The 53,286-nt window shown below is 58.7% G+C and carries 43 protein-coding genes; 16 read left to right on the top strand and 27 right to left on the bottom strand.

Annotated features, from left to right (window positions below; genetic code table 11):
- Positions 1–2,930: S-layer homology domain-containing protein (locus H8S57_RS13025; RefSeq protein WP_186908466.1), on the top strand; the 2,930-nt coding region annotated here is incomplete at its 5' end.
- A 72-nt stretch (positions 2,931–3,002) separates the two neighbouring features.
- On the opposite strand, the gene H8S57_RS13020 is transcribed toward H8S57_RS13025, so the two are convergent.
- Positions 3,003–3,362: a hypothetical protein gene (locus tag H8S57_RS13020; protein WP_186908469.1), complete on the bottom strand. Its 360-nt coding sequence runs from the start codon at positions 3,360–3,362 to the stop codon at positions 3,003–3,005.
- A 312-nt stretch (positions 3,363–3,674) separates the two neighbouring features.
- On the opposite strand from H8S57_RS13020, the gene H8S57_RS13015 reads away from it, so the two are divergent.
- Entirely contained in the window at positions 3,675–3,932 is a 258-nt protein-coding gene (locus H8S57_RS13015; protein WP_186908465.1) for a hypothetical protein, read from the top strand.
- On the opposite strand, the gene H8S57_RS13010 is transcribed toward H8S57_RS13015, so the two are convergent.
- Positions 3,914–6,181, bottom strand: a complete 2,268-nt coding sequence (locus H8S57_RS13010) for a vitamin B12-dependent ribonucleotide reductase (RefSeq protein WP_186908464.1) — start codon at positions 6,179–6,181, stop codon at positions 3,914–3,916. The two genes, H8S57_RS13015 and H8S57_RS13010, sit on opposite strands and share 19 nt — an antisense overlap.
- Positions 6,182–6,369: 188 nt before the next feature.
- Between H8S57_RS13010 and H8S57_RS13005 the strand changes: the two genes are divergently transcribed.
- The gene (locus tag H8S57_RS13005) at positions 6,370–7,323 is read left to right on the top strand and encodes a CPBP family intramembrane glutamic endopeptidase (protein WP_186908463.1); all 954 of its coding nucleotides are present in this window, start codon (positions 6,370–6,372) and stop codon (positions 7,321–7,323) included.
- 304 nt (positions 7,324–7,627) lie between these two features.
- Here the strand turns inward: H8S57_RS13005 and H8S57_RS13000 are convergent, their stop codons facing one another.
- The 3 genes from H8S57_RS13000 to H8S57_RS12990 all read right to left on the bottom strand — a co-directional run bounded on the left by H8S57_RS13000 (position 7,628) and on the right by H8S57_RS12990 (position 11,085).
- Positions 7,628–8,395 (bottom strand): polysaccharide deacetylase family protein, encoded by a 768-nt coding sequence (locus H8S57_RS13000; protein ID WP_186908462.1) that lies wholly within the window; start codon positions 8,393–8,395, stop codon positions 7,628–7,630.
- Between the two features lie 75 nt (positions 8,396–8,470).
- A complete protein-coding gene (locus H8S57_RS12995) occupies positions 8,471–9,169 on the bottom strand; it encodes a DUF2461 domain-containing protein (RefSeq protein WP_243204821.1) in 699 nt (232 codons plus the stop codon).
- A 38-nt stretch (positions 9,170–9,207) separates the two neighbouring features.
- Positions 9,208–11,085: a VanW family protein gene (locus H8S57_RS12990; RefSeq protein WP_186908461.1), complete on the bottom strand. Its 1,878-nt coding sequence runs from the start codon at positions 11,083–11,085 to the stop codon at positions 9,208–9,210.
- Positions 11,086–11,656: 571 nt separating this feature from the next.
- Here H8S57_RS12990 and H8S57_RS12985 point away from each other — a divergent pair.
- Entirely contained in the window at positions 11,657–12,835 is a 1,179-nt protein-coding gene (locus H8S57_RS12985) for a 5-bromo-4-chloroindolyl phosphate hydrolysis family protein (protein ID WP_186908460.1), read from the top strand.
- Between the two features lie 111 nt (positions 12,836–12,946).
- On the opposite strand, the gene H8S57_RS12980 is transcribed toward H8S57_RS12985, so the two are convergent.
- The 3 genes from H8S57_RS12980 to H8S57_RS17730 all read right to left on the bottom strand — a co-directional run bounded on the left by H8S57_RS12980 (position 12,947) and on the right by H8S57_RS17730 (position 15,220).
- Positions 12,947–13,579: a corrinoid protein gene (locus tag H8S57_RS12980; protein WP_186908459.1), complete on the bottom strand. Its 633-nt coding sequence runs from the start codon at positions 13,577–13,579 to the stop codon at positions 12,947–12,949.
- A 33-nt stretch (positions 13,580–13,612) separates the two neighbouring features.
- Positions 13,613–14,914 (bottom strand): PocR ligand-binding domain-containing protein, encoded by a 1,302-nt coding sequence (locus H8S57_RS12975; protein ID WP_186908458.1) that lies wholly within the window; start codon positions 14,912–14,914, stop codon positions 13,613–13,615.
- A 177-nt stretch (positions 14,915–15,091) separates the two neighbouring features.
- A complete protein-coding gene (locus H8S57_RS17730; RefSeq protein WP_256413628.1) occupies positions 15,092–15,220 on the bottom strand; it encodes a hypothetical protein in 129 nt (42 codons plus the stop codon).
- A gap of 169 nt (positions 15,221–15,389) precedes the next feature.
- Between H8S57_RS17730 and spoIVB the strand changes: the two genes are divergently transcribed.
- The 8 genes from spoIVB to H8S57_RS12940 all read left to right on the top strand — a co-directional run bounded on the left by spoIVB (position 15,390) and on the right by H8S57_RS12940 (position 24,284).
- Positions 15,390–16,439 (top strand): SpoIVB peptidase, encoded by a 1,050-nt coding sequence (spoIVB, locus tag H8S57_RS12970; RefSeq protein ID WP_186908457.1) that lies wholly within the window; start codon positions 15,390–15,392, stop codon positions 16,437–16,439.
- A gap of 253 nt (positions 16,440–16,692) precedes the next feature.
- The gene (spo0A, locus tag H8S57_RS12965) at positions 16,693–17,469 is read left to right on the top strand and encodes a sporulation transcription factor Spo0A (RefSeq protein WP_186908456.1); all 777 of its coding nucleotides are present in this window, start codon (positions 16,693–16,695) and stop codon (positions 17,467–17,469) included.
- Positions 17,470–17,752: 283 nt separating this feature from the next.
- Positions 17,753–18,262, top strand: a complete 510-nt coding sequence (locus H8S57_RS12960; RefSeq protein WP_186908455.1) for a MarR family winged helix-turn-helix transcriptional regulator — start codon at positions 17,753–17,755, stop codon at positions 18,260–18,262.
- Positions 18,263–18,361: 99 nt separating this feature from the next.
- On the top strand, positions 18,362–18,487 hold the full coding sequence (locus H8S57_RS17725; RefSeq protein ID WP_256413627.1) for a hypothetical protein: 126 nt from the start codon (positions 18,362–18,364) through the stop codon (positions 18,485–18,487).
- A 4-nt stretch (positions 18,488–18,491) separates the two neighbouring features.
- Positions 18,492–19,979: an FAD-dependent oxidoreductase gene (locus tag H8S57_RS12955; protein ID WP_186908454.1), complete on the top strand. Its 1,488-nt coding sequence runs from the start codon at positions 18,492–18,494 to the stop codon at positions 19,977–19,979.
- A 169-nt stretch (positions 19,980–20,148) separates the two neighbouring features.
- The gene (locus tag H8S57_RS12950) at positions 20,149–21,567 is read left to right on the top strand and encodes an MmgE/PrpD family protein (RefSeq protein ID WP_186908453.1); all 1,419 of its coding nucleotides are present in this window, start codon (positions 20,149–20,151) and stop codon (positions 21,565–21,567) included.
- 38 nt (positions 21,568–21,605) lie between these two features.
- Positions 21,606–23,048, top strand: coding sequence for an SLC13 family permease (locus H8S57_RS12945; RefSeq protein ID WP_186908452.1), 1,443 nt, complete (start codon positions 21,606–21,608; stop codon positions 23,046–23,048).
- A gap of 114 nt (positions 23,049–23,162) precedes the next feature.
- Complete coding sequence (locus tag H8S57_RS12940) at positions 23,163–24,284, top strand: Mbeg1-like protein (protein WP_186908451.1); 1,122 nt, start codon at positions 23,163–23,165, stop codon at positions 24,282–24,284.
- Positions 24,285–24,689: 405 nt separating this feature from the next.
- On the opposite strand, the gene H8S57_RS12935 is transcribed toward H8S57_RS12940, so the two are convergent.
- From H8S57_RS12935 to H8S57_RS12895, 9 genes are all read right to left on the bottom strand, one after another.
- A complete protein-coding gene (locus H8S57_RS12935) occupies positions 24,690–25,652 on the bottom strand; it encodes an oligopeptide/dipeptide ABC transporter ATP-binding protein (RefSeq protein ID WP_186908450.1) in 963 nt (320 codons plus the stop codon).
- Positions 25,649–26,629, bottom strand: coding sequence for an ABC transporter ATP-binding protein (locus tag H8S57_RS12930; protein ID WP_186908449.1), 981 nt, complete (start codon positions 26,627–26,629; stop codon positions 25,649–25,651). The genes H8S57_RS12935 and H8S57_RS12930 overlap by 4 nt, the downstream gene beginning before the upstream one ends.
- 1 nt (position 26,630) lies before the next feature.
- Positions 26,631–27,521: an ABC transporter permease gene (locus H8S57_RS12925; RefSeq protein ID WP_207723794.1), complete on the bottom strand. Its 891-nt coding sequence runs from the start codon at positions 27,519–27,521 to the stop codon at positions 26,631–26,633.
- 21 nt (positions 27,522–27,542) lie between these two features.
- Positions 27,543–28,562, bottom strand: a complete 1,020-nt coding sequence (locus tag H8S57_RS12920; protein WP_186908448.1) for an ABC transporter permease — start codon at positions 28,560–28,562, stop codon at positions 27,543–27,545.
- 70 nt (positions 28,563–28,632) lie between these two features.
- Positions 28,633–30,285 (bottom strand): ABC transporter substrate-binding protein, encoded by a 1,653-nt coding sequence (locus H8S57_RS12915; RefSeq protein ID WP_207723793.1) that lies wholly within the window; start codon positions 30,283–30,285, stop codon positions 28,633–28,635.
- A gap of 24 nt (positions 30,286–30,309) precedes the next feature.
- Positions 30,310–31,698, bottom strand: coding sequence for a Sapep family Mn(2+)-dependent dipeptidase (locus H8S57_RS12910; protein ID WP_186908446.1), 1,389 nt, complete (start codon positions 31,696–31,698; stop codon positions 30,310–30,312).
- Between the two features lie 3 nt (positions 31,699–31,701).
- Complete coding sequence (locus tag H8S57_RS12905; RefSeq protein ID WP_186908445.1) at positions 31,702–32,769, bottom strand: aminopeptidase; 1,068 nt, start codon at positions 32,767–32,769, stop codon at positions 31,702–31,704.
- A gap of 42 nt (positions 32,770–32,811) precedes the next feature.
- Positions 32,812–34,023: a pyridoxal phosphate-dependent aminotransferase gene (locus H8S57_RS12900; protein WP_186908444.1), complete on the bottom strand. Its 1,212-nt coding sequence runs from the start codon at positions 34,021–34,023 to the stop codon at positions 32,812–32,814.
- Between the two features lie 14 nt (positions 34,024–34,037).
- Positions 34,038–34,415, bottom strand: a complete 378-nt coding sequence (locus H8S57_RS12895) for a RidA family protein (protein WP_186908443.1) — start codon at positions 34,413–34,415, stop codon at positions 34,038–34,040.
- 424 nt (positions 34,416–34,839) lie between these two features.
- Here H8S57_RS12895 and H8S57_RS12890 point away from each other — a divergent pair, with 424 nt between their 5' ends.
- A complete protein-coding gene (locus H8S57_RS12890; protein WP_186908442.1) occupies positions 34,840–35,511 on the top strand; it encodes a helix-turn-helix transcriptional regulator in 672 nt (223 codons plus the stop codon).
- A gap of 398 nt (positions 35,512–35,909) precedes the next feature.
- Here the strand turns inward: H8S57_RS12890 and H8S57_RS12885 are convergent, their stop codons facing one another.
- The 10 genes from H8S57_RS12885 to H8S57_RS12840 form a co-directional block, all read right to left on the bottom strand.
- Positions 35,910–36,929, bottom strand: a complete 1,020-nt coding sequence (locus H8S57_RS12885; RefSeq protein ID WP_186908441.1) for an electron transfer flavoprotein subunit alpha/FixB family protein — start codon at positions 36,927–36,929, stop codon at positions 35,910–35,912.
- A 14-nt stretch (positions 36,930–36,943) separates the two neighbouring features.
- The gene (locus H8S57_RS12880; protein ID WP_186908440.1) at positions 36,944–37,747 is read right to left on the bottom strand and encodes an electron transfer flavoprotein subunit beta/FixA family protein; all 804 of its coding nucleotides are present in this window, start codon (positions 37,745–37,747) and stop codon (positions 36,944–36,946) included.
- Complete coding sequence (locus tag H8S57_RS12875; protein WP_186908439.1) at positions 37,744–38,805, bottom strand: FUSC family protein; 1,062 nt, start codon at positions 38,803–38,805, stop codon at positions 37,744–37,746. The genes H8S57_RS12880 and H8S57_RS12875 overlap by 4 nt, the downstream gene beginning before the upstream one ends.
- An 82-nt stretch (positions 38,806–38,887) precedes the next feature.
- Positions 38,888–40,105, bottom strand: a complete 1,218-nt coding sequence (locus H8S57_RS12870) for an ethanolamine utilization protein EutH (RefSeq protein WP_186908438.1) — start codon at positions 40,103–40,105, stop codon at positions 38,888–38,890.
- Positions 40,106–40,152: 47 nt separating this feature from the next.
- A complete protein-coding gene (locus tag H8S57_RS12865) occupies positions 40,153–40,944 on the bottom strand; it encodes an enoyl-CoA hydratase/isomerase family protein (RefSeq protein ID WP_186908437.1) in 792 nt (263 codons plus the stop codon).
- A complete protein-coding gene (locus H8S57_RS12860; RefSeq protein ID WP_186908436.1) occupies positions 40,934–42,424 on the bottom strand; it encodes a two-component system sensor histidine kinase NtrB in 1,491 nt (496 codons plus the stop codon). The genes H8S57_RS12865 and H8S57_RS12860 overlap by 11 nt, the downstream gene beginning before the upstream one ends.
- Positions 42,425–42,526: 102 nt before the next feature.
- Complete coding sequence (locus H8S57_RS12855; protein ID WP_186908435.1) at positions 42,527–43,306, bottom strand: enoyl-CoA hydratase/isomerase family protein; 780 nt, start codon at positions 43,304–43,306, stop codon at positions 42,527–42,529.
- A 20-nt stretch (positions 43,307–43,326) separates the two neighbouring features.
- The gene (locus H8S57_RS12850; RefSeq protein ID WP_186908434.1) at positions 43,327–44,628 is read right to left on the bottom strand and encodes an acetyl-CoA hydrolase/transferase family protein; all 1,302 of its coding nucleotides are present in this window, start codon (positions 44,626–44,628) and stop codon (positions 43,327–43,329) included.
- Positions 44,629–44,648: 20 nt separating this feature from the next.
- The gene (locus tag H8S57_RS12845; protein WP_186908433.1) at positions 44,649–46,058 is read right to left on the bottom strand and encodes an APC family permease; all 1,410 of its coding nucleotides are present in this window, start codon (positions 46,056–46,058) and stop codon (positions 44,649–44,651) included.
- A 397-nt stretch (positions 46,059–46,455) separates the two neighbouring features.
- Positions 46,456–47,787 (bottom strand): sigma-54-dependent transcriptional regulator, encoded by a 1,332-nt coding sequence (locus H8S57_RS12840; protein ID WP_186908432.1) that lies wholly within the window; start codon positions 47,785–47,787, stop codon positions 46,456–46,458.
- Positions 47,788–48,090: 303 nt separating this feature from the next.
- Here H8S57_RS12840 and H8S57_RS12835 point away from each other — a divergent pair, with 303 nt between their 5' ends.
- Genes H8S57_RS12835 through H8S57_RS12825 form a run of 3 tightly spaced genes read left to right on the top strand, consistent with a single transcriptional unit; the run spans position 48,091 to position 52,849 of the window.
- Positions 48,091–50,466, top strand: a complete 2,376-nt coding sequence (locus tag H8S57_RS12835; protein ID WP_186908431.1) for a 3-hydroxyacyl-CoA dehydrogenase/enoyl-CoA hydratase family protein — start codon at positions 48,091–48,093, stop codon at positions 50,464–50,466.
- A 13-nt stretch (positions 50,467–50,479) separates the two neighbouring features.
- On the top strand, positions 50,480–51,661 hold the full coding sequence (locus H8S57_RS12830) for an acetyl-CoA C-acyltransferase (RefSeq protein ID WP_186908430.1): 1,182 nt from the start codon (positions 50,480–50,482) through the stop codon (positions 51,659–51,661).
- Between the two features lie 60 nt (positions 51,662–51,721).
- Positions 51,722–52,849, top strand: coding sequence for an acyl-CoA dehydrogenase family protein (locus H8S57_RS12825; RefSeq protein ID WP_186908429.1), 1,128 nt, complete (start codon positions 51,722–51,724; stop codon positions 52,847–52,849).
- The last annotated feature ends 437 nt before the right edge of the window (positions 52,850–53,286 follow it).

Raw genomic sequence — 53,286 nt, 5'->3', positions numbered from 1 at the left:
ACTACTGCTTCACCCTGGGCATCATCGCCGGCCGCGGCGACGGCCGCTTCGACCCCGCCGCCAACGTGACCGGCGCCGAGGCCGCCAAGATGCTGCTGGTGGCCGCCGGCTACGATCCCTCCATCGAGGGCTTCGTGGGCACCGACTGGGCCATCAACACCAACGCCAAGGCTTCCAGCCTGGGCCTGTTCCGTAACTTCACCAAGAACATCATGCTCCCCCTGAGCCGTGATGACGCCGCTCTGCTGATCCACAACGCCCTGGACGTTGAGATGATCCAGAAGTATGAGAACGGCTACGCTATCGCCTTCTCCGATCACCGCACCATCCTGAGCGCCATGTACGGCGTGTACAAGCTGGAAGGCGTTGTGACCGGCAACAAGTGGGCTCAGCTGGACGGCACCGACTCTGACGCCGCCCTGCGTTCCGGCAAGACCAACCTGGAGGAGGTCGTCCTGTACGGCTCCACCACCGCTTCCACCGTCACCGGCGAGTCCAAGGAGTATGTCGGCGATCTGTCCCTGAGCATGGACACCACGGTCGATATGATCGGCAAGACCGTGACCGTGTACATCGAGAAGACCACCATCCTCTCCAACTCCAAGGTTCTGGGCGTGTCCACCAAGGACGACGTGAACGTCATCAAGTCCACCACCGCCAACAGCGACACCCTGGCCAAGTTCCTGAAGGGCACTGGCCTGGCTGCCGACAAGGATACCCAGTACTATGTGAACTACGGCTATTACAAGACTCAGGCTGCTGCTGAGGCCGCCATCAATGAGTACTATGACACCGCCAAGTTCAACCTGAACGGCATCTCCGCCGAAGTCATCGACAACGATGACGACGGCACTGTGGACTATGTTCTGTACCTGATGGAGACCCTCTCCGAGGTCCGCTCCTACAGCGTGAAGAACGAGACCATCTCCCTGTACAGCTATGCCCGCGACAACAACGGCAAGCTGACCCAGAAGGCCGACTCCTTCTCCGAGGACTTCGAGAACGTGGTCTTCAACGACGAGGTCGCTACCAACGATGTGGTGCTGTACGTCCAGTACGGCGGCCGCACCTACATCTCCCTGCCCGAGATCGTCACCGGCAAGATGACCCGCGTTGACCGCGACAAGGCCAGCGAGCTGTACATCACCGTCGAGGGCGAGACCTACAAGCAGTCCTTCATCCCCGACGCCGCCTCCCTGGTGGACGTTGACCTGACCCACTTCGAGATCGGCAAGGCCAACACCACCCCCGGCTTTGACACCGCTTATGACTTCATTCTGGATTCCACCGGCGAGTATGTGGTCGCCATTCGTCCCGCTGAGGAGACCGTGACCAACTACGCTCTGGTTCTGAATTCCGCCTGGACCCAGAACGCCCTGACCAAGTCCGGCATGGTGAAGGTCCTGAAGGCTGACGGCACCGAGGCCACCTATGACATCAACTGGAAGGCTTCCGTGGGCAGCAGCAAGGCGTTTGCTGACGATGCCGCTCTGGAGTCCTACCTGGGCACCCGCGACGTGAACCAGGCCACTGACAACACCCTGGGCGCCGCGATCGGCACAGTCATCACCTACACCCTGTCCGATGACGACGTGCTGACCATCAAGAGCGTGCTGAAGACCCACACTCTGGGCAATGACGGCTATGTGGCCGAGAACGGCAACCAGGCCGGCGGCGAGTACGCCTACATCGCCACCAACGCCAAGTCCGTGAACGATGTTGCCAAGAACGGCCCCAACACCGACTGGACCCTGAAGAAGACCTACGATTCCGGCGATGCCAGCGTGGTCCTGAAGGCTGACGGCGTTCAGAACGACGTGACCTACGCCATCGACCGCAACACCGTGGCCTTCTACTACACCGACAGCAAGAACTACGGCGTGGCGGTCGGCTGGCAGAACATGGGCAAGGTGGATGCCGCCAATGATCCCGCTGTCCAGGTCTACCCCGTGCTGCAGAAGAACGAAGCCAAGAAGCTGGCGCCCACCAAGCTGGCTGAGGTCATCCTCTTCAACGCCAACACCACCGCTTCCAGCCGCGACTACATGTTCGTCCTGAACCGCAACGCCTACACCGCTTCCGACAAGCTGTGGCTGAACGTGGTCTTCGAGGACGGCACCGCCAAGGAGATCGAGATCAAGGACGACGGCGGCTACAACTTTGACAACAAGGACAACAGCGCCTACAAGAAGGCCTATGCCTATGTTGCCAACAGCGACGGCACCTACAGCGTCGTGTCCAACAGCGTGCAGAACGCCCAGACCGCCAACCTGCTGAAGGTCGGCACCGTCAACGGCAATGTCTACTACGCTCTGCCCGACAGCGCCAAGGTGTGGGATGTCACCGACATGACTTCCGCCTCTGACGAGCCCGTGGCCGGCACCTTCACTTATGTGGACGTGAACGCCGTTATCATCCCCACCACTAGCGAGGGCAGCGTGATCCGTACCGCCTTCATCTGGGATAAGGATACCACTACCCCTGAGAAGCCCACTGATCCCGTGTACGGCTACACCAAGGTCAGCGAGCCCACTACGGGCACCCTGAATATCGACCATTATGCCGCCAGCCTGACTGCCCGCCAGGTTGCCGCTCTGGTGCGTGAGCATCTGAACGACAGCGACATTGATAAGGTCAATGTGCCCGCCGATATTAAGTCGGCTACCGTGGTCTACAAGGATGGCACCTCTATCACCTACAACCTCACCCTGACCCGCGTGTATGCGGTCGACCTGACCATCGTCAACAACAGCGGCAAGAGCGTCACTGTGAAGGTGGATGGCATGACCGTTTACAACGATGACGTTCTGTATCTGGCCAATGGTCAGCACAACGTTACCGTTGAAGGTGATAGCGTGCAGGTCAGCCCCACTACCATTACGGTTAGCGACGCGAACCAGACCCCGACCCTTACGGTGACCAACCAGTAATTTCCTTCGAGAAATTTCTGGTCAAACAAAAAACGGAACCCCGGGCTTTTGCCCGGGGTTCCGTTTTTGCCCTCACCGCAGGGCCAGATAGGTGTAGGTGGTGCTCCGGCGGTTGCCAATATAAACGTATGTGCTGTTGTAGGTCACCTGAAAGCCGGTGTCGGTAAAGCAGATGTAGTCATAGGTGAGCCCGTCCGCAGCCATACACATTTTATGGCTGGTCTCATCTTCCACCATGATCAGAAGCCTGGGGCGGAAGCCAAGCGAGATCTCCTGGGTCCCTCCGTTTCCTGTGAAGCTGCCGCATACAAAGCCGGACATCTGGCCCAGGGCGGCGTCGATCCTGGCCAGATCCTGATTGAAATCCTCCCGTAAAAAGCTGTCCTCCGGCTCCCACTGGTGGAGCCCGTAATGGGGTGTATACTGTGCCATTCGGCATCCCTCCTTCACCCCTGCCCGGTCCGGGCGGAAAAGAGGGACGTTATTATACAATTATTTCCAAAAATGAGGCTGCCGCTATGCCCCAATGCCCGTCCTGAGCCCCCCAAAGGGTCGTAAAAAACGGATCGCCCCCCAGAGCGCAGCGGGGGACGATCCGTTTTTTTTTCGTGTTCCATCCGATCCTCAGCGAACAGGAGGAGCCAGGCATAATCCTGTTTCTTGCTAAAAACCTTTAGGCAACACCGCACAATTCCCCACGCACGTCTTGGCGGCTAATTTGCCCCACAAATGCGTTGCAAAACTTTGCAATACACAAAGTATTCCTGCGGTTTTGCGCCTTTTTGCGGCACAAATTTTCGCGCCGATCCGCACGCGTTGAAGCATGCGGTAATGCCTTTAAAAGGCTTTTTAGCGCGGCGCCGTGCGCCGCAGCGCCTGCGGCGCGCAGGAAACGGATTGACAACATTCTTTGGCGGCTGCGCCGCCGGGCCGCTTGCAGCGGCCTCAATAAAACGATGGAATCGTTTTATTGAGAATTCATATCAGCCGCATTTGGAATAGCCGCAGTCCCGGCAGGTGACGCAGCCGCCCTCATGCTCCAGCTTGCTGCCGCATTCCGGGCAGAACTTTGCCAGTTTGGCCTCCGCAGGACTCATGCCGGGCCGGGGAATGGGCGCGGACGGCGTTTCGCTCATGGGGGCGGGGATGGGGTCGTGGCTCTGCTGAGAGACCTTGAGCACCTTCTCCAACGCCTTGGCAATGGCATCCGGGCAGGAGGTGACGGGTACGCCCTGCTGCCGCAGGCAGGAGGGACAGCGGATGCCCTTGAGCTGCTGGATGATCTCCTTGGGGTCCATGCCGGAACGAATGCCCACGCTCACCAGGCGGGCGGTGGCCTCGCTCTGGCTGGGGCAGCCGCCCGCGCGGCCGGTGTTGGTGAACACCTCGCAGATGCCCTTTTCGTCATAATTGACGGTGATATACAGGTTTCCGCAGCCGATGCGTACCTTTTCCGTAAAGCCGGTGGTTACGGCCGGACGCTGCCGGGGGAGGATGTGGCCGTATTCGTGGGCAGGGTCGGCAGAGGTCTGCCTTCCGTCGTTGACCTTGCCGATGTTGAGCACCTGTTCGCTGCGGCTGCCGTCCCGATAGATCGTGGTGCCTTTGCAGCCCAGGGTATAGGCCAGACGGTAGACCTCGGCCACCTCTTCCCTGGAGGCGGAATGGGGGAAGTTGACCGTCTTGCTCACTGCGTTGTCGGTGTACTGCTGGAACGCGGCCTGCATCTTTACGTGCCAGATGGGGGATACGTCATGGGCGCAGACGAAGACCCGGCGGATCTCTTCCGGAATGCCGTCCACGTGGGCCAGAGAACCCTGCTCCACGATCTGGCGCATCAGCGCGTCGGAATAGACGCCCGCCTCCAGAAGCTTATCCTTCAGGATCTGGTTGGTCTCAATGAGGTGGGTGTTGTCCATGACGTTGCGGATATAGGCGTAGGCGAACACCGGCTCCACGCCGCTGCTCACCCCCGCCAGGATGGACAGGGTGCCGGTGGGGGCGATGGTGGTGACCGTGGCGTTGCGCAGGGGCGCGCCGTCCTTATAGATGCTCTGGCTGAAGAGGGGGAAGGGGCCGCGCTGTTCGGCCAGCCGGCGGCTGGCCTGATGACCGACGGTATTTACCGTGTCCATGACCTCGCGGGCCAGGGCCACGCCCTCTTCGCTGTCATAAGGAACGCCCAGGTAGAGCAGCATATCCGCAAAGCCCATCACACCCAGGCCGATCTTCCGGGTGGCGCGGGTCGTCTCCCCGATTTGGGGCAGGGGGTATTGGTTGACCTCGATGACGTTATCCAGAAAGTGAACGGCGGTGCAAATGGTGCGCTCCAGCTTGTCCTGATCCAGCGTATAGCCCTCCGGAGTCCGTTTCAGGTGGTTGACCAGGTTGATGGAACCCAGGTTACAGCTTTCATAGGGCAGCAGGGGCTGCTCCCCGCAGGGATTGGTGGACTCGATCTCCCCCTGGGCCGGGACGGCGTTGTCCCGGTTGAGACGATCCAGGAAGAGGATGCCCGGCTCACCGGTCTGCCAGGCGGAGGTGACAATGGCGTCAAAGACCGACCGGGCCCGCAGCTGGCCGGTGGAGGAGCCCGTGGCCGGGTCCACCAGGTCGTACATCCCGTCCCGGCCCACCGCCTCCATAAAGGACTCGGTAATGCCGACCGAAATATTAAAGTTTGTGATCTCGGAGGTGTTGTTCTTACAGGTGATGAAATCCATAATATCCGGGTGGTCCACACGTAGGATGCCCATATTCGCCCCACGCCGGGTGCCGCCCTGTTTGACCGCCTCGGTGGCGGCGTTGAAGACCTTCATAAAAGATACCGGGCCGCTGGCCACGCCGCCGGTGGAATTCACCGTCGAGCCCTTGGGCCGCAGCCGGGAAAAGGAGAAGCCGGTGCCGCCGCCGGACTTATGGATGAGGGCGGCGTTTTTGATGGCATCGAAAATGTCCTCCATGGAGTCTGCCACCGGCAGTACGAAACAGGCGGACAGCTGTCCCAACGGACGGCCCGCATTCATCAGCGTAGGGGAATTGGGCAGGAAATCCAGCTCGGTCATCATCCCGTAAAACGCACGGGCGGTGGCCGCCACATCGGCCTTGGGATCGAAGACGGCGTCGGCTGCGGCGACCGCATCGGCGACCCGGTGGAACAGGCCGTCCACCGTTTCAATCGGCTCGCCCGCTTCGTTTCGGGCCAGGTAGCGCCGCTCCAGCACGGCCTTGGCGTTCTCAGAAATAGGCATAAGACACTCTCCTCCGAACAACGGATTGTAATACTATATATTGTATCACGAACCAAAAATAAGTCAATATTTTGTTTCTTGCTCTAGGGAAGAAAACTTGATATAATAGAATGGACAAAGCAGCTGCTGCGCGCTGCGCTGCGCGGCATGCATCGGAGCGGATCATATCTTGTGAGGGAGGGGCGCGGATGTACGAGCCATGGCACAGCACGCGCTCAGACGAGACGGCGCGGCTGCTGCGCGGTCACTGCCAGCACTTTTCGCGGCTGGGCTGGGCGCTGTTTGCCCAGATGCTCTCCATGCTGTTGGCGCAGGCGGGGATCCTCCTGATCGTGGGCGTCTGTGCGCCCGGCCTGACGGGGAACAGCCTGTTTTTGTGGCTGCTCTGCGTCCTTTCCGTCTATGGGATCAGCGTTCCGGTATTTTGCCTGGTGATCCGCCCCGCGCCGGCCGCGCCGGGCCCGGTGCGGGGCGCGCCCTTGGGGCCGGTACGCTTTTTTCAGACGTACTGCATGTCTCTGGCGGCCCTGTACCTGGCCAACTATGCCACGCTGGCGCTTCTGTGGGTCGTCGGGCAGCTGCGGGGCGCGCCGGTGAGCAACCCGGTCGAGAGCATCCAGAATTACCCTGCGGCACTGAATCTGCTGCTGGGGTGCGTGATCGCGCCCGCGGCGGAAGAGCTGATGTTCCGGCGCCTGCTGCTGGACCGGCTGCGGCCCTATGGGGACCGGTTTGCCGTGTTCGCCTCGGCGCTGTGCTTCGGCCTGTTCCACGGAAACCTGAACCAGATGTTTTACGCCTTTGCCCTGGGGGTGATTTTTGCCTATGTGATGCTGCGGACCGGGCGGCTCTGGCAGACGGTGCTGCTCCACGCCCTGGTGAATGCCGTGTCCGTGGCCCTGGCGCCCCTGCTGGAGCGGGTGGGCGCCTGGGGCGATGCGGCGCTGGGCGTGTTCGTACTGACGGCGATTGTGCTGGGGGTGACCTTTTTCCTCGCCCGGCGCCGGGAGCTCTCCTTCGCCCCCGGCGGCTCCGGCTTCCCGGAGGCGCGCAAATGGAGGTTGTTTTTTGAAAATCCCGGCATGATCTGCTTCTGTCTCCTGGCGGGGTTGCTCACAGCGGCCTACCTGACGCTGGAGTGAGGCAGGAAGGCATGTGCAGACAGGCGCCTGGATTTGGTTTGGACAAAAGGCTGCAGGACGGACAGGGCTCGTTTCCTGCCGAAAAACTGCCCTGCCCGTCCTGAGTGTCCTTTTCCAGGCGCATCCCCCACAGGCCCCTCCCTTGCCCCTGCGGGGCCATTCACCCTGCGTTTTGGAAAAGGACGGATCTTTATTTTGTTCCGCCGCCTGCGGGCGGGGGAATTCTGCGCAGCGTTCTTTCTGCAGGTTTTTTCCGACGGTTTGGCCCCCGTGCGTCCCGGAGAGGGCGCGCGGGGGCCTGGTTTCATGGATAGGCATTCCAGTACATTTCCCCGGATTCCAGCGCAATGCCCCGGGCGGCAAAAAGTTCGTCTACGGTGCAGAAGAGATAGCCCTGGGAGTGGAGCTGATCCACCACCTGGAGAGCGGCGTCCACCGACTCGGGAAAGATGTCATGCATGAGGATGATGGCCCCGTCCTGCGCCTCTGAGACGATCAGCTTCACCTCGCGCTCGGTGTTCATGTCCTTCCAATCCTCCGGGTCGATGGACCAGAGGATGATGGGACAGCCCGCCCAGGCCTTAACGCTTTCATCCAGCATTCCATAGGGAGGACGCAGCAAAAAATCGTTGTGTCCCAGCACCTGCTTGAGCAGGGCGCGGGATTTTTCCACCTGGGCGTTGAAATCTGTCCGGTTCAGGTCGGTGAGCCTCACATGGTCATAGGTGTGCAGGCCGATCTGATGGCCTTCCTCGTCCATGCGCCGCACCACGTCCTGGTTTTCCTCCACCTGGGCGCCGATGAGGAAGAACGTGGCGTTCACTCCGCGCTCCGCCAGGCCGTCCAGCAGACGGGTGGTGGTAGAGCGGCGCGGCCCGTCGTCGAAGGTCAGGGCGATGAGCTTTTGCCCGGCCTGGACAGAAGGGGATTCCTCCGTGTCGCCCGCAAGACCCGCGTCCGCCTCCACCGCCGCAGGATGTCCCGTCCGCAGCCCCGCCGCCGTCAAAACAGAGAGCAGCAGAAGGGCGAGGGCCAATACGTACCCCTTCTGCTGCCGTCCAAACTTGTTCATATCCGCCCGCCGCCTTTCCAAATCCATCGGACTTAGTATGCGCGGCGGGGCAGAAGAGTCTCGCTGTAAATTTTGTTATTGTTCGCGCGGATCCGGGTCGGCGATCACGTCCATCATATATTGATAATAAGGCAGCAAAAATTCATAGCCTTCCAGCAGCTGGTCCGCCAGATCGTGGGACCAGAGCAGCGCGTCGTGAGGGCCCTCATACCCCAGACTGAAGCTCTTTTTATTGTACCAGGGAGCGAGCAGTTTGGCGGCTTCCCCTTTGGGGCGCTTGTAATCCACTCCGTCCAAAACGAAGCGGTCCTGCCGGCGGAACGCACGGGCCAGCTGTTCCATGGGCTTGGGGTCCTGGTCCATCCGGGCGCGGAACTTGGCCATGGTCACGGCGGGCGCCATCCAGAAGCCCATGCCATAGGAGTAGCCTTCCGGCTCCAGCTCGAACCAAAACACCGGCTCTCCGCTCCAGTTGTCGGAGGGACGTTCCATGCTCCACCACAGCCGATCCTTATAAGGGCCCCGGCCGTGGAGCCTGCGGGCGTCCCGATAGATGCGGGAGACCCGGCGTATCAGGTCCAGCTCGCCGTGCCGGTCCAGAAAACGCTCGTACACCTCGTCGGCCAGCGCACGCATGGGATCGTAAAAACAGCTCTTGTATAGTTCCTTGTGCTGCTCGAACCAGCTCTTTTCATTGTTGAAACGGATGCCCCACATAAAATCTACGGTCTGTTCCGAAAAGCCTTGAAACATGGCGGGTCCTTCTTTCCTCATAAGGTACGCCGCCCCCCGCCGAGGCGGGGGGCGGGCGGTCATTCGGTCACGGGGGATGCGGCGGGAGGCTCCGGCGCGGGGGAGGACGTGTCCTCCGGTTCCATGCCCGGCCCGCTGACGGGGGTGGTGGCTTCCGGCGTCGGGGCGGCGGAGGGCTCCGGCGTGGGCGACGTCTGGGGAATGGGAGTGATCTCCGCCGGCGGAGTGACCGCGGGGGTGGCGCTCGTCTGCGGCGCGGGCGTGACCGACGGCGCAGGCGTGACCGGGGTGAGCGTCATCAGGCCGGTGGCGGGGTCGATGCCCAGACGCTCCGCGTCGGCGGGATTGTAATAATAGACCGGATTGGAAACGGAATAGGCGTCCTTGTGGAGGAAGATCGTGTCTACCGTATTGCCGTTCTTGTCGACCAGTTTCTGATAGACCTCTACGGTGATGCCGTTGTAGCGGGCGTACTCTTCATCCCGCACGGGCGCGCCGCCCACGGGCACCTTGGAGGCGTCCGGCTTATAGGTGTTCTGATAGGCCACGGTGCTCAGCGTGACGCTGTAAGGCTCCCCGTGGACGCCGGTGGTATCGGTGCCGTAGAGGGTCACATGGAGCCGGTGGCTGTCGTCCTGATAGCACTCGATCTTGAGCGGGAAGTCGGTATCGTTTTGAAAGCGAAAATCCAGAGAATCGCTGAACACGGTGGCGTCGGTACCCACCACGGGCATATAGCCGCTGTTGTACTTGTGCTTGTTGCGCTCCACGATCTGCAGGTTGGCCTTCAGGGTGGTCCAGTAGAGCGTGGAGGAGAGCTGGCAGATACCGCCGGCGGTCGTGTCGATGTTCTTGCCGCCCACGTAGGCGCCCGCTTTCTTGTAGCCGCCGGCCTCGGTGTAGGGGCCGGCCAGCGCGTTGTAGGAGAACTCCTCCCCAGGGAGGAGAATGGTGCCGTTGACCCGGCCGGCCGCCAGATCGATGTTGTACCAGCGCGTGGAGGGCCCGGCGCATTTTGTGGTGGAGGTGCCCAGCACGTCGGCAAAGAGCTTTTCCTGAAATTCTTTCGTGGTCAGCTCCGGTTCCTCCAGCTGCAGGGGGACGGTGCAGGTGCCGCCCTCGGGGGTATCCGCCAGCGCGGCGGCGGCTTCCTCCACATCAAAGCGGACCCCGGTCACCGACGCCACGATCTCCTTGGTATCCGGATCCAGGTAGGCGTCCGCCGCCTCGACGGACAGCTCGTCGTAAACGGCCTGCAGGTCGGGCTCGGCCGGGGGCGCGGTGGTGATCTGGGCCTCGATGGGGGCGTAAGAAGCAGGCTCGTCATCCAGCAGCAGATGGTCAAAGCGCTCTACCAATGCGTCCAGCAGCGCGGCCACGTCCACGGTGCGCCCGGTGACCCCCTTGCGAAAGACCAAACTGCGGTCGGTCTGTTCCCAGGTGGTCTGCGCCTCGGGGTCGGTGCAGTCCTCAATCGCCTGCGCTACCGCCCGGGGCGTTTCGTCCAGAGACAGCGGTACGGGATACTCCGCCCGGCCCAGCAGGGCGGACAGATAGTGCCAGCCGCCCAGAAAAAAGCTGCCGTGCTGGTCGGCGATGGCCTGCTGTGCCGCGCGTGCCTCATCAAAGCTGAATTCAGCGCCGGAAACGGCGTACTCCGCGCCGCCGCAGAGAAAGGAGGCGGACAGCTGCGACAGGCGGCCGGGAAGCTGCCCGGCCAGAGCGGAGGAAGCCTCCGCCTGTGTCATACCGCCCACATCCACACCGGCGATGGCGGTGTTGGGCAAAAAGGTGCCGGCTCGATCCACATAAGCGCAAAGCCCCACATATCCGGCGATCAGCACCGCCGCCAGTACGAGAATGACGATGAGGACGGCCTTTGCGCCCCGGGGTTTCCGGTCGCCTTTGATGACGCGCTTTCCCCCCTGATGATCCATTGCTATCACTCCAAAGCATCCCTCTCCGGATGCAAGAATACGGTTCCTGTTCCCGTGCGTAGGAAACAACGCAAAAAGCACGGAAATGCCATGCGCCCGGGCGCCCTTCAGCGTGCGGTGGGTTCACCGCACGCAGCAACCGGCGCAGGAAGGCCGGATGCTGCCATGTATTCGAACAGCGGCGCAAACAAGCCGCGCCGCGGCTTGTTTAATAGACACTATTATAGGGCCTTTTGTCCGGAAATGCAATTACAGAACGGTTACATGAAAGCCCTTTACACCGGCGGGCTTTCGCGGTATGATAAATAGACCGGGCGGGAAACCATACGGGAATGCAGGGCCCAAACGGCGGCGGGCTTCGTTCTCCGCCCGGCCGCGTGTCCGCCGGGCCCGTCTTGCCGGCCGCCCTTTTATGGCGGAAGAACCGGGCGTTCGGATTCCGTTGCGGATATCATTCATCTTTTATCTTTTTTAAAGAACTTATCCATCGAAACTTTAACACTGATGTGATACAATACATTTGTTCCAAGCGGCGGGCCGGTGGCCCGCGGAAACAGGAGGGGCCGCATTCATGGCAGACTATCGAGACGACAAAAACGGTACCGACGCGGGGGATCTGATCTCCTGGATCGTCACCATTATCCTGCTGGTCAGTCCCGTGTGGCCGGTGGGACTGATCATGCTGTTCCGCAAACTGACCGGCGCGTCCCGCGGCCGCCGCCAGCCGCGTCATCCCTATGACATCCAGCGGGAGAGCGGCGCGCCGGCGCCGGGCACCCAGGGAATGCCGGGTACCGGCAGCACACGCCGGCAGACGCCGCCCGCGGGGGGCAGAAGCGCTCATTACGGCTCCGCCCGCCAGGGCAAGCCGGTGAATCTGGATCGGGGCAAGGGACTGACCATCGGCGGGGCCGTGGTGAGCGCCATTTTCGGCATTGCGCTCATCTCCGCTCTGCCGCCGGTGCTGCTGGAGGACGGGATCGCCGCATTTGCCTATCTGTCCCCGGTAATCGGTTTCTTCTGCGGCGGATTGGGCATGCTCTATGCCGGAACCCAGCGCACCAAAAAGGCAAAGCGGTTCCGGAAGTATCTGGCCCTCATCGGCCGGAGGGAGAGTATCTCCATCACCACCCTGGCCCAGGCAATGCCCATTTCGGTCCACAAGGCCTGTGACGATCTGCAGGAGATGCTGGATACCGGCATCCTGTCTACCGGCTATCTGGACATGAGCAGCGGCCGTCTGATCCTTAACGACGAGGGCCTGCGGGAGGAGGAGCCCGCCCCCCAGCCGGAGGAGGCTGCAGAGGAGAAGGATACGCTCGACATCAATGACGACGACGCGGTGCTGGGGGAGATCCGCAGGGTCAACGACGCCATTGCGGATGAGGAGATGAGCCGCAAGATCGACCGCATCGGCGAGATCACCGGAAAAATATTCGCCTACCAGAAGCAGAACCCGGGCAAGGCGGGGCAGCTTCGGAGCTTTTTGGGGTATTACCTGCCCACCACGCTGAAGATCCTCAACGCCTATGCGCAGATGGAGGCCCAGGGGATTGAGGGGGAGAACATCCGCTCGGCCAAAAAGCGGATCGAGGGAATGATGGATAAGGTGGTGGAGGGGTTTGAAAAGCAGCTTGACAAACTCTTCCAGAACGATGCCATGGATATTACCACCGATGTGGAGGTCCTGGAGCGGATGCTGGAAAAGGACGGACTTTCAGGCGGGCAGGGCCTGACCTTGGGCGGCTGAACGGGCTTGCATTGTATTTTCGGGAATCGGAAGCGGCCGTGCGCAGGAAACGTCCTGCGCACGGCCGCTTTTTCTGCAGTGGGTATTAGGACCATTCCCAGAAGATCCCGGTCAGGCCAAAAATCCGGCGGCCACATCGGCGGCGGAGGCGGCGTCCCGCGTATAGGCGTCGGCGCCGATGGTCCGGGCAAACTGGTCGGTGACAGGCGCGCCGCCCACCATGATTTTCACCTTGTCCCGGATCCCGGCGGCCTTGGCCCGCTCCACCACCTCGCCCATGACGGGCATAGTGGTGGTCAGCAGGGCGGAGCAGGCAATGATGGAGCAATCATTGTCGATGGCCGCCTGTACAAACTGGTCGGGAGGGACGTCCACGCCCAGGTCGATGACTTCGATCCCCTTGCCCTCCAGCATCATGCGCACCAGGTTCTTGCCGATATCGTGCAGGTCGCCCTTGACCGTGCCCAGACAGGCCTTGCCCAGCGGCTCCGCCCCGGATGCGGTCAGATAGGGCTTGAGCATCGCGGTGCCCGCGTTCATGGCCCGGGCGGCGATCAGCACCTCAGGTACGAAAACCTCGTTCTTTTTAAATTTGGCGCCGACGATGTTCATGCCGGCGAGCAATCCGTCCTCCAGAATAGCCTTGGGAGAGACGCCTTCCTCCAGGGCGGCGGAAATCAATTCCTTGACCAGCTTGGCCCGGCCCTTCTGCATGGCTTCCGAGATTTGGCACACAATGCTCATCGTAGTTCCCATTCCTTTCGAATCCCCGCCGGTTCAGTCTGCGCTGCGCTCCTTGTCCGGCTCCAGACGGCCCCGGCGTTCCCGAAATTTCCCCGGTGTGACCCCGGTACGTTTTTTAAAGACTTTGGTAAAATAGCTTTGATCCTCAAATCCGGACTGGGAGCAGATCTCAACCAGCGTGGCGTTGCCGGAGAGCAAAAGAGATTTGCTCTTGTTGATGCGCAGCTCATTGAGGTAATGATTGAAGGTGCAGCCCATCTCTTCTTTAAAGACTTTGCTGAAATAGGAGGGAGAAAGGCCCACGTATAGCGCGGTATCCTCCAGGGTAACTTTTGATTGATACCGCTTTTTCATAAAGTCGATGGCTTTGTAAATGATATCCTTGTGCTTGATATCCACCAGATTGAAGACCAGGTCGGCAAACCGTTCCATGATGCGGGTGAGCCAGAAGATCAGATCGTCGGTGGAGCGGAGGTGGCTGATCTCCGCCAGGTAGCGGTAGTTGAGACCGAAGACCTGCTCGATGTCCACACCGCCCTCGGCGGCGGCCCGGGAGAGCACTACCATCAACTCCAGAGCCCGGGCCCGCATCACGGTAAACTCCCCGCCCGTCGAAAAAAGGATGTGCCCCAGGATCTCGTTGAGCAGCCGCCGGGCGGCGGTCTGGTCCCCCTCGCGGATGGCGTGGACCAGCTCCCGCTCCTTTTCGATGGGGTAGACGGTGGGGGCGCCGTCCAGCTTGAGCTGCTGGATGTGTTCGCTCAGCACCTGCTGCTGCTGGTCCCGTTCCCGGTTGAGCAGCAGGGTGCAGCTGCTGTCGCTGATGTAGACCGACAGGGCGAACAACAGGTTGGAAAGGTGGGACAGGCGGGCGGGTTCGATCCGGGGAAAGGACTCCAGGACGGGGCGGAATTCCTCCAGCAGCTCTGCAGGTACGTCCCGCATGCCGGGAGGACTGCCGGCCAGATAATCGTCGATGTCCATAATGAGCACCGGCCCGCCCACCAAGCTGCCCGCCGCCCGGCCGCCGATGATGATGGGAGCGGCGAAATAGGCCATGCCGCTGGGGCAGAAGTAGATGTAGCGTCCGCCGAAGCGCTCCGCCTGATAGGCGCCGTAGAGATGGACCTTCTCGCAGTGGGAGGTCTGCCCGGTGAGTTGAGCGATCCTGCGGCAAAAGGCGCAGCTGTCGCCGCAGAGGCGGCTGCGGTAGAGCACCTGACCATCGTGATCGAGCAGCTGGCAGTTTGCACCGCAGGCCTGGGTAAAGGACTCCGCGATCTCTCTGGCGGCGTTCAGGTCGAACGCGGTGTCCTGCAAATGGCTCAGATCCATAGGTGATCCCTCCCGTATACCAACAATGTTTGCGCGGCCGCTGCGCTTATGCCCTGTATCCACCGGCAGAACGGCTTTGGTTTGCGGAAAAAAGAGCCCCGATCAAGGCAAGGCCGCCAGCGGGCGGGGCCGGCATTCCGTTGGACGATCCTGCCGGGCGAGGCGTCTTTAAAGCTATTATAACAAATTTTTCAGGTTTGGGAAATAGGGAAAAGACGGCGTCCTTCCAAAAAGCGGAAGCATAAAAGCGGGAGTGCCGCCGCCGCCGCTTCTGGAAGACGCTTCCAAGCCAAAGGTGCGTTTCATTGCCAGCGGACCGGCCGTGTTTTTGTCTGGAGGCGGGTCATATTAAACACATCGGACAAAATCTGCGTCCGCATTGCCGGCAGGACGAGACTGCATGCGGAGAACTTGTCCGTGACTCCAACACAGATAAAAATGCGCGGGGTTGACTGAAAATGGCAGGGGTGATCGAATGAAGGAGGAACAAACGACACGGCCCTGGGCTGTGGCGGTGCGGATGCTGCTGGTGATCGCGGTGATGGCGTCATTCGTGCTGGCATCCACGGCCCAGGCGGCACAGCACGACACGGAAGGGCGCAGGGTGATCCCCATGGGGCGCACGGTGGGGATCAAGCTGTTTTCCGACGGCGTGATGGTGGTGGGCTTTTCCGAGGTGTCCGCTGCCGGAGGCAGCAGCGCCCCCGCCCGTGAATGCGGTCTGCGGGAGGGGGACATCATCACGCATATCAACAGCGCGGAAGTGGACACCATCGAAGAGGTCCAAAGCGTTCTGCAGCAGGTCGGCGGTGAAAAAATGAGTATCCGGGCCAGCCGGGACGGAAAACAGCTCCAGGTGACCGCCCAGGCGGTGCAGTGCAGTGCGGACGGACAGTATAAGCTTGGAGCCTGGATCCGGGACTCCATGGCGGGGATCGGCACCATGACGTATTATGACCCCGGCACCGGCGTGTTCGGCGCCCTGGGGCACGGGATCAACGACGTGGATACCGCGCTGCTGATGCCGCTGCAATCGGGGAACATCATGTATTCTGAGGTTACCGATGTGAAAAAGGGGGAGAGCGGCGCCCCGGGCGAGCTCCACGGCGCGTTTCAGGTGGACCGGGACCTGGGGACGCTGCGCGCCAACACGGCGGGCGGCGTGTTCGGAACCCTGACCGACAAAAGCCTGACCGCCGGACACACGGCCATGGAAGTGGCGTCCCGTCAGCAGGTCCACACCGGTAAGGCGACCATCCTCACCAATATTGCGGGAGACACGGTGGAGGAGTATGAAGTGGAGATCATGCGGGTATATCCGGCGGGGAGCGAAGATACCCGCGACCTGATGATCAAAGTCACCGATCCCGTACTGCTGGCGGCCACTGGCGGAATCGTACAGGGAATGTCCGGTTCTCCGGTGCTTCAGGATGGGAAAGTGGTGGGAGCGGTGACCCATGTGCTGGTCAACGATCCTACCCGTGGCTACGGCATCCTGATGGAACGGATGCTGGAAATGGCATAAACCGCAAAGCAGGGGGCCGCCGGCGCGGCTTCCTGCTTCTTTTGAATCCAGGGGGGGCGAAAGGGGTCGGATCGTAGGAACACGGCAAAAAGAAGCGGCATTTGTGTCGAATAAAGTCGTGCAGAATATCCAGAAAATTCCATAAAAATACTTGCGTTTGCTGTCTGAATATGGTAAATTATAGGCGACCGGTAAACCGCCGTGGCCAGGCAGAAAACGGAATTGGAGAGAAACCAGTGGAAAGGAAGTCAATATGGAAAATCGAAAGAGCGTATTACTGGCCGATGCCAGCGAGGAGTTCCGTCATCTTTTTGCAGGAGCGCTGGCAGAGGAGGACGATATTGTATTGATCGGCGAGACGGGGGACGGGCAGGAGGCCGTCCGTCTGGCGCGGGAACAGCAGCCCGACGTGATGGTAATGGATCTGGTGCTCTCTCGTATGGACGGCCTGGAAGTACTGCAGGCGCTGGCGGGACAGTCGCCCAGGCCGCGGGTGCTGGTGCTCTCCAGCTTTGCCCGGGGCAACATGGCCGAGCTGGCGGCAAACTGCGGGGCGGATTACTATATGATGAAGCCCTGCAAGCTCTCCACCGTCATCGAGCGCATCCGCCAGATGGCCGCCGGGTCCTTTCAGGGAGACGGAGAGGGCGAGAGCGCCCGAAACGGATCGCGTGAAGTGAGCCTGGAAAGCACCGTCACCGCCATCATCCATGAGATCGGCGTACCCGCGCATATCAAGGGATATCAGTACCTAAGGGAAGCCATCCTGATCGCGGTGGCAGACATGGAAGTCATCAACGCTGTTACCAAGATACTCTACCCCGAGGTGGCCAAGCGCTTCGGCACTACGGCCAGCCGGGTCGAGCGGGCGATCCGGCATGCCATCGAAGTGGCCTGGGACCGGGGCGACCTGGAGACGCTGCAAAAATATTTCGGCTATACCGTCTCAAACGCAAAAGGAAAGCCCACCAATTCGGAATTCATCGCCATGATCGCCGACCGCCTCCAGCTTCAGCGAAAGGAGAAATGAAACGCGCCGAGCCGTTGCGCCGCAGGCGGATAGGGGGAGGAAGGCGGGGGCGGAAAACACTCCAAAAGCGGGAATGAGGATCCCGATGGAATACAACAGACCTTCTGCGCAGAGCGATAAGCGCCCCCGGTTGATTGGATGGATCATCGGATCGACCGGGGGCGCTTTATCCGAACGCGCAGCCGGTCAGAAAGAGCGCGCGGCTGCCGCGAATTTGATAATTGCAATTTGGATGATTCGGGTATATACTTGTTTATAACAAGGGCGAATGGCGGTGTTTCCCATGGAGCAGGAAAAACAGAAGCAAGACCACACGGAGGATGCGCTCAAGCTGCCGGCGGATTTCCGGGAGGAGCAGTACCTTCACACCGTGGCCAGCGAAAAGCGGCATGAACTGTTGATGGCTCCCTACGGCGTGTCGTTCCCGGTGTTTCGCACGCTGGTCTATTTGATGCAGCATCCGGATGGGGCGGCGCCCTCTCAGATTGCGGATGACCTGATGATCCTGCGGCAGAGCATGACCAACATCGTGGATTCCCTGGAGAAGCAGTCGCTTGTGGAGCGCAGCGCCCACCCGAACGACCGCCGGCGTATTATCGTCCGGCTTCTTCCCAAAGGACTGTCGCTGGCGCGGACGTTATTCCAGATCGAAAACGACTATACGCAGCGTATCTACCGGCATTTTACCAAACAGGAGCTGGAGGATTACTACCGCCTGATGCGAAAAATGCACGAAGTGAAGGAATTGGAACTGAATCAGATCCTTAAGGAATATGAGGCAGGGCATGTATAGCATCCTTCGCCTACTCCCGTTTCCAAGACCGCCGGAAAGCAGGATTGCTTTCCGGCGGTCTTGTTTTGTGCATTTTATAAAAAAGCAGGGGAACGATTTGTGGGAAAAAGAGAAAAGCATGGGGGAGGACAGGTTTTGCTTGCACGCGCCGGAGAAAATAGTATAATCATTTATAGTAAAATAATTTATTATTTTGCAATGGATAATATGGAAATGGAGGAGTGATGGTATGAAGGAGACCTATCTCGAACCGGCCGGCCGCCTGGAGGTCTACGAGCGCTGCGATATCCTGGTGGTTGGCAGCGGCGCGGCGGGGCACAGCGCCGCCGTGGCCGCTGCCCGGGCGGGGTGTAAAAATATCGTGCTGATGGAACGATACGGCTACTCGGGAGGGGATGTGACCGGGGGCTACGTGATTATGGTGCCCGATTTGTCCTGGTATGAAAAATCCTTTGTCCGGGGGCTCCAGGAGGAGTGGTTTACCCGCTTGGGAAGCATTCCCCAGGCGGTACGGGCGCCCGGCCTGGCGGACATCGGCAGCCAGGATCCCGTCCTGGTAGACGCCTGGAGCGCCATCCACGACTGCGTCAGCCGCAGCGAGCCCAAACGTCTGGTCCGGGCGGTCTATTTCGAGCCCAATCAACTCAAGATCGAGATGGACAAGATGCTCCGGGAGCATGAGCAGGCCATCCGGGTGCTGTACCATTGCTGGGGGGCCAAGCCCATCCTGGAAGGAGACACGGTCCGCGGCGTGATCTTCGAGAGCAAGGAGGGGCGCAAGGCGGTCCTGGCCAAGGTCGTTATCGACGCCACCGGAGACGGCGACATCTTCGCGCAGACCGGTACGCCCTACAGCAGCCTGGCCGACGGCGGCACCCGCTCCAGCACCACGGCGCTGGTCTGGCGGATCGGCGGGATCAACTGGGATCAGTTCGAGCAGTGGAAGCGTACCCGTCCGCAGGCGGCGGCGGCGCTGCGGGAGCGGCTGAGCGCCGTGGCGGGCTTTCGGTGTCTGCCGCTGCCCACCAATCAGAACGACATGTGCTGGGTCAATAACTGGCATCCGGCAATGGATTGCACCAGGATCGCCGACCAGACCAAGACGGAGATGGATACCCGCGCCACCATGCGTCAGGTGCTGGCCTATCTGAAAGAGGCGGTGCCCATGGCCTTCCGGGACGCCTTCCTCTACGATATCGCCCCCCAGTTGGGCACGCGCTGTTCCCGCCGCCTGAAAGGCGAATACGTCATGACGGCCAACGATTTCGCCTTTGCCACAAAGCATGACGACGTGATCGCGTGGCATTCCACGATCTGCCAGATCAACGATTGCGGTCCGGTGGAGATCCCCTACCGCTGCATTCTCCCCCAGAAGGTGGAAGGGCTGCTTTGCCCCGGACGGCATCTGTCCGCCGACGACGTGGCCATCGACTGGCTGAACCTGATCCCGCAGTGCGTGGGGACCGGGCAGGCGGCCGGTGTGGCGGCGGCCGTGGCTGTGGCCGACGGCACCACCGTGCGGGAGGTGGATATCCGCAAAGTGCAGGATATCCTCTGCGGCCAGGATGTGCCCCTGCCCCGCAACGCCAAGACCGACCCCTCCTATACGGCCTGCTGCGAGGCGCATGAGTACGGACTGTATACCGACCTGGCCAAGCAGGCCCGCGCCGCCGCGGAAGGGAAGGGGGAGGATCTGAACCAGTACCGGCAATGGTAGGCAAAGAGCAGGAAGCGACCCAGTCGGCGGAGAAACATTCTGGTCCGGAGCAGGAGAGACTGCCTCCAGAATTTTATCAGAAGCTGCTGGCCGTCCCGCCCTGCAAGCAGGGTGGCGGCTGCAGCGGCTGCGGGCGGTGTGAGCACTGATTTTAGAAAGGGTGATACATTTGTCAGAGGAAAAACGTCCTGTAGCAGAGATCCTATCCGAGGGGGCCCTGAAGGTAAGCTTTGAGGACCTGAGTGAGAAAAACATCCGCATCTGCAAGGATAAACTGTTGGACAACATCGGTAATTTAGCTGGAGGCGCGCTTGCTTTTGGTAACCGCGAGGTACTGCACGTTCTGGATACCTATGGCGAGAAAAAGGAAGCCCCCATTTTCCTTCTGGGTGGCAAGGCTGCTTTAGGCGATGCGGCAATGGTCAATGCCATGAGTGCCCGCTCCAATGACTTTGAGCCCATGTTCATGAATATAGACGGTTTGCGGATGCCATCCAAGGAATCGGCGACCCTCATTAACGCAGTGCTAACAGCTGGGGCGGTCTATGGTTTCTCCGGAAAGGATTACATCACCCATGAAGTGGTGGGTGAGGACCTATCCGTGCGCATCATGGCCGCCGGCGGTCGCTGGAATTTTACCGTGGGCTGGGACAGTTCTTTCACTATGCCCATCTACGGCGTGTGCGCCCAGCTTGCCCGGATACGGGACCTCACCCCGGAACAGCTTCGGGACGCCTGGGGCATTGCCATGGGCATGGTGGGCGGCACTATGTCCCACATCTTTGATTATGCCACCTCAGCCAAGCTGGGTGCGGGCTACAACATCCGCAACGCCGATTTTGCTACCCGGCTGGCCAAGAAGGGGTTCCCCAGCCTGAAAAATATCTTTGAAGGCCCACGCAATCTCTATCACCAGTACCGGGGTATGGACGAGGCCTGCAATCCTGAATATCTCCGGAAAGACTATGGCAGGAAATTCTATATGGAAGAGAGCATCAAACTCTACCCAGTGGGTTCACCGGCTACCATTGTCGCCTTTGCCGGCAGCGAGTTGTTTGGCTGCTGCGACCCGAAGAATATCACGGACATTGAGTTGGCCGTCCCCGACGGCTACGCCGAAATGTATTACTGGCCTCCCTATGAGGTGGGACGTGACCCTCTGACCCACGCCCAGTTCAGCTATCAATATGCGCTGTGCGCTCCCCTGCTGTGGGGCCGTTTCGGTGTGCGGCATTACTCCGAGAGCCATCTGCGGGACCCAGAGCTGCTCCGGCTGTGCTCCATCACGCGAATGCTCCACGATCCCACTCTGCCAAAAGGCCTGCCTGGGCAAAGCGCCACCTCCAACAACGGCATCCGGGTAACAATCACTGAAAAAGATGGCACTCGCCATACCGTTGAGAAGAACTCTGCGGACTTCAGTATGCATACTTATCCAACCCGCGAGCAGCTTCTGGCCAAATACTGGGATCAGATAAACGGGTATGGTTTGATTTCTCATGCGTCTGCCCAAAAGGCGATCGAACTGGTCGACCGGTTGGAGGAGTTGGAGGATCTGCGGGAGCTTACGGAACTGCTCGTACCATAGCCAAGGAAGAGACAATAAGAGAAGGGAGAAGGAATCTCATGTCTGCACCACTTGTAAAAGGCGGCCATCCGTATCGAAAGATAGTCCATCTGATCATCGGCATTGCAATCGGCTTTCTGATTTCGCGAATTCCCGGGCCGGGCGGTATTACGCCGCTGGGCATGGCGTTAATTGGCGCATTCCTGGTGGCAAATTACTGGTTTATTGCCATCGATATGATCACAGGGTCCTTGGGCGCAATGATTTTATTTGTATTGCTGGCGGGAAGCGACCCGGCGGGCATCATTTCAGGAACCCTGGGAAATACTACCGTATGGCAGGTTCTCATTGTGCTTCCATTGATCTATGGACTGAGGATCACCGGCGTTACAGACGCCTTGGCCAACTGGATGATGACCCGGAAGATTTTATATGGCAGATCCACGATGTTCGTCATCTTTTTCCTGCTGTTCAGTTCGCTTTTATGCGCCTTAAAAGTCAATGTGCTGGTGGTCCTGGCGCTGGCGGAAGGCGTTATGTCTGCAGCTGGCTATGAGGAACAACGTAAAGAGCATGACGCGTTTCTGGTAGCTACCTTTTTTGCCGGAGCGTTGGCGTATAATATTATACCCTATGGCAGTTGGATTGCCAGTTTTGTAACGGCGTTTGAAAATATTGCCGGTATTCCTTTGGATGGTGCAGTGTATATGCTCTTTGGGGTGGTCCTCAATGTGGTATTGGACATCCTATACGCTTTCGTCATGATTGTTCTGCTCCGGTGTGACTTTTCCCGGCTGGCCACATTGGACCAAAGCGCTATGAAGACCTCAGACGCCAAATTTACCAAACAGGGAAAATTTATGTTTGTCCTGTTTCTTGTCATGATCGTAGGTGCGGTGTTGCCCACCCTATTCAGCAGCTTTCCGGTTTCCCTATTTATCAATAAGACGCTGACCATGGGCCTTTGGTTTACGCTCTGTCTGGTCGTAGCGCTTATCGTTCCCATTGATGGAAAACCGGTGCTAAGTCCCGTCGACTGCTTCAAAAATGGCGTTCAATGGCCTCTGATCCTGTCTGCCGGCGTTATGCTGTACTTTTCCGGGATCATTGGAGGTGACGACGCAGGAATTAAGGCGGCATTGTCGGGCGCGTTCTCCGGGGCCTTTAACGGGATTCCAGGAATTGCGTTGCTTTTGGTAGCCTGCTTGCTGACTGTAATTATTACGGGCTTTTTCTCAAACATGGCAACTGGAGTTATCTTTATGTCAGCTACAATTCCGTTGGCGGCGATGTTCAATCTTTCGCCGCTGGTGCTGGGGGTATGTATCATGTGGGCTTCCATGCCCGGGTTTATTACTCCAGGCGGAACGGGACTATCGCCCTATCTCCACGGCCTGACCACCATTACAAAAAAGAATATGTATAAATACATGCTTGCCTTCCTGGCGTTGTTCTTAGTGGTGATCCTAATCTTTGGCGTTGTCATGAATCTGATCTTCTAAATTGTATTGTTGGGGAAGCGCCCTGCAGCTTTAGCCGCAGGGCGCTTCCCGGCAGTTGCACGCCGGGGCGCTTTGGAGTACACTGGTCATAAGAACAAAAGAGGGGGAGCGCTTATGCCCGATCTATTTGATTATCTGATCTGGCGGGGAGATTTGACCTTGGAGCAGTCCCCCTTCAACGATGTGGACAGCCTGATCCTGTGCAGCCTGTCCTATGCCGCGCTGGACGGATTGGTGGGGCCTGGGGGCGCCACGATCCGTCAGGCGGCGGAGGCCTTTGTCCGCGCGGGCGGGCAGTGGCCCAAGGAGCGCCGGGGCGGCGGCATGGAATTTTGGGAAGATGCCCTGCGCCTGTTGGAACAGTTGGCGGGGACGGCCCGGTTTGGTACCATGCGGCTCTTTGATTCGGTAAACTATGTCGACACGGCGGCGGAGGAGCAATTTTCCGCCGTGACCGTGGATACGGGGGATGGCGCGTATTTCGTATCCTACCGGGGGACGGACAGTACGCTGATCGGCTGGAAAGAGGATTTCAACATGAGCTACCAGACCCCGGTGCCCGCCCAGCGCTCCGCCGCGGAGTATCTGCGGGATGCGGCGCGGCGCCGCAGAGGCCGCCTGCGGGTGGGCGGACACTCCAAGGGCGGAAACCTGGCGGTGTATGCCGCGGCGCACACACCGCAGCCGGTGCAGGCCCGGCTGGAGGCAGTGTACAACAACGATGGACCCGGATTTTGCGCCGGGGCATTGGACGAGACCGGCTATGCGGCGGTGCGGGAGCGCATTCGGACCTTCGTCCCGCAGACCTCCATCGTAGGCATGCTGCTGGACCATGAGGAACGCTATACGGTGGTGCGCAGCCGGCAGGTGGGGCTTTTGCAGCACGACCCCTTTTCCTGGCAGGTGGAGGGGCCGGACTTCGTGCGCCTGGAGACGGTGACCAGTTCCAGCCGGTTTTTGAGCCTGACGCTGAAAAACTGGGTGGCCTCCATGGACCGGGAGCGGCGGGAGGCGTTTGTGGACGCCCTGTTCGATATCCTGGGCTCCGCCGGAGCGGATACCACGGAGGAATTGTCCGAGGGATGGCTGAAAAACGCTGCGGCCATTCTCTCCAAACTGCGCAGCGTGGACGACGAGACCCGCCGGATGCTGTTGGAGGTGCTGCGGGCGCTGCTGGCCGCGGCCCGCGAGAGCATGCCGGAGCTTTTGGCCTACCATCGGCGCCGGGGCGGATGAGCTCCGGAGGAGCCTTGTCGGCAGGCATGGGCCGGGCCTGCCGGTACTCCGGATTCCGCCGCCGGGCCCATACCCATGGACCAAACGCCCGCCCGGCCTGAAACAAAGGAAGGAGCATTGCCTCAGCAATGCTCCTTCCTTTGTCCGTCAAAAGACCGAACACACGTGCAAAAAAGAAGAACGTTTTCGTATGGGAAACGCACTCGGCTTTATTTTTGCCGCCCAAGAGCGGCGGAAATAAAGTTCGGCCCCATACTTCCGGGGGGCTGTGCGAAAACAAGACCCCCTGGTGCGCCTGCACCTGGGCGCCAGGGAAGACGCCGCTTGGGTTCCCTTGCTTCTTCCGCGTGATCAGTCTTTTCGGGCCCGGCATCCCGCCCACAGCACGCCCGATCCCGCCATTTCTCAGATGCAGTGACAGCAGGCAAAGTGGCCGGGGGAGACTTCACGCATCTGCGGGGTATCCTGGGAACAGATATCCTTCTTAAAGGGACACCGGGGGTGGAAGGGACAGCCCTTGGGCTTGTTCAGAGGGCTTGGGATCTCGCCGATCGACTTGATCTTCTGGGGCTTAAGGCGCTCCTCCTCGTCGCTGAGCACCGGGATGGAGGCCAGCAACATCTGGGTGTAAGGGTGGCGGGGATTTTCGAAAAACTCCGCCGTGTCGGCATACTCGCAGATGCTGCCCAGATACATTACCGCCAACCGGTCGCACATGTTGCGCACGAGACACAGGTTGTGGGTAATGAACAGATAGGACAGATCGTTCTTTTTCTGCAGCTCAATGAGCTTATTGGTGATCTTGGCCTGAATGGATACGTCCAGGGCGGAGGTGGGCTCGTCCAGCACGATGAACTGGGGGTTGGCCGCCAGGGCGCGGGCCACGCACACCAGCTGCTTTTCGCCGCCGCCGATGGCCCGGGGATACTTGTCCAGGTAGTGGACCGGAAGACCCACCTGCTCCAGTATGCCCTTGATGCGTGCCTCCACCTCCGCGGTGGTCAGACGCTTGCCCGCATACAGCTGTACCGGTACGGAGAGGATCTGACGGATGGTTTTGCGGGGATTAAGAGAACCGCCGGGATCCTGAAACACCAACTGGATCTGCTGCTTGAGCGAGGGTTCCCGGGACTGGCTGGAGCGGCTGATATCAATCTCGTCCCGGAAGGTGATGGAGCCGGAGGTGGGGCCGTAGGTGCCCACGATCATGGAGCCGATGGTAGACTTGCCGGAGCCCGACTCGCCCACCAGACCGAAATTCTCGCCCCGGCGGATGTCAAAGCTGACGTCATCCACGGCGGTGAGGGTACCGAACTTGGTCTTAAATTGCTTGGTCAGATTCTTGATCTGAATGACGTTTTCGCTCATACCGCCGCCTCCTCTCCCGCATGATGACAGGCTACCTGACGCCCGTCCTCCATGTCCGCCAGAATAGGGGGCGCTTCCAGGCACTCCTGAGTGCATCGGGGACAGCGTGAGGCAAAACGGCAGCCCTTGGGGGGATTGATATAGCTTGGAATATCGCCGGCGATACCGTCGGCAATGCCGCTGCCGGTGAGTTTGGGCGTGGCGGCCATCAGGCCGATGGTATACGGGTGGTGGGGGTGCTCGAAGACTTCTTTGGTCTTGCCCACCTCGACCACATTGCCTGCGTACATGACGTACACCCGGTCGGTGATCTTCCGAATGGCGCCCAGGGCGTGGCTGACCAGGATGAGGGACTTCTTCTTCTCCCGGACCAGTTTGTCCAGCAGGTCGAGGATCTGTTCCTCGATGGTCACATCCAGAGCGGTGGTGGGCTCGTCGGCCAGCATCAGGTTGGTATCCTTCATCAGCGCCATGGCGATGCACACACGCTGGCGCATACCGCCGGAGAGCTGCACCGGATAGCTGCCCAGCACCCGTTCGGGGGCCGGCATGGACACCGAGTCCAGGGCGTCCAGCATCATCTGGCCATACTCTGCTTTGCGCTTGCCGGGGAACTGGCTTTTGAGGATGTCCGTCATCTGGGTAGAGATCTTTAACGTGGGATTGAGGGAGCTGGAGGGGTCCTGAAAAATCATGGACACGTTGCGGCGTACGCTGCGCAGCCCCTTTTTTCCGTCCACCGAGACGCCGCATACCTCGATGGCGTCTTTGTGGACAATGGCCGGAGGGCTTTGAAGCACGGCGGCGGCGGATTTGAGTACCGTGGTCTTGCCGCAGCCGGTCTCGCCGATGAGGCCCACCCGCTCGGCCTGCTCCACATGCATGCTCAGGCCTGGGATCACCTCCAGGATCCCTTCGTAAATTTTATACTTCACGGAGAGGTTTTCGATATTCAATGCAAGATTCTTCTTCTCCATGTCACTTCTCCTCCACGGACAGAACATCGTTCAAACCGTCGCCCAGCAGGTTGAAGCCCAGCACGATCAGTACGACCACGATGGCAGGCATAACGGTCAGCCACCAGAATTCGGGCAGATACTGGATGCCGTCGGACACCATGGCGCCCAAGGAGGGCTCCGGCGGCTGTACGCCCAGCCCGACAAAGCTCATGCTGGAGGCGGTCAGAATGATGCTGCCCATATCCAGACTCATCTTGGTGACAATGGACGAGGTGATGTTGGGGAGCATCTCACTCAGGAGAATTTTCAGGACTTTAACGCCGGACAGCTCCGTATAGACGATATACAGCTCATTGGAGAGGGAGGTGACCATGTTGTAGGTCATACGAGTATACCAGGGCCACCAGGCGACGGCAATGCCGATGGCTGCAAAGAGGTAGCCGTTGGTGAACATGGTGCAAACCACCATAGCCAGGATCAGGGGAGGAATGGCCATAAACAGTTCGGTCACCCACATGATCAGCCGCGAGATCAGTTTGCCCTTGTAGTAGCCGGCGACCAGGCCCAGAATGACGCCCAGCGGTACCGAGATGGCCAACACCAGCAGCCCGATGACCAGGGAGGAGCGGGTGCCAATGAGCATGCGGCTGAACACATCTCTCCCGTACTCGTCGGTGCCTGCCAGGTGAATGGCGCTGGGCCCCTGGAAGGACTCGGCGATCTTGGTGGTCAGGCCGGCGTCCTCCGGATAGGGGACAATGTAGGGCGCGAAGACCGCCACGAAGACGACCGCCAGCACCACCACCAGGCCCAGCATGGACAGAGGGTTACGCGAAAATTTATACCAACTCTTCTTCAGCGATTCAATTCTGGGATTTTGACCCTGCTCGACGGCTGCGTTGGCTTTCAATTCTTTTGTCATCATACGCAATCACTCCGATGTATTGATGCGGATTCTCGGGTCCAGGAAAGCCACGCCGATATCCACCAGGGCGTTTACGACAGCGAAGATGATACCAAACACGAAGGTAACTGCCACGATGCCGTAAGGGTCCTTGTTCTGGATCACGTTTAGGCTATACTGCGAAAATCCCGGATAGCGGAAGATCACCTCAATGATGAATGCGTTGCCGATCAAAGAGGCCACCTGCAGGCCGTAAATCGTCAGCGTGGGGATAAAGGAAGGCTTCATCAAATGCTTCATTACCAACTTGCCCCGGCTGACGCCGGCCACCTGCGCGAAGGCAATGTAATCAGCATTAATGTTTTCCACCATGGCTCCGCGATGGATACGAGCCATATAGGCGATGCTGCCCAAAGAGAGACTCAGGCAGGGCAGTACCATGCACTTGAGCACTTGGCCGTAGAGGGCGAAGTCTCCTACCAGCAGGCAGTCCAGGCCCATCATGCCGGTTCTCACATAGTTGTCCGGAATCGTGGGCATACCGCCGATGGGGAAGATGCCGAGCGTATAGCTGAATACCAGCAGCAGTACGCCGATGGCGTATGCCGGGGTACACACACCCAAGTAAGAGATAAACCGGATCAGGTTATCCAACCACGAGTTTTTGAATATGGCGGATATCGTGCCTACCGCCACGCCCACAATGAGAATGAGGATCGCACAGTAGAATACCAGCTCCAGACTCTTGGGCAGGTATTGCTTGATGTCCTCGGCGACATTGCGGTGGGTGAAAAGAGACTCGCCGAAGTCCCCCTCGGTGATTACCCCCTTGAGCCAGTGGGCCCACTGTATCGGCAGGGCGCGGTCAAAATACAGTTCGCTGCGCTTCTGCGCGATGGTCTCCTCCGGCGTCATGGGACCCATAGAGATTTTGACCGGGTCGCCGGGAATCAGACGGATGAAGGAGAACACCACAAAGGAGAGCACCAAAAGCAAGATAACTGTATGCAGCAGCTTTTTCAAAATGGCGACGACAGTCTTTCGCATAGTGGCTCCTTACTCGTCAGGGCCAGAAGCACCCGCCTCTGGCCCTGACGCATGTTCTTCTTGGAATGATTTACTTCATGATATAGTCCGCGTAGTAGAAGTTGTATTCCGTGGTGGCGTGCTTGGCCGGCCACTCAAAGTTGTTGGCGTTGTAGATGGGCTTGATGACAGAGGCGCATGTGTAGACGGAGGGCACGACCTCCTCCACCAGGTACTTTTGCATCTGGCCGTACAGCGCGATCCGCGCGTCGTCATCCACGGTCCCCAGGGCCTCGTTGAGCATGGAGTCAAACTTTTCATCCTGCATCCACTCGTTCTGGTTCCAGTTGCCCACCGTCCAGGAGGCATACTTCAACTCCAGGATGGAGCCGGCTTCCGGATAGCCGGCGGTGGCAAAGGCGTTGGTCACGTTGGGGCTGGTGGCGATCTCGGCCTCATTGTTGCAGAACTGTACCCAAGGAGTCTCGTTGATGACCACCTTGAAGCCCAGGCTCTCCAGCGAGGAGGCCATCAAGTACACCAGTTTGCCGGTGTCGCCGTTGCCTTCAATGTAGTCCAGCTGGATGGGGTAATTCGCCAGGTCACTGGCGTATTTGGACGCGGCGATCTCCTCCTTGGCCTTGTCCAGATCATAGGAGTAGCCTTCAAAGTCATCCACATATCCGAACAGGTTTGTGGGTACGGGGCCGTTGGCATCGGGAGCGCCGCCCAAAATCTGCTTCATCTGCTCATAATCACAGGCGTAAGAGATGGCGCGGCGGATGTGCACGTCATCGGTGGGGGCTTTTTGCGTGTTCATCATGAAGTAGTTCAGGCCGGCCTCCTGGAGCTCAGCTACCTCGATTCCGTCGTTGGCGGTCAGAGCAGCGATGGTAGTGGAGTCCTGGTGGCCATGGACAAAGTCCAGATCACCGTTGCTCATGAGCATCTTGGTGGTGGATGCCTCGGTCAACTCCTGGATTTCCACCGTGTCGGGCGCGGCAGCAGGCACGGCACCGTTCCAGTAGTTCGCGTTCTTGGTCAGCACCATGGTGTCATGGACCGTAAAGCTGCTGATGACGTAGGGGCCGGAGCCGGCGGAGTGGGTCAGCAGATAGCCGGTGCCGTAGTCGCCGTTGTCACCGTACATCCCTTCGGCGGCGGTGTTGGCCTCCACCAGGGCGCTGTTGACGATACGGAAAGCGGTCAGAGCGGAGACGAAGGGGCCAAAGGTCTTGGAAAGCTTGAATTCCACGGTGTGCTCGTCCACCGCCACCGTCTCAGCCAGCACATCTTTGAGCACATAGGCGAAACCCTCGCCCATGGTCATCATGCGGTCAAAGCTGTACTTGACGTCCTTGGAGGTCAGAGGGGTCCCGTCGGCGAAGGTCACATCCTGGCGCAGCTGGAAGGTGTAGCTCAGACCGTCTTCGCTGGCCTCCCAGCGCTCCGCCAGTTGGGGCTCCGGGCTGCCGTCCTCTGCGTTGGGGGCCACCAGGCACTCGTACAGATTGACATAGAGCATCAGGTCGTTTTCGCCGGTGCCCCGGGCAGGGTCGACGGTCTCAGGGGTGGTGGTGCAGGTGCCGCGCAAAACCGTGGCGCCCGCAGGCGCGCTGGTGCTGGGGGCGCCGGTATTGCCGGGGGCCGCGGTGTTTGCGGCGCCTCCGCCGTCTGTAGTGCCGCAGGCGGCCAGGGCAGCCAGCAGGGCGGCCGACAAAACGCCGCACAAGATTCGTTTCATGGTTTTCATTGTTCTGTTCCTCCTTTAGTCGGTCAGTTCATGAATCGCGTAGCCGTACATTATCGTGTTTTTGATAATATTCGCTCTCAGCGTCCGCTCGTTGGGGGAATGCACGGTCAGTTCCTCCTTTGGATAGACCGAACCAAAGCAAACACAGTTGGGGAAGGCCCTGGCATAGGTGCCGCCGCCGATGGCGGAGAGTACCGCCTCCTCCCCCGCCACCGTCTCATAGACGCGGCAGAGGGTCTGGATGAAGCTGCTGTCTGCCGGGACGTACAAAGGGTGCTTGAGATGCTCGCCTGCGCAGTGGTAGCCCTGGCCTGCAAAAGCGTCCTTCACCTTGGCTGCGACGTCATCCAGGGAGACGGTGACCGGGGCACGCACGTCCAGCTTGGCGGTCAGCATGCCGTCGTTCAGACTGAGCATGCCCAGGTTGGTGGTCAACTCGCCGGACACGTCGTCCGCACAGCGGATCCCCATGGCTGCGCCGTCAGGCTGTTCCCCCATCAGGCCCAGCAGTTCCCCGGCCGCGTCCCGCAGCGCCCCGGGCGCGCCCTCGCACCCGGCGATCACATGCAGCAGGCCCTGGATGGCGGACACGCCCCGGGCGGGACTGTGAGAAGGGGCGTTTCTGCCCTTGCAGCGGATGCACGTGCCTTCCCGCTCCTCGCTCACGGTAAAGCGCATGCCCTCGGGGGCGGAATAGGCGGTCACAGCCGCCTGTGCTTGGGCTGCCGTACAGGGCAGCCATGCCGCGGCCCCGGCGGGCACCAGGTTCCCGGCCTCGCCGGCCTGGATGCAGGCGCCCGCCCCCTCGATCTCCTTGGCAAAGTCTGCGCCCAAAATGCCCTTCTCCCGGTTGACTACGGTGTACATGCCGTCGGGAGAGAAGCTGTAGGCGGGAGGATCCAGGTGCTTTTTATAGTAGTCCATGCAGCCCCAGCCGGTCTCCTCGTTGGTGCCGATGATCACGCGGACCTGCTTTTTGGGTACAAAGCCCATCTGTTTTAACGCATACATGCCATACAGGCAGGAGAGCAGAGGCCCCTTATCGTCGGCTACGCCCCGTCCCTGAAGAAATCCATCTTTCTCCGTGAGGGTGAAGGGGTCGCTGTTCCACGCGGACAGGTCGCCGGGGGGCACCACATCTACATGGGAGAGGATACCGAGCACCTCGCCTTCGCCCCACTCGATGGTGCCTACGTACCCGTCGTGGTTTTTTACACAAAACCCCATCTGTGCGCCCAGGCCCAAAATATGCTCCAGAGCCTGAGCCACCGCGCTGCCGAAGGGGGCGCCCGGGGCGGGCGTTCCCTCTACGCTGGGGATGGCGATCTGCTCGTTCAGGCTTGCAAACAGTGCGTCAATGTGGGCATCGACCTGCGCGGTCAGCGCCTTTAACACCCCGTCCATGACTTAGTAACCGGCCACGCCCAGCTCGCCGCAGATGCGAACGCACTCGGGGTCGACATAGAAGCCGTTCTCCTCAATGGCCTTGCCGTCGCAGTAGATGGAGGGGTTGAGAATGATGCCGTCGGTGTGGTTGGCAGCCACCCAGCTCTTGCCGCCCAGGCCCTCGCCCTGGGTGCCCAGGCCGATCTCCACACAGCCGAAGATGCGCTCGTCCTCCTCGATGCGGCCGGTGGGCTCGGGGATACCGGGGTTGAAGCCGCAGGAGATATGCGCCACCCAATACATCTTGGGATCGTTCCAGCTGGCCATCCACTTCTGGAACAGGTGCGCCTCACGGCCGGGCCCCTCAATTTTGGTACAGACGCCCTTTTCAATGGTCAGCTTGACCGGGTTGACCTGGCGGCCGATCTCCTGGGGCGGGAACAGACCGCCGTCGAAGACGATGGTGCCGTTGATGGTCTCCTCGATGGGGCACATGGAGGTCTGGCCGGAGAGCATGACGGAGGTGCCGGGAGCGGCATAGGTGCCGGACTGGTTGCACAGACGGCCCTCGCAGGCAAAGGTCAGATCGGTTCCGCCGGGGCTGGTGATGCGCATCTGCTTGGCCTCGTTGTGCAGCACGACCAGGCGTTCGCCCAGTTCCACGATCTTCTTGTGGTCGAAACGGCCGATGACGTTGAGCATCATATTGATGTCCATCGAGGCGGCGGTGATCTGACGGGTACCGCAGTCCATGGCCTGCTTCCAGCCGCGGGTATAGAACAGCTGGTAATCATACTCGATCCACACATCAGCGGCCTTGATGGCCTCCAGCACAGGCTTAGTGGGTTCGATCATGATGGCTTGCTCCAGAGAGGCGGGGTACTGCATCACGATGGGGTAGGCGCCCATAGTCAGGGCGGCGCCGGCGGTGGCGTTGATCACGCGCTCGTCGTTGGTGGTGTCGCAGGTAATGAGAACGGTTTCGCCGGGCTTGACCATCATGATCTCCCGCAGCAGCTTTTCAGCAGCCTTCTGCAGTTCCCAATTGAGGTAGTACGGACGGCCTTCCGCCTGAGTGGTAGCTTTCATGTTGCATTCTCCTTTTCATTATTCGTTTTATTAAGAAAGATTCTAATCCTGCTCTTGGTAGGCGCGCAGCGCCTGCGCAATGCGCTGGAGCACCTGCTCCGACTCGTCGTCGCTGCCCAGGCAGCCGTTGATGATGCGCAGGCAGCCATTGCCCTGGGAACCGTAATTTTTGCCGTCGTTGACGGCCACTCCGGCCTGGCGGATGAGGTAGTCCATGATCTCGGTGGAGTCCCCCAGCTCGGATACATCGATCCAGCAGAAGAAGCCGGACTGGGGCATATCCATCTTGACTCCGGGCACCGAACCCAGAATGCGGCAGGCGTCCCGGCGGCGGCGATCGTAGTGGGCCTTATAGCCGGCCATGAAGCTGGTGTCCCGGAAGGCTGCGATGGCCGCCAGCTGGGAGGCGGTGTTGGTGGCCCCCAGTACGTTGACGGCGCCGCCGTAGTATACGTCCATAAACGTATCACAGGCCACGATGTAACCCACCCGCAGCCCGGACAGGCCCATGCCCTTGGAGATGGAGCATACCGTAACGGTCCGCTCCCACATTCCGGGCAGGCTGGCGGGGGAGACAAACTCCACATCGTCGAAGATCATATCCTCAAAGGCCTGATCCACCACTAAGATGAGATCGTGGCGGATGACAAACTCAGCCAGGGCCTCCAGGCTTTCCCTTCGAAATACGGTGGTAGTGGGGTTGTTTGGGTGGGTAATAAGCACCATCTTGGTCTTATCGGTCACACAGCGTTCGAAGGCATCCATGTCAAACTGGTAGCCGTTGGCCGCATCCAGGGGGACCGGGACCGTAACGCCGCCCATCAGCGTGGGGTTGAGAAAGTTGCTGGGATAGCTTGGGTCGGGTACCAGCACCTCATCGCCGGGGTCGAGGAAGACCGTCATGGCATAGAACAGCCCTGAATCCGAACCCGGAGTGATAATGATGTTGCGCCGGGGATCCACATCCAGATGGTTGTAGGCCTTGCACTTTTTGGCGATCTCTTCCCGCAGCTCCACAGAGCCGATGGGCATGGTATAGTGGGAAGCAATGCCGCACTGTGCCGCCTCAATGAGAGCTTCCTTCACCGTTTCGGGCACTGAGGGATCTGGATAGAAGGGGTCCGCCCATCCCATGAGTACCACCTGCCCGGCCATGGAAGCAAAGCTGTCTCCCACATCGGCCTTTGTCACCTTGGTGAACAGGCCTCCCTCTACCCCACGGAACTTTCGTGCGATCTTATCCTTACCGGCCATATCCGCACACCCGCTTACAGTGCGGCTATGGCGTCGATCTCTACCTTCGCGCCCTTGGGCAGGGCGGACACCTCCACCACAAAGCGGGCGGGCGCCCCCTCGCCGAAGAAGCTCTGATAGGCCTCGTTGATCAAGCCGAAGGAGTTCATATCCTGGATAAACAGGCCGCATTTGACGATATTTGTCTCATCACCGCCGGCGGCCTTCACCAAGGCTATGATATTCTTCATGGACTGAGCCACCTGGGCCTTGAGATCCTCGGGCATCACGCCGGTGGCTGGGTCGATGGGCAGCTGACCGGACACATACAGCGTGCCGTTCCCAATTACCGCCTGAGAATAAGGACCGATCGCCGCCGGGGCTTTGCTGCTGCTGATGATCGCTTTTTCCATTTTTGTTCTCTCCTTTGTTTGGTGAGGGGCATAAGCTGTTTTTGCAGTTTTAGTTCTTTGCTCTTGCAGTGCTGCGTTTTTGGATTTGCCGGATAATGAAAATGGACGCACTGAGCCGGGTACCTGATGCACCTTTGCCCGTTGCGTCCTGCTTCCTACATTGCTGATTATAAATGAACTTTTTTTCATTGTCAATCTTTTTCAATAAAAAAAATTAATTATTTTGGCGGCCGATTTTTCTGGTTTTTTGCATTATTGTCGTTTTATTGGAAAATATTTCACAATTGCTTGCATCCAAATTGGAATGGTGGTAAAATTTATTTTAGTTTTGGGAACGCTTTGTTGACTTCTAGACTATAAAGTTTTCTGTTTGTCACCTTTTGACTCCACTTTTTTATTTACTTGCAAAATTGGGAGGATGTTTATGGAGCAAATTGCCGTTTCACTCACACCTGCGGATCGGATGATCCTGGAGTCCTATAAGACCATGGCGGAAGGCCTGAGTGACTATCTGGGCAGCGGCTACGAGATTGTGCTGCACAGTCTGGAAAATCTGGACCGTTCAGTCATTAAGATTTTAAATGGCTATCACACCGGCCGCAGGGAGGGGGCCCCCATCACCGATCTGGCGCTGGAGATGCTGTCCCGCATTAAGGAGACGGGTGGAGACCCTCCCTATATTTCCTATTTTACAAAGAACAAACGGGACGAACCCCTCAAGTCCACCACGATCGCCATCCACGGCGAGCGCGGACGAGTTATCGGCCTGATGTGTATGAATTTTTATCTGAACACCCCCCTGGCCGATGTGATCAGTTCGCTTACGCCCCGCCAGCACCAGCCGCCGGAAAGCATCCCTGAGATATTCTCGGACAACATCGGCGATGTCATTGACGCCACGGTGCGCCAGGTCAAGGAGCAGGTCTGTGCAAACGAAAAAATTCCCGCCAATCTGAAAAACAGGGCTATCGTCTCCGAACTCTACGAAAAGGGGATCTTCAGCCTGAAGGACAGCGTGGTGCGTACGGCGGAATTGTTGAGTATCTCCAAAAATACGGTCTATCTCCACCTCCGTAATTTGACCGGGTCCAAATAGCGCGCATGTGTCGTTCCCGCATACGCCATACCCGGCGGTGCTGGAAAAGGTTGTGCGACGCTTCCCGCCAGTGGTTTTTTCTATAAGAAAAAGTCCTGCCGCTATTGCAGCGACAGGACTTTGCTTTGCCTCAATGCGGCAAAAAAGCTGTTTGGAACATACGGGCCCTACACGGTGGGCGGCGCTTTTGCGCGGTGCAAGTGTTTTCACCCAAAGGCGAAACCCTTGGCGGAGGCGGAATTTATTTCCGCCGAGCAGTTTGATCACCGAAGGACGGAGCGACAAAAGGGCGCGAAACTCCAAAAGAAAGACACGCGTTTTGCGGGCCGTTTTTTGCATGTTCAAAAGGTATATGCAGGTGAATGCCGCTGACCGGAATTTGGAGCGGAAGCCCTCGATTAATTATCGCATCCCTGGCCGCGGGCCTTCTTGATCTCATTGGTAAGGGCAGGAAGGATTTGAAAAAGATCGCCAACAACACCGTAGTCTGCAATGTCAAAGATGGGGGCATCGGGATCTTTGTTGATGGCGACGATGACGTCGGAGCTGGACATACCGGCCAAATGCTGGATGGCACCGGAGATACCGCAAGCGATGTAGAGTTTGGGACCTACGGTCTTTCCGGTCTGACCCACCTGATGGCTGTGGGGGATCCAGCCGGAGTCTACGGCGGCGCGGGAGGCACCCACAGTGGCGCCTAGGACTTTGGCCAAGGCTTGGATAGGCTCAAAACCCTCGGGCCCGCCCACGCCGCGGCCGCCAGAGACGATGATCTCCGCGCTTTCCAGGTCTACCAGCGCTCCGGCTGCCTCCTGAATGACCTTCAGAAGTTGCGTACGGATCTGCTCGGCGGGGACGTGGAGTTTTTCGCGGATAATCTCAGCCCTGAGGGCCACGGGGGCGGACTTTTTAAACACGCCGGGACGCACGGTGCCAATCTGGGGCCGGTGGTCCGGGCAGAGGATGGTGGCCATCAGGTTGCCGCCAAAGGCGGGGCGGGTCCAGGCCACGTTACCAGACTCCTCGTCAATGTCCAGGGCGGTGCAGTCTGCGGTGAGGCCGGTCTTCAGGCGGCAGGCCACCCGGGGGCCCAGATCCCGACCGTTGTTGGTGGCGCCAATGAGCATGCTTGTGGGGCCGTACTGCTCCACCAAGGTGCACAAAGCGATGGCGTAGGCGTCGGTGGTGTAGTGTTCATATTCCGGGCCGTCCACTACGATTACCTTGTCTGCTCCGTGCTGCGCGGCAGCGGTTATAGCCGCGTCCGTGTGATGACCGATGACCACAGCGGTCAGAGCTCCGCCCTGTTTGGCCGCCATGGCCTTTCCGGGGGTGAGCAGTTCCAGACCCACGTTTTTGGCAGTGCCATCCCCATTGGTCTCTATAAATACCCAAAGGTCTTTCGTTTTGGCTTCCATTGCGCTTCCCTCCCTTAGATGATACTGGCCTCGCGCAGAGCCTGAAACAGCTTCTTTGCGGAGTCCTCGTTCGTTGCTTCCTGAATCTTCGTGCCGCCGCTCTTCTTTTGGGGCACAAAAGTCTTTTTTACGTGGGTGGGAGAGCCCTTCAGGCCGATGCGGGCGGCATCGATCCCCGGAAACATGGCATCGTCCAGCACCGGGATCTCTACCCGGTTGGCCGCCATTTTCCGCTTGATGGTGGGGTAGCGGGGGTCCCAAGCGGGCTTGGTGAAGGTGACCACGCAGGGGGTACGCACACCTATGAGTTCTGCTCCCTCCTCAGTCTCCTTCTTCACTATAAGCATGCTTTCCTCCGCCTCAACCTCCAGGCCGTAAGTCACCTGGGGATAGCCCAGGTGCTCGGCAAGTTCCGGCCCCACCTGGGCCGTGTCTCCGTCGATCGCCTGCTTGCCGCAGAAGATGGCATCGAACTTACCCTCCAGCGTCTCTATCTTCTTCACAGCGTTGGACAGGATGTAGCTGGTGGCCAGAGTGTCTGACCCGCCGAAGCTCCGTGCGCTCACTAAGTATGCTTTGTCCGCTGCGATGGCAAGGCACTCCTTCAGCGCCGCCGCAGCCTGAGGCGGACCCATGGTGACCACCACGATCTTAGTCTCTGGGGCCTTGTCCTTGATCCGGGCTGCTGCCTCCAGTGCATAGCCATCGAACGGGTTCACAATGCTCGGTACCCCGTCCCGAATCAACGTGTTCTTCACAGGGTCGATTCGAATCTCCGTCGTGTCCGGCACCTGTTTGACACATACTAAGATATTCATTTTGTTTCCTCCTGCTGTAATTTGGTTCTGTTTTTGCCGTTTGTTTCAAAGAAGTTCCGGCCCACGGCCCCTTCCCTGCCGGTGCAGGCATTGTATTCATCAGAACGCATGAGATGGGTCTTCAGTACCGACCTGTAGGTACATAGCCCGTGCCAGAGGGTAAGCTCGTGGAAGGGAATGTTAATCGGGAGTTCCCCAAGAGCCGCAAGGCAGACCTCACGGTCTCCGGAGAGCAGCTGCAGGTGGGACTGGAATAGTGCCCTCAAAAAGCAGGCGTATCCTCCTTGGTCCTTCTGTCCCTCTGCGTTGGGCAGATTGGCCAGCAGCTCCAGCAGCGCACTACAGGAGTCGGCTTTTCCCCGGCAGAATCGGGCAAAGCGCTGACACCTGTCCTTGTCCCGTTCCAGAAAATAATCTTTTGTCATAAGACCCGCGTAATGCCGCACCTGTTCCGCCAGCCTGCGCAGATGCTCCAGCTTCTGAGAATCGACGCCCGATACCGGCTTGTGCTCCAGCAGCTCCACAAATAATGCCGTAAGAGCGCGGTCCATCTCCTGCACAGACCTGGTCAGGGCTGCGCGATGTCTTGGCGGGTACACGATAATATTCACAGCGACCCCTACTGCAATCCCTACTAGGCAGTAGAGAAGCCGTTTTACCGGATAGAAAGAATCGCCGCCGGTCATGAACTGTATCATAAGCACGGGAGAGTACAGCGTCATGTCCGGTATATCCAGTTTCCTGATTCGCCCGACCAGCAGGATAAGAAACGCGCTGACCGATAGGCCGAGGGCCAGTCGCTGTGCCTTGGGGATGCCATCAAAGCGGGCTAGGAAGAAAAACACCGGGGCTCCGATGACAATGCCGAGCAGCTGTGCCTTGATTCGCAGCAGGCCGTAGGCCAGAGCACCGTATATCGTATTGCCATATGCCATGAGAAACACCGCACTGAACACCGCGGTCAGCGGAGAGGGAAAGCCACATAGCTCAGATACCGCAGCGCTCACGTAGATCGCGATTGCCAGTTTTATTAGGGGAATCCACTCTTCTCGCGCCATCCAGTCCTCCTCTCTTCCGCGCGCAGTACTAGGGCGTACGGGTGCAAAGGCTGCGGCCGTCAGGGGCGACCATCCCTCCGGGTCAGAGTTTGGCCGCCTTGCCCAGCAGCTTGTCGGAGAGCAGGTTTGCCAGGATCAGTGCACAGATGCCGCAGGTGAGCTTGGCCACGATTACCGGCAGGATCATATCCTGATTGACGCCGGCAGTAAAGCCCAGGTGGTCACCGAAGACAAAGGCGGCGCACACGGCGAAGGAGATGTTCAGTAGCTTGCCCTTGGGGGTCATGTCCTTGACCATGTTGAATACCGGGATATTGTTGGCTAGATTGGCCACGAACCCAGCGGAGGCAGTCTCATCCACGCCCAGCAGCTTGCCGAAGGACATCAGCGGCTTGCGAAAGGTACGCTTGATCCACTCCACCATCGGGAAGGCCCCAATGAGCACTAGCGCGATGTTGCCCACGGTGATGAGGCTCTCTTTCAGGGGAGACATTCCATTGGCATCCTCAGCTACCATGATTTCCGCCAGGGGGAAGCGGATGCCGGTCTGGTACTGGAACACAGCGACAACGGTGCAGACGGTGATGACGGCAGTGACCACTGCGCCGAATTTGTCGAAGCCGTTCATCATGGCTTCCGGTTTGAACCATAGCCCGATGGCGATCAGAACCGCGATGATCGTGACGGGGATAATGTTTTGAATGAGGGCCAGCAGGTTCAGCGAATAGGGCGTCAGGCCCATAGCCAGCCCGCCGGTCAGACAGCCCAGAGGAACCGTGACCAAGCCGCACAGTATACCACAGGCCAGGATGGAGCGGTCCTTCTTCGGAACAATGGACAGGGCTACAGGAATATCAAAGAGGATGATGCACCCCATGGTGGTTCCTACAATCAGTCCGGCAAAATTGCCGATGGCCTGGTCGGAGCCAGCCAGCGACATGGCCAGAGAGTAGCCGCCCATGTCGCTGGCCAGCAGCGTGGTGGCAAAGACGGCGGGCGAGGCGCCGAAGAGAGCGTAGATGGGGGTAATGATGGGCTGGAGGATCATACACAGCACCGGAGCGGCGGCGATGACGCCCACCATGGCAACGGCCAGGGGGCCCATGGCATGGAAGCCCTCGTCAAAAGCGGCGCCATAGCCCTTCCGATTGCCGCGGATCTTGTCCACCGCGCCCACGACCATAAAGATCATCATGATCAGGATGATGGCGGAGTTGAAGGAAAAATGAGAGAGATAGCTGTGTAAACTCTCTGAAAAAGCCGCCGTATCGGTGACGGCGGAGATCAGTTCATCAAACATGAAGCAGATTCCTCCTCATAAAAGGCATCCGGGACAGGGCATCGCCACTAGGTCCCGTTGAACTGGGGAGAACGCTTTTCCACAAAAGCCCGTACGCCCTCCCTGTAGTCGTGGGTGTCCGCGCAGGAGTTCATTGTCGTCTCCTCCACCTGATGGAGGTAACGGTCGTAGTCGTGGAACGCGGCGCCATAGACCTGCTTTTTGATGTTGGTATAGGCGAAGAGCGGCCCGGCGGCCAACTTGCGGGCCAAGGCCATGGTGCGCTCCTCCAGTTCCTCTCTGGGACAGATCTCGTGGACCAGCCCCAGCCGGAGGGCCTCCTCCGCGGGAACAGGACGACCGGTAATGCACATCTCAAGGGCCCGCTGAGCGCCGATGCTTCGGCTGAGCAGATAGGGACCGCCGGTGTCTGGTACCAGAGCGATGCCCACAAACGCCTGGATAAACCGGGCGTTTTCCGAACAGACCACAAAGTCTCCGGACAGGGCCAGGTTGGCCCCGGCTCCGGCGGCGGAGCCACTGACCGCGCAGATAACCAGCTTGTTCAGCTGCTTCATGACCAGGGCCAGTTTGCCTACCAAAACGACCAGCTCGGAGGATTCAACAACTCCCCGCTGGATATTGTCGTAAAGATAGCGGATGTCCCCGCCGGCAGAGAAGGCTCTGACACCGCCCTTGAGCACGACGACCTTGACCTCTGAACTCCGGTCGCACTGGTAAAGACGCTCCAGCAGTTCTTTGGCCATATCCACATCGATGGCGTTGAGGTTTTCTGGACAGTCCATTGTGATGGTGGCCACTCCCGCCTCACAGTGAAAGGCTGTTTTCTTATATTCCATGGCATTCTTCTCCTTCCGCTGGCAGAGGCTCCGGCAACGGGAACGTTACCGTTACCGTTGTGCCGATGTTCTGCTCGGATGTTATAGATACGATAGCTTTACTCTGGTCGAATACTCGCTTGGCCACAAAAAGACCCAGGCCGGAGCCGCCATTCCTCGCTTTCGTGGAATAATAAGGCTTAAACAGATGATCAATCTTCTCCGGCGGGATGCCGCAGCCGGTGTCCTGAATGGAGACCTGGGCCGTGCGGGGCAGTCGGCGGCTGCAGACCCGAATCGTTCCGCTGGTTTGAATGGCCTCCACGGAGTTGATCAGCACATTGAGAAACGCTTGCTGCAGACCGCCGCTGTCTGCAATCAGTGTGGGGATGGACGGGTCCAAAGCCACGTCCATATCGATCTGTTTGCCGTTTTTCTGCCGATTGATGATGCGCACGCAGTTGTCGAGCACATCGTTCAGATTCATAGCCGACGGCTTGCGGGAGACACTGATATTGCCGAAGGAGAGCATCTGCTCGATGACGTTGTTGATGCGGCCGCTCTCATGGAGAATAATGTTGAGCAACTCCTGATGCTCCGGCGACAGGCCGCCATTGCGCAACAGAGCGCCGGCGCAGCCGTTAATGTTCATCAGGGGATTTTTTACATCATGAGCCAGTCCGGCGGAAATTTGACCTAGAAGGCTGAACTGCTTGCTCTGCTGCAACTCGTGCTCCATGGAACGCAGACTGGTTACGTCGTTTCCCACCAGCACCCCCCCGACCAGATGACCCTTGCTGTTCCGCAGGGGCGACAGGGTGGCATTGACGATGCGGTCGGTGTTCGGAAAGAGGGCTATGTCCCCCAGAAGCTGGCGCTGACCAAGCTGTGTTATCCGCTGGAAGCACTCGCTAAAAGCGTCGCGGCAGGCGGGGTTGATACAGGTCAGGAAATTCCGGCTCAATAGAGTGCTTACCCCAATGCCAAACATGTGGCGGATGTTTCCATTGCAGCTGACTACCTTTCCGGTCAGGTCCAAGACCACGATGGCGCTCTCAATGCTGTCTACGATGTTTTCCGATAGGTCCCGCTCCTGGATGGACTCGTTGTTCAGCAGGGTATAGGCGTACTTCAACTCGGAACAAATCTGCAGCCACTCCAGATTTGCCGGGCTGATATCTTCTCCTTTGCGGCAATACAAGGCGAAAACGCTGTAGCTGGCATCCCGGCGGATGGGGATCTTGCGGAAGTAGCAGTCCTCCATCTGAAAGAGCTGCATCCCATCGTCGCAGGTCAGCTCGTGGCCGTACTGATCCAGAAAGCGTTGGGGGATATCTCCCGCGGCCCCGGTCTCGTCCCGCTGGGCGTCGATATAAATTGCGCCCTGGTTGGTTTTGGTACAGATGGCGACCCAGTCCAACTGACATAGGCGGTACATCCCCATAGCGTGGTTCTCTTTCAATGTGACTTCGGCGCGGCAACTGGGATCGTGAAACAGCATAGGTGCTCATCTCCTGTCCGTCTGAGGCGGAGTATAGCTTCATCTATAAAAGGGAACCCGCCCCGGACACGAAGACGTCTGGGGCAGGTCCCGAATACGGGCTTATCTGCCGTGATAGACTGGGGGACGCTTCTCCAGGAAGGCGCGCAGGGCCTCCTTATAGTCTTCCGACTCTAGAGACTGCATCGTCTTGTCCCCGTCGAAGGCCACCAGATCAGCAATGTGAGCGGGGGGATAGATGTTGTTCAGGGATTCCTTCATGCACTTGACGGTGAAGGGCGGCAGGGAGATGATGCGTTTGGCCAACTTCATGGCAGTTTCCAGCAGTTGATCCTGGGGGACGATATCCATGACCATGTTGTAGTCCTTGGCCTGCTGGGCTGTGAGCAGATTGCCGGTCAGGGCCATGTAGCGGACTACCTTTGGCGGAAGAGAGTGGCTGGCTTCGGGCCCGCCGCCGATGATGCCCACGGTGACCTCGGTGATGCCGAATTTAGCCTCGGGGGCGGCTAGGACGATATCGGAGTAGGTGGCGATGCAGAAGCCGGCTCCCACAGCGGTGCTGTGGACACAGGTAATAACAGGTACCTTGCACTTGATTACAGAGGTCAGGCCCTTTTCCACCATATCGCCGTAAGGAATCTCGTGGGTGTCTTCGGCGCCGCTCTGAGCGGTCTCGTCCAATTCGTTCAGGTCGTTTCCGGCGCAGAAGAGTTTGTTCTTGGCCTGGAAGATGACACACCAGATTTCAGGATCCTGAGCCACCAGTTCGAAGACCTCGAAAATCTCGCTGTAGGCCTGATAGTTCAGGGCGTTAACCGGGGGACGGTCCAGGGTAATAATGCCGATGTGGCCCTCTTTCTTCAAAGACAGGTATTCCATAGTGCTTCTCCTTTCTTATTTTACCAAAGTTTATACTGCTCTGCACCCGCGCGCAGCATGTCACGGAAGTCGGGATGGGCAATGTTGATCAGGTTTTCCACACGGCCGGAGACGGGGACGCCTCTCATTTTAGCAATACCGTACTCGGTGACGATATAGTCGATGTCATTGCGGCTGATGGAGACGATGGAGCCGGGGGTAAGTATGGGCTGGATGGTAGAGATCGTGCCCTTCTTAGCAGTGGAGCGGATAGCGATGATGGCCTTTCCGCCCTTGGCGTGGTTGGCGCCAATGGCAAAGTCTGCCGCGCCGCCGGTGCCGGTATACTGGATGGGACCCATGCTCTCAGAACAGATCTGACCCATCATGTCCACCTGGATGGCGGAGTTGATGGAGATCATGTTGTCGTTCTGCGCGATGACATAGGGGTCGTTGGTGTAGGAGCCCCGCATGAGCCAGACGGCGGGGTTCTGGTCGATAAAGTCGTACAGTTCCTGGGAGCCCAGGGCAAAGTTCCCGATGATCTTTCCCCGGTGGAGGGTCTTTTTTTTGCCGTTGACAACGCCGGCCTCAGCCAACTTAGCCATGCTGCTGGTGATCATCTCGGTGTGAATTCCAAGGTCGTTTTTCTCCATGAAGTACAGAGCGGCAGCGTTGGGGATGTTGCCGATACCCAGTTGGATAGTGGCTCCGTCGGGCACCAGGTCGGCTACGTATTTGCCGATCTTCATATCCACCTCACCGGGGGCACCCTCCTCAAAAGCCACGATGGGCTCGTTGCTCTCATAGAGGTAGTCCACATCGGAAATATGAATCTCCACGTCGCCGTTGGTCTGGGGCAGATTGGGGTTGACCTCCAGAATGATCATCTTGGCCATCTCGGCGGCCTCCTGCTCGGCGATGACGCTCAGAGACATGCGGAAGTAGCCCTGGTCATCCATGGGAGAGACCATACAGACAAAGATGTCAATCCCGGTCTCCTCCAATCCGGCCCGGGCGAAGCCAGTGCTCAGATGGGCGGGCATGAACCAGGTGTTCCTGGTGTCGTGCATGGCCCGAGTATAATCATCGGAGAAGCCTGTACAGGGGATGATATGGCCCTTGCAGGCGGGATCCATCACGAAGGGATAGGGACGGTAGACGCCGGCATGGCGCAGAACCACGTTCTCCACCCGCGGTGCAATGGTGTGGAGTTTGCTCATAAAGGCGGCAGGCTCCAGGCCGTTGTAGGAGGTCCAGATCATGTCCCCGGACTTGACCATGGAGAGCGCCTGTTCCACGCTGATTTTCTTCTTGCTGTATTCTTCACGATGCGGGTTCATTTTTTTACCTCCCTTTGTCATTACTCTGTTTCGATATCGTTGAGACCCAAGAGTTGACGGCGTTCCTCCAGGGAACTCTTGTTCTTCCGATTCCAGACTTGATCGATGATGAGGGCGAAGATTACATACACAGCCAAAACACCCCATTCGATGGGCATCAGACCCGAGGGAGAGAAGGGGAGATACAGGCACGTAAATGCCAGACAGCACAGGAGAGAGATCCAGCCAATCAGTTTGGGATGCTTGACCCGGTAGGGGCGAGGCAAATCGGGACGGATCTTTTGTAGACGCAAGAAGCATACCGAGGTCAGTACCCACTCCAGCACCACGTTCAGAGACAGCGCGTCCGCCAGAATGCCGAAAATGGTCATGTTCGCGCCCATGAAGACCATAAGGCTGCTGAGGATGAACAGGAATAAGATGCTCTTATAAGGAGTATTAAATTTGGGATGTATATCAGAGAAGATTCCGGGCAGAAATTTGGCCCGGCCCAGACCCACTAACAGACGGCTGCCAGCCACATAGGCGGAATTCCAGGTAGTGAGCATACCCAGAAGAGCGGCAATGGCCACAAAAGTGCGGGCCACGATGGAACCGTTAAAGAGGACGGTGACTGCTTCAAGCACCGCCAGACCGGCGCCAGAGCGAACCTCCAGCGGGGCGGCAAAGCCCAGGCCCAGGACGATCATCAGATAGAAGATAGCGGCGGCCCAAATGGTAATGATGACCACGCGACCCACCATCTTATGGGGCACCTTGCCATCCTCTGCGGCCTGGGGAATGGCATTAAAGCCGGACATGAAGCCTGGCAGCATCAGCAACACGGTGAAGACGGCCTGGGGTGTGGTGAACAACGGCTCCATGTTGGCGGGCTCACCGAGGGCGATGCCGCTGACGCAGAAGAATACGGCGGCGGCCAGCAAGAGATAGACCGCCCACTTCTGGACAGTGCCGGAGATGGAAGCGCCCAGGATATTGATGACGGCAAATATACCGTTGATACCGATGGAGACGAGGATGTAGGACAGATAAACGGTTTCACCGGCAAACTGGTACAGCGGAACCACCTGGGGAACGGTAAAGCCGATGGTGGTGAGGATGACAGGGATGCCGATGGCCTCCACCGCCAGCAAGCCGACCCAGCTCAGCAGACACATCCATTGGGCGACTCTGGCCCACCCTAGCCCAAGGGCTTCGATACTGAAGATGACCTCGCCGCCTGCCTTGGGGTAGGTGGAAGACAGCTCTGCGTAGACCAAGCCCACGAAGCTGCATAAAATGGCTACAATGACGAAGGCCAGAACGCCGCCCATGGTTCCGCCCAGACTTCCCCACATGCCGCTGTAGATGACCCAGGACCAGCCGACAACGCATCCAAGACCGAGGGCTAACAACGCTTTCCAGTCAAAGGATTTCTGCAGTGTTGACATAATATTAAGCTCCTTTCTGTGGGGCGGCTCACCGCCCGTACCTAGACCGCCTGAATGCGGTCCCCTCTCGCTTTCCTGCCTCTGCAGGGGTGACCGGCTTGCGGTGCCGGTCTGTGTGTACCTCTGTGGGAAACGATGCGCCGGACTGCCTTACGTCAGACAAAAAAGCAAATCCGATGCCAAACCTGCGAAAGGGCGCTTTTGTCGAAAAATGGAGCCGGTGCCGGTATCGCGCGGGAAAGCGTGCCGCTAAGGTTGTGCAATTTTGGTACATGTGGAGCAATAGAAACGGCATATTTTGCACAAACGTATGGGGTTGTCGGTAGAAAAGCGCAGGATTGGAAACGGCTCCGCGGACCACTTTGTGGTCTGCGGAGCCGTAATTCTATTGATAAAGTCATTTGTTCAGGTGGTATTTCGCCAGCTTGTACTGCAGAGACCGACGGGAGATGCCCAACTCCTGGGCGGTATGCTCCCGGTGGCCTCCGTGCTTTTCCAGGGCGGCCAGAATGGCCATAATCTCCTGATTTTCCAGAGAGAGGGGGGAGGCGCAGGCGCTATGTCCCCCGGCGCAGGAGGTAATCTTTTTCGGCAGGTCCGAGGCGTGGAGGTGGCGCCCGTCGGACAGAACCACGGCGCTCTCCAGCGTGTTTTCCAGCTCCCGCACATTACCCGGCCAGTCATAGGCCATCAGCACATCGAAGATATCGTCGTCCACCCTCTCAAGGGCGACCCCCGTTTTTTCCATGTGGGAGCGGATGAAGGTGCGCGCCAACTCGGGGATGTCCTCCCGGTGGTTGCGCAGGGGCGGACACTCGATACACACGATGCTCAGGCGGTAGTAGAGGTCCGCCCGGAAGGTGCCGTCGGCCACCGACTGCTCTAGATTTTCATTGGTGGCGGCCACGATTCGGGCCTCGATGGGGATATCCTGGGTACCGCCCAAGCGGGTAAAGCGCCGCTCCTGAAGTGCCACCAGCAGCTTGGCCTGGAGCTCGGGCGAGAGAGTGCCGATCTCATCCAGAAAGAGGGTGCCCTGCCCCGCAAGCTCTAATTTGCCCTTCTTCTGGGCGGTTGCGCCGGTAAACGCCCCTTTTTCGTAGCCGAACAGCTCGCTCTCAATCAAATTATGGGGGAGAGAGGCGCAGTCGATGTGGGTGAAGGGCAGACTGCGGCGGTCCGAGGTCAGATGGAGGTATTTGGCCACCACACCCTTGCCGGTGCCGCTCTCTCCCGTGATAAGTACGGTGGTGTTGCGGTTGCGTATCTTCTCCACAGTGGTACGGATCTGCACTATGGCGGCGCTTTTCCCAATCAGCGTGGGCGTCTGGACAGCGTGGGGACGCCCCAGCTGAGCCATCCGTTGGCGGACCCTTCGGATTTGCTCCACCTTTTCCACCAGATCGGGAGGATCAAAGGGCTTGGTGATATAGTCGTCAGCCTGCATCTTCATGGCGGTCACCGCCCCGTCGATGGAGCCGTAGGCAGTCATCATAACGACAATCATGGGTAGGCCCTGCTGACGGATGGCCCGAAGCACCTGCAGGCCATCACAGACCGGCATGCTGATATCCAGCACGGCAGCATCATACCGTACATTCTGCAGTAGGGTGAGGGCCATATTTCCGTCGTTCGCCAGATCTACCAGAAAGGCGGCACGTTCAAATTCTAATTTCAACAGCTTGCGAATTGTTGGTTCGTCATCCGCAATCAGTATCCGAGGTCTCATAAAGCGCCTATCTCCCCCCTCTTTGTGTTTGTTTTGCGCCAAGTATAGTTATTGTAACACGCCAACTTCCCATATACAAGGCATAACAGGTTTATCCAATTTTTTCATAAGTTTTGGACAGGGGCGGAAGCGGATCTGCCGGCAGAGCACAGTATACGGAAAATGGCTGGCCGTCTGAAAATTGGCATGCCGTTTGCATATTTTCTGTGCCAGGAGTCCCTTTCAACCTCAGCACACCGGTTCTGCCTTACATCGGAATCGTATCTCTAAGGAGTCGTTTAAACTTGCAAAGGAGTGAACAGGATGGACTGCATCAATAAAACAACGTCCTTCAGCATCCAAAAGGCGGCCGTAATCGGAGCCGGCACCATGGGTGCGGGTATCGCGGCCTTGGTCGCAGACGCCGGTATTCCCGTCATCCTTTTAGACATCGTTCCCCCAAAGCTGACCGAGGAGGACGTGATCAAGGGAGTGGATACCAAAAGCCGCACATTCCGCGACCGCTTTGCCCAAGGCGGCAAGGAACGGGTATGCGACCCCAAGCGGGGCACCATCTATGACCCGGAGCACGCAACTCTGATTACGGTGGGCAACTTGGAGGACGACTTGGAACTTCTGAGGGACTGTGATTGGGTGGTGGAGGTCATCATCGAGGATCTGAAGGCCAAGCAAGACCTGCTGGAGAAGATACGTACCTATCTCAAGCCTGGCGCGTTCATCAGCAGCAATACCTCGGGTGTCTCTATCACCGGCATCGCTCAGGGACTGCCCCGGGAGATGCGCAAGCAGTTCCTGGGTACCCATTTCTTTAATCCACCCCGGTATATGCACCTACTGGAACTGATCCCCGGCCAGGAGACCTGTCCGGACCGCATGGCTTTTATGAAGGAGTTTGGCGAGCGGGTGCTGGGCAAGGGCGTGGTGGTGGCCAAGGACACACCCAACTTCATCGGCAACCGCATCGGCGTATATAAGAGCGTACAGACCTTCCAGCTCATGCTCAAGTACGGCTATGACGTCGAGACCGTGGACTATCTAACTGGCCCGGTGGTAGGGCGTCCCCGTAGCGCCAGCTTTGGCACCACAGATATGGTGGGTTTGGACATCCTCTATCATGTGGCGGGGAACGTCCGGGAAAAGCTGCTGGAGGCCGGCAATACCGAGGAAGCGAGTGCCTTTGAGCTTCCCCAATTTATCCATGAGATGTACCAAAACCGTCAACTGGGAAACAAGACCAAGGGCGGCTTCTACATGAAGGCATCCGACCCAAGCGGAAAAAAGGTCAAGCTGGTGTGGGATCCGGAACGGAAGGAGTATGTGCCCAAGAAGGGCGTGAAGATCCCCATTGTGGAGGAGGCCCTCAAGGGCCGGAATACTCGGGAACGGCTGAACAAGCTTCTCTGGGATGACAGCGACGCAGGACGGTTCACTTGGGAGAGTACCAAAGGCTTTCTGCTTTATAGCGCGGAAAAGGCCGAGGAAATCGCATGGAACTATCAGGACATCGACAAAGCCATGAAGTGGGGTTACAACTGGGAGTTGGGTCCCTTCGAGACCTGGGATGTCATCGGTGTGGAGCGCTCGGTACAGCGGATGCGGGACGAGGGCGCTGCCATCCCCCGGTGGATTGAGGAACGCCTCGGACGGGGAGAGACATCCTTCTACAATATCGACCCGCTGGACCGGCGGCTCTCCGCTCAGTATCCCACAGTGAAGGAGTACGGCGACTCCGCCCTGCTGGACCTAGACGACGGGGTGCTCTGCCTGGAGATAAGGACCAAGGGAAATGCCATCAACGAGTCCTTTATGGAGCATCTGCTGGACGCGCTGGACCTGGTGGAACAGACCCCGGCGTATCGTGCCTTGGTGCTGGCCAATGCGGGAACGAACTTCCTCACGGGAGCGGACCTGACCCAATTTCTCAAGAACGCCGAGGCGGGCAACTATGAGGCACTGAAGGAGTCCCCCAGAAGGTTCCACAAGGTGAGCCTGCGGCTCAAATACGCTCAAAAGCCCGTGATTGCCGCAGTGGCGGGCAAGGTATTGGGCGGCGGCCTGGAGTTTGCCCTCCACTGCTCCCGGGTAGTGGCCCATGCCGAGAGCTATATGGGGCTGGTAGAAGTCGGGGTAGGCATCATCCCTGGCGGCGGCGGTGTAAAGGAATATCTCTACCGTTGCATGGAGAAGGTGAAGCCTTTCGGTTTCCCAGACCTGAATCCCGTGGTTCAGAAGGTGTGGAAGACCATTGCCACCGCCACAGTGTCCAAAAACGCCTTTGACGCACGACATATGTGTTTCCTGCGGGACTCCGACCGCATCGTGATGAACCGCGATCAGCTGGTAGAAGAGGCTAAGAAGGAGGCTTTGCGCATGAGCGTGGACGGCTTCCACCAGACGGCCCCCAAGCCCGTCAAGGTTACCGGCATCAGCGGAAGGGCCGCATTGGATTATATGATTTCTACCATGCGCAAGGGCAACATGATCAGCGATTACGATGTGGAGGTGCTCTCTGCTCTGGCGAGGGTGGTTACCGGCGGTGACGTTCCCAAGGGTACTCTGGTAAGCGAGAGAGAGTTGCTGGATCTGGAAGCCGAGGGCAATGCTAAGTTGATCGTGACCAAGCAGGCGCTGGAGCGGGTCCGGGCCATCCTGACCACCGGCAAACCGCTCAGGAATTAAGGGGGTACGTGAAATGAAAGATGCAGTAATCGTGGCCCTGGGCCGCTCAGCCATCGGCAAGGCCCCCAAGGGCGTGTTCCGCCTCTCCCGCCCCGAGGATATAGGCGCACAGGTGCTCTCCGGCGTACTGAAGCAGGTCCCGCAGTTGGATGCCCGGCATATTGATGACGTGATCGTGGGCTGCGCTTTCCCAGAAGCGGAGCAGGGCATGAACCTGGCGAAGATCGTGATATCCAAGGCTATCCCCGGGGTGGATATCCCTGGCCAGACCGTAAACCGATTTTGCTCTTCCGGTCTGCAAACCATTGCCACCGCTGCCAATGCCATCATGGCGGGACAGGCCGAGGTGATAATTGCCGGCGGCATCGAGCTGATGAGCACTATTCCCATGGGCGGCAACATCGTTGCCCCCAATCCGGATCTGATCCAGTCTCAGCCGGACGCTTACACTGCTATGGGCATCACTGCCGAAAATGTAGCGGAACAGTACGGTGTGACCCGCCGGATGCAGGATGAATTTTCCATGGAGTCCCACCGACGGGCCAACGCCGCCCGGACGGAAGGGAAATTTGCCCAGGAAATTATTCCTGTAGAGGCGGTCACCACTTATGTAGACGAGACAGGGCACACCCGTATGGGGCTGCGAACCGTGGCGGAGGACGAGGGTATCCGTCCTCAGACCACGATGGAGAGTTTGGGCAAACTGCACACCGTGTTTAAGCTGGGCGGAACCGTGACTCCCGGCAACTCCTCTCAGACCAGCGACGGTGCGGCTTTTGTTATACTCATGTCTGGAGAGAAAGCTGCGGAGCTGGGGGTAAGGCCCATTGCGAAATTTATCAGCTTCGCCGTAGCGGGGGTGCCCTCTGAGCTGATGGGGATCGGCCCCATTGCAGCCATCCCCAAAGCGCTGAAGATCGCCGGGCTCCGCCAGGAGGATATGGATATCATCGAACTTAACGAGGCATTCGCCGCCCAGTCTCTCGCCTGCATTAACACCCTGGGATTGGATCAGAAGAAGGTCAACGTTAACGGCGGCGCCATCGCTATGGGCCACCCACTGGGGTGCACCGGCTCCCTGCTGACGGTTAAAGTGATACGGGAGCTGCAGCGCCGTGACGGACGCTACGGTATGGTTAGCATGTGTATCGGCGGCGGTATGGGTGCCGCAGGCGTGTTTGAGCGGCTGCCCTGAGGGCTGACGGAACGCCAAACTACCATCAAACGGAGCGCCTGAGGGCGCGGGAGGTTATTTATGAGTTTGTACACAGAAAATCAACTGAGCCTGAAGAGCATGGTGGCCGACTTCATGAAAAAAGAAGTTGTACCCATTATGGCGGAGTACGATCGCAAAGGCGAGGTGCCCATGGAAGCGGTTCGCAAGGGCTTCGAGATAGGCCTGCATCTGCTGGAACTCCCCGAGGCGTACGGCGGCATTGGACTGAGCTATGAAGACTACTGCATCGTGCAGGAGGAACTTTCCTCCTATGAGGCGGGCTTCAGCACTACCTTCGGAGCATCAGATCTAGCGGTCAAGGCAGTGATGAACGCGGGAAGCGAAGAGCAGAAGCAGTACTTCGGCGACTTCATTGCCCAAGGGCACCTGGGAGCCTTCTGCCTCACAGAGCCCCAGGCTGGTTCCGACGCCGCCGCCGTGCGCACCACGGCTGTACGGGACGGTGACGACTACATTTTGAACGGTACCAAGTGCTTTATCACCAACGGCGGCATTGCCGACATCTTCGTTGTCATTGCTGTGACCGATAAAAGCAAGGGCGTCAAGGGACTGTCTGCCTTCATCGTGGAGCGATCCAGGGGTGTGAAGAGCGGCAAGGAAGAGGACAAATTCGGCATACGCTTGTCCAACACCACGGACGTGATCTTTGAGGATGTACGGATTCCGTCCAAGAACCTGCTGGGTCAGGAGGGCCGCGGCTTTATCACAGCCATGAAGGTGCTGGAGCGAGGCCGGGTCAACTGTGCCGCCGGCGCGGTGGGCATCATGCGCCACGCCATTGAGCTGGCTGCCGATTACGCTAAGACCCGGGTTACTTTTGGTAAACCTATCGCGGCCAACCAGGGCATCCAGTTCATGCTGGCAGATATGAAGATTGCCGAGGAAAGCGCCCGGCAGCTGATGCTGTATGCCGCCCGTCTGTGTGATGCAGGGGAAAATTTCCAGATAGCCGCCTCTGCCGCCAAGGCCTACGCCGGTGACTGTGCTATGAAGGTCACTACGGACGCGGTGCAGATATTCGGTGGGTACGGCTATAGCCGGGAGTACCCGGTGGAAAAGCTGATGCGCGACGCAAAAATCTTCCAAATATATGAGGGAACCAACCAGATTCAGCGTTCCGTCATCGCTGGGGCTATGCTGAAATAAGAGTATAGTCACTTGCAGGACCGAATCTGGCACCTATTCTATGGGTGATCCGGTCTTGTCCCTATAGAGTAATGTCTAACTCCCGCGAAGGTGGTTGATCGTGCTCGATATAACTCGATTTCGGACAGCATCTAAAGGGAGAACGTTTGGACATAAGTCACAGCCGCCAGTATCAAATAAAAATAGGCAACAACTAAAAACAACATGATTTTAAGGCCCAGTTCAGTCCTGTACTGAACTGGGTTCTTATGTGCTGGGCGGCATCGGTCGCCCATGATTGAAGTGATGGACGTAGGGGTGCAACCGTGCAGGAATCTCTGGAGGGATATCATAGAAGTGCAGAGAGTAAACACCCAAAAGTGATAGAATAAGAAATACAGGAAGGTGTTTACGATGCGCAAATATGATAAGGAATTCAAAGAGGAAGCAGTCAAGCT

It is taken from the genome of Lawsonibacter hominis (assembly GCF_014287895.1).
Taxonomy (GTDB): Bacteria; Bacillota; Clostridia; order Oscillospirales; family Oscillospiraceae; genus Lawsonibacter_A; species Lawsonibacter_A hominis.
The sequence above is the reverse complement of the archived record's forward strand: the minus strand, read 5'-3'. Positions and strand labels throughout refer to the sequence as shown.

Bases quoted from the DNA above. Each gene is read 5' to 3' on its own strand.
- spoIVB (WP_186908457.1), top strand. From the start codon at position 15,390: ATGAAGGAGGAACAAACGACACGGCCCTGGGCTGTGGCGGTGCGGATG.
- H8S57_RS12880 (WP_186908440.1), bottom strand. From the start codon at position 37,747: ATGAATATCTTAGTATGTGTCAAACAGGTGCCGGACACGACGGAGATT.
- H8S57_RS12885 (WP_186908441.1), bottom strand. From the start codon at position 36,929: ATGGAAGCCAAAACGAAAGACCTTTGGGTATTTATAGAGACCAATGGG.
- H8S57_RS12865 (WP_186908437.1), bottom strand. From the start codon at position 40,944: ATGGAATATAAGAAAACAGCCTTTCACTGTGAGGCGGGAGTGGCCACC.
- H8S57_RS12875 (WP_186908439.1), bottom strand. From the start codon at position 38,805: ATGGCGCGAGAAGAGTGGATTCCCCTAATAAAACTGGCAATCGCGATC.
- H8S57_RS12895 (WP_186908443.1), bottom strand. From the start codon at position 34,415: ATGGAAAAAGCGATCATCAGCAGCAGCAAAGCCCCGGCGGCGATCGGT.
- H8S57_RS12855 (WP_186908435.1), bottom strand. From the start codon at position 43,306: ATGGAATACCTGTCTTTGAAGAAAGAGGGCCACATCGGCATTATTACC.
- spo0A (WP_186908456.1), top strand. From the start codon at position 16,693: ATGGAAAATCGAAAGAGCGTATTACTGGCCGATGCCAGCGAGGAGTTC.
- H8S57_RS12920 (WP_186908448.1), bottom strand. From the start codon at position 28,562: ATGCGAAAGACTGTCGTCGCCATTTTGAAAAAGCTGCTGCATACAGTT.
- H8S57_RS13010 (WP_186908464.1), bottom strand. From the start codon at position 6,181: ATGCCTATTTCTGAGAACGCCAAGGCCGTGCTGGAGCGGCGCTACCTG.
- H8S57_RS12990 (WP_186908461.1), bottom strand. From the start codon at position 11,085: ATGGATCATCAGGGGGGAAAGCGCGTCATCAAAGGCGACCGGAAACCC.
- H8S57_RS12860 (WP_186908436.1), bottom strand. From the start codon at position 42,424: ATGCTGTTTCACGATCCCAGTTGCCGCGCCGAAGTCACATTGAAAGAG.
- H8S57_RS12945 (WP_186908452.1), top strand. From the start codon at position 21,606: ATGTCTGCACCACTTGTAAAAGGCGGCCATCCGTATCGAAAGATAGTC.
- H8S57_RS12890 (WP_186908442.1), top strand. From the start codon at position 34,840: ATGGAGCAAATTGCCGTTTCACTCACACCTGCGGATCGGATGATCCTG.
- H8S57_RS13020 (WP_186908469.1), bottom strand. From the start codon at position 3,362: ATGGCACAGTATACACCCCATTACGGGCTCCACCAGTGGGAGCCGGAG.
- H8S57_RS12825 (WP_186908429.1), top strand. From the start codon at position 51,722: ATGAGTTTGTACACAGAAAATCAACTGAGCCTGAAGAGCATGGTGGCC.
- H8S57_RS12980 (WP_186908459.1), bottom strand. From the start codon at position 13,579: ATGAGCATTGTGTGCCAAATCTCGGAAGCCATGCAGAAGGGCCGGGCC.
- H8S57_RS12985 (WP_186908460.1), top strand. From the start codon at position 11,657: ATGGCAGACTATCGAGACGACAAAAACGGTACCGACGCGGGGGATCTG.
- H8S57_RS12845 (WP_186908433.1), bottom strand. From the start codon at position 46,058: ATGTCAACACTGCAGAAATCCTTTGACTGGAAAGCGTTGTTAGCCCTC.
- H8S57_RS12955 (WP_186908454.1), top strand. From the start codon at position 18,492: ATGAAGGAGACCTATCTCGAACCGGCCGGCCGCCTGGAGGTCTACGAG.
- H8S57_RS12870 (WP_186908438.1), bottom strand. From the start codon at position 40,105: ATGTTTGATGAACTGATCTCCGCCGTCACCGATACGGCGGCTTTTTCA.
- H8S57_RS12915 (WP_207723793.1), bottom strand. From the start codon at position 30,285: ATGAAACGAATCTTGTGCGGCGTTTTGTCGGCCGCCCTGCTGGCTGCC.
- H8S57_RS12940 (WP_186908451.1), top strand. From the start codon at position 23,163: ATGCCCGATCTATTTGATTATCTGATCTGGCGGGGAGATTTGACCTTG.
- H8S57_RS13000 (WP_186908462.1), bottom strand. From the start codon at position 8,395: ATGAACAAGTTTGGACGGCAGCAGAAGGGGTACGTATTGGCCCTCGCC.
- H8S57_RS12910 (WP_186908446.1), bottom strand. From the start codon at position 31,698: ATGGACGGGGTGTTAAAGGCGCTGACCGCGCAGGTCGATGCCCACATT.
- H8S57_RS12975 (WP_186908458.1), bottom strand. From the start codon at position 14,914: ATGGATCTGAGCCATTTGCAGGACACCGCGTTCGACCTGAACGCCGCC.
- H8S57_RS12960 (WP_186908455.1), top strand. From the start codon at position 17,753: ATGGAGCAGGAAAAACAGAAGCAAGACCACACGGAGGATGCGCTCAAG.
- H8S57_RS12935 (WP_186908450.1), bottom strand. From the start codon at position 25,652: ATGAGCGAAAACGTCATTCAGATCAAGAATCTGACCAAGCAATTTAAG.
- H8S57_RS12850 (WP_186908434.1), bottom strand. From the start codon at position 44,628: ATGAACCCGCATCGTGAAGAATACAGCAAGAAGAAAATCAGCGTGGAA.
- H8S57_RS12905 (WP_186908445.1), bottom strand. From the start codon at position 32,769: ATGAAAGCTACCACTCAGGCGGAAGGCCGTCCGTACTACCTCAATTGG.
- H8S57_RS12900 (WP_186908444.1), bottom strand. From the start codon at position 34,023: ATGGCCGGTAAGGATAAGATCGCACGAAAGTTCCGTGGGGTAGAGGGA.
- H8S57_RS12930 (WP_186908449.1), bottom strand. From the start codon at position 26,629: ATGGAGAAGAAGAATCTTGCATTGAATATCGAAAACCTCTCCGTGAAG.
- H8S57_RS12835 (WP_186908431.1), top strand. From the start codon at position 48,091: ATGGACTGCATCAATAAAACAACGTCCTTCAGCATCCAAAAGGCGGCC.
- H8S57_RS13005 (WP_186908463.1), top strand. From the start codon at position 6,370: ATGTACGAGCCATGGCACAGCACGCGCTCAGACGAGACGGCGCGGCTG.
- H8S57_RS12830 (WP_186908430.1), top strand. From the start codon at position 50,480: ATGAAAGATGCAGTAATCGTGGCCCTGGGCCGCTCAGCCATCGGCAAG.
- H8S57_RS12995 (WP_243204821.1), bottom strand. From the start codon at position 9,169: ATGAGGAAAGAAGGACCCGCCATGTTTCAAGGCTTTTCGGAACAGACC.
- H8S57_RS17730 (WP_256413628.1), bottom strand. From the start codon at position 15,220: ATGAAACGCACCTTTGGCTTGGAAGCGTCTTCCAGAAGCGGCGGCGGC.
- H8S57_RS12840 (WP_186908432.1), bottom strand. From the start codon at position 47,787: ATGAGACCTCGGATACTGATTGCGGATGACGAACCAACAATTCGCAAG.